This window comes from Marinimicrobium sp. C2-29, from assembly GCF_038419845.1.
Lineage (GTDB): Bacteria > Pseudomonadota > Gammaproteobacteria > Pseudomonadales > Cellvibrionaceae > Marinimicrobium.
The window spans coordinates 115,022-172,692 of sequence record NZ_JBCAQT010000005.1; the positions used below are offsets into that span (position 1 = coordinate 115,022).

Consider the following 57,671-nt stretch of genomic DNA (forward strand, 5'->3'; position numbering starts at 1 on the left):
CTGATTGAGGAGATTGTCGAGCTGGCCGATGCGGCGCGCAAGGGCGGGCTCCTGTCGCTGGAAGGCAAGGAGGTCAGCAGCAAATTTCTGGAAAAGGGCATCCAGCTGCTGGTCGATGGCCACGATCCGGAGGTGGTCAAACTGATGATGACCAAAGACCGCAATCTGGCCGATGAACGCCATAACAGCGGGGCGTCGATTTTCTCCGCCCTGGGCGATGTGGCGCCGGCCATGGGGATGATCGGCACCCTGATCGGTCTGGTGGCCATGCTCTCCAATATGGATGACCCCAAGGCCATCGGCCCGGCGATGGCCATTGCGCTGCTGACCACGCTCTACGGCTCGCTGTTGGCCAACGTGGTGTTCAACCCGATCGCCGACAAGTTGCGTCTGCGCTCGGGCGAGGAAATGCTGACCAAGAGTCTGATCATCGATGCGCTGTTGGCGATCCAGAGCGGCCAGAACCCCAGGGTGATCGAATCGATGCTGCTCACTTACCTGCCCGAGCGCAAGCGCGATATTGAAGATCCCGGAGCCGCCTAGGAGACCCCCCGATGACGGATGACGATAAACCCCGTAAGAAGGGCGGTCCACCACCTCTGCCAGCCTGGGTCGCAACCTTTGCCGACCTGATGGCGCTGCTGCTGGTGTTCTTTGTACTGCTGCTGTCCTTCTCGGAAATGGACGCAATGAAGTTCAAGCGTCTGGCCGGCTCCATGGCCCAGGCCTTCGGGGTTCAGGCCGAACTGAAGGTCGATGAAGTGCCCAAAGGGACCAGTATCATCGCCCGGGAGTTCAGCCCCGGAAAGCCGGAGCCTACGCCCATCAATGAGATTTTCCAGAGCACGGACGATGCCACCCAGATGAGTCTGGAGGTGTACTGCGCCGAAGAGTTCGATATTCAGCAGGGCGACCCGGACTACGATGACTCGGCGCGCGAGCAGTTGCAGCAACGCCTGGAGGAATTGGTCCGGGAAACCGAACAGGATGCCATGGCCCTGGCCGAGCGCCTGCAACCGCAGATCTCGGCCGGGCAGATTGAAATCGAGACCCGGGGGCGGCAGATCATCATCCGTATTCGCGAGCAGGGCTCCTTCCGCTCCGGCTCGGCCGAACTGGCGGAAGACTATTACGATGTGCTCGATGAGATTCAGGCGGTGCTCATGCTCCAGCCCGGCGGTATCAAGGTTCAGGGACATACCGACAATATTCCCATCAACTCCGCCCGCTTTCGCTCCAATTGGGAGCTGTCGGCGGCCCGCGCGGTGTCGGTGGCCCATCAGTTGATGCGCGGAGACTATATCGATCCCGACCGGTTTGAGGTCACCGGCTTTGCCGATACCCGGCCTCTGGCCCCGAATGACAGCGCAGCCAACCGCGCCCGCAACCGCCGGGTGGAGGTCGTCATTCGCCAGGGCCTGGAGGATGAGCTGGAGGAGGACGAAAAAGAACTGCTCCAGTCCGAGGGGGAAAACCTGATGCGCGATATGGATCTGTCGCCGGATTACCGGTTTGAGCTGGAGCCGGAGGAAATCTTCTGATCCGCCCGGCGACCCGAGGTGCAGCAGTCGGCTTTGTGCGATATCTCGCACAAGCAATTCCGCCATTGTCCACTGGAGTCCGGTTGCTCATCCGCGCATAATGTTTTGTAACGGATACGCACTGGACGCACGGCAGGGAGCTGAAGGGAGGCGTGCCCCAGGCTCAGGACGAGCCCATCCTGTAAGCTGGTAGCCCCCGCGATAACCCCCTATCGCGGGGGTTTTTTATGCCTCCCGTCCCCATACCCCCGATCGCGACAAAATACTGGCACTTTTGACACAATCGCGTCATAGTAGGACTGCACAGTATCGGTAGTACGATTTTTCGCCGGTAAGCGCCCGAAGCTGGTAGCCCCAGGCTCCATTAGTCGGCTTTTGTGCAGCGCGCCGCGCGTCACTGGAGGTGTCGATGGAAGCGCGTATTCTGCGACTCAATATCGCCGGTCAGCCCATAGAGTGGCTTCACTGGAAAGATGCGGTGTGCCTTTACGCCCGCGATCTGGTTCAGTGGACATTGGGTGGGCATGTGAGGCGTGTCTATGGCGGGCATTCTCGCACGAGTGGCCTGCGTACCCAGATTGACCTGCCGGCGATCATCGCCTGCGGCGGCAACCGGCTCGCCCGAATGCGGCTGGTGCCCCCACTGACCAATGCCGCCCTGTTCGCCCGCGATCATCATCAATGCCTCTACTGTGGCCGTGTTTTCCCCTCCACCTCGCTCTCCCGTGACCATGTCCACCCCATCAGTCGCGGTGGTCGCGATCGGTGGAACAATGTGGTGGCGGCATGCAAACGCTGCAATCAGCACAAGGGCAACCGGTTGTTGACCGAAGTGGGAATGGAGCTGTTGGCGCTACCCTTTTGCCCCAATACCGCCGAGTACCTCGCGCTGATCAACAGTGACCGGATCAGGGGTGACCAGATGGAGTTCCTGCGGCCGCAATTCTCCCGTCGCCGCGACTGGGCCGGCCTGGATCCCATTTTCGGTTCGGCGCGAGCGAGTCACTGAAACCGGGTGAGCAAACCGCGCCGTTGCTCCGATAGCCATTCCAACGATTGGCTTGCCTCCCACTGCGTTCGATCTGGAAGTGTCAGTCGACGATCTCCTGTCCCCGGTACATCCGTTTGGTGCGCGGTTTGGACTGATCGGGGTCTTCCTTGGGCGGCGCATCCTCCAGTGTGACCTGGCCGCGATAGACCTTGGTGACCTGCCGGGGCCGGCCAGCCGCGTCTGCAGCTTCCGCCTCGTGTCGGGCATCGCTCAGGGCGTGGTCCCAGGGGGCGCCCGCCAGTTGGAGCAGCTCTTTGATGAGTGTCTGGCAGATCACGTCCTTGCTGCTGCGGTGATGGGCTACAAGTTCGTCCAGAAGCTCCGGGTTGGCGAGTTTGACGGAGGGTTTCAGGTCGGCGCGCACGCGCCGGCGAATCTCAAACACCAGTTCGATCATGGGCTTGGTGTACTGCATTCCGATCTCCGGTCAATAATGACATGTGGGGCGAGAGGGAATACTGCAAAAATCTGGCCATAACCGGTTGTGGTTGGTCGGCTGAGCGATGAGGGATGTCGATTTGGGGTATATACGCCAAGTAGGTGGTTTGAGCTTGCTTCACGTCCGGCCCGCTTTGAGGTGGACTGTTTCAAGACACGTGGCAAGTACGTCCCTGTAACTCGTCAACACTAGTCCCGCGGTTGACGGTCTTGAAACAGTCCACCTCAAATCGGTCCTACGAGCCTTGTAGAGACTTTCCCTCCAGAAACATCTTGGTAATGGATACCCTATTTGTCAGGTGCGCTGTCGCTTACCAGACCTACGTGATCGCATAGTGGGTTCTACATAGTGCGGAGGGCCGATCTGGGGTAGGTTCTTCCCGGACCGTCACCGACAGGATGTCGGTGGAGAGGCCCCATGGATGGGTTTACGCCGTGTCCGGGAAGAACCTAGCCCTGAGCGGCCCGGACGTGAAGCTACCCACACCTTTCTATCTGGGATATACCTCAAAGAGAACCAAGAGTGATGCAACGATGAGCGCTTGCCCTCAGGGACTGAGCCAATGTAAACCATCCTGACGGGCAGGCGCCTCAAAATGGTGCAACCTGATTTAATACTGCTGCTCAGGCTGCTCGATCCGGGCGTAGACCTCGCTGCTGCCGTCGGTCTTCAATAGCAGCACATCGTAAGGATCGAAGCGATCGCCCATTTCCATCCCGGGGCTGCCCACCGGCATGCGGGGGACGGCCAGGCCCAGGGCATTCTCGGGCGGGTTGTCCAGAAACTGTTGAACCAGCTTGGCAGGAACGTGACCCTCGAAAACATACCCCGACTCCGAGACGCCGGTGTGGCAGGAGCCATACTGAGGCGCAATGTTCAGCTCGGTCTTCTTGGTCCGCATGTCATCCGGGTGCTCGGCCGTTGTCTGAAATCCCTTCTCTTCCAGGTGGACAATCCAGTCCTCACAGCAGCCACAGGTCGGGCTTTTATAGACGGTCAGCGTCTGGGCTTGCGGCTCGCGGGCCTCGGCGCTCTGGCTGGTGTCGGCGCTCTGAGAGGCCGTCTCCTGCTCCACACTCTGTTCGCCGCAGGCGCTCAGCGCGAGAGCGAGGAGGGTAGCGGTGATGATTCTGAAGCTCATGATCAGTCTCCCAGTCGATGATCCATACTGCGTGAGGGTTGTTGGCAGCGGCTGTCGCCTATTACCTGAGCGGGGACCCCGGCCGCGATCTTGCGGGGCGGCACCGATTTGAGCACCACGCTGCCGGCCCCGATGGTGGCGCAGGCGCCGATCTCGATATTGCCCAGGATCTTGGCGCCGGCGCCGATCAGCACCCCGCAGCGCACTTTCGGGTGCCGGTCGCCGCTCTCCTTGCCGGTCCCCCCGAGCGTGACCGACTGCATGATGGAGACATTGTCCTCCACCACTGCGGTCTGACCAATTACAATGCCGGTGGCGTGATCAAACATGATGCCTTCGCCAATATGCGCGGCCGGGTGAATGTCCACGGCAAAGACCACCGAGATCCGGTTTTGCAGAAACAGCGCCAGTGACTCCCGCCCCTGTTGCCAGAGCCAGTGAGCGACCCGGTAGGCCTGAAGGGCGTGAAACCCCTTGAAATAGAGGAAGGGAGTGCTGGAGGAGTCGCAGGCCGAGTCGCGCTCATTGATGGCCAGCAGGTCCGCCCGCACCGCCCGGCCAATGCCCGCATCGGCGCCCAGCGCCTTCTCGATCACCTCGCGCATCAACATGGCGGGCATGGCCGGGCTGTCGAGCTTGTTGGCCAGGTGGAAGCTCAGCGCCGCCTCCAGGGTATCGTGGTTGAGAATGGTGGTGTGCAGGAAGCTCGCCAGTACCGGCTCTGCACGCGCCTGCTCATGGGTCTGGCGGCGGATGTCATCCCAAACGGGATCCTGGATGGCAGGGGCGGCAGTCATGGGGGGTCCTGCTGTATAGTGAATGAATTCGATGGGTGCATTATTGGGCTTGTGCCTCCGGATTTCCACCCCTCTGGACTAAACTGGAGGGTAATGTCGTTTTGGTCGGCTGCAGGTTTATTCATGTTGAAGAAGTTACAACCCCGCCATGTCTTGTGGCTGTCGCTGGTGGCGGCGCTGGCGACCATGGCCCTGAAAACCCTGGCCTGGGACCTGACCGATTCGGTTGGGTACCTCTCCGATGCCATGGAGTCGGTTGTCAACCTGCTGGGGGCCGGTTTTGCCCTGGCGATGTTCACCTATGCCCGACGCCCGGCCGATGCCGGCCATCCCTACGGACACGGCAAGGCCGAGTATTTTTCCGCCGCCTTTGAGGGCGGCATGATTTTTCTCGCCGCCGTGGCGATTCTGATTGCCGCCGGTGAACGGCTGTTTTCCCCCGAGCCGATCAAGTCGCTCAATGTCGGCACCACCCTGATTGTGGCGGCGAGCCTGATCAATTTATTCGTGGGGCGGTTGTTACTGCATCACGGCAGAGTCCACCGCTCCCCGGCTCTGGAGGGCGATGGCCGCCATCTGATGACCGACGTCTGGACTACCGTGGGGGTGGTGCTTGGGGTCGGGCTGGCACAGATCACCGGCTTTTACTGGCTCGATCCGGTGGTGGCCATCGGGGTGGCATTGCATATTCTGCACGAGGGCTGGGGACTGTTGGCCCGTTCGGCCAATGGGCTGATGGACCGGGCCCTGAGTCCGGATCGGGTCAGTGAGGTGGAGCGGGTGCTGCGCGAGCACGAGCCCGCCGGCTGCGCTTTCATCCGTTTGCGCACCCGTGCGGCCGGCGCCCAGGAGTTTGCCCAGGCGGACCTGCAGGTCCCCGGCGACTGGAGCGTGAGGCAGGCGCACGATCTGGCGGACGCGGCCGAGCGGGCGTTGCGCACCCAGGGCGTGAAGCTGAGTGTCCACATCGAGCCGGTGGGCAGTCACGGGACTCACGCCGCGTAAAACCACACCACGTAAACCAGGGCGGCGCAATCAGGAAGCTTTGACTTCGCTCACCAATGTCTGCAGCGGGCGCGAGTGAAACTCCCGTCGATAGAGCACGATCACCACCAGCGTGGTGGCGAGGATGAACAGCCAGGCATTGAACAGCCAGGGCAACAACGACAGCGAAAAGTAATAGGCTCGCAGTCCGTAGTTGTAGCTGTGGCCGGCCTGATCGATGACTTTGGCGGCGCTGCTGGCGTAGCGCCCCCGCTCCTCCTGAGTGACCTCGGCATCGTCGTGGAGCGGCGCGGCACCCAGAAGAATCGAGCTGAAGCCGTATTGACGCACGGCCCAGGTCAGGGTGAAAAACGCATAGACATAAATGGCGAGCAGTAACAGAATCTTGAATTGCAGCTGCCTTGGGGTCATTTCGGTGTTCACGAACGGCAGCGCCGTCAGGGTCACGTGCACCTGGTCAACCGAGGCCATGATGGTGATCAGACCCGCAATCACGAAGATGGAGGTCGAGGCGAGAAATGTGGTCTGGCGCTCCAGCCCGGCAATCAGGGCGGTATCCCCGATGCGGTTCTCCCGGCGCAGCATGGCCTGCATCCAGCGCTTGCGATAGATCTGCAACACCGAAGACAGGCTGTAGGAAATGCGGGCCCGGTGGCGGGCAAAGCTGGCATAGCCGATCCACAGGGCAAAAAACCAGATGACGGCCGCCAGATTCAACAGATTGTTTGACACGATCGTTGTGCTCCGTTTACAGGTAGCTGGAAAACAGCCAGAAAAAAGCGTCGCGCACTCGCTGCCAGAACGGGCGTCCGTCCAGCTCATTGAGGGTAAGTCGGTGACTTTCGGCAATGGCCCGCTCAATGTGCGCACGCATGTGACTGGCCAGCTCGGCATCAAATATCTCCACGCCCAGCTCAAAGTTAAGGCGCAGACTGCGGGCATCCAGGTTCGCCGAGCCCGCCATCACATAATGATCATCCACCACCACCAGCTTAGTATGGGCGAAGTGGGGCGGTTTGGCATAGACCTCAATGTCCCACAGCACCAGCTCCCAAAGCATATTGCGCGTGGCCCAATCGACAAAGCGCAAGTTGCTTTTTTCGGGGATCACCACCTGCACCCGTACTCCGCGCAGCGCGGCGGCCTGCAGGGCCGAGACCATTTCGTGATTGGGCAGAAAGTAGGGCGTCATCAGCACAATCCGCTCCCGGGCGGCGCAGAAGACGCCGGTCAGGGTCATGGACAGGTGGTTGAGGTTGTCGTGGGGGCCGTCATCGATCACCCGGCACAGGGTGTTGCCTTCGGGTGGCGTTGATTGCTCGGGAAGATCAATGGGCCGTTTGGTCACCAGTTGCCAGTCACGCTCAAACAGGCGGCGCAGTTCGGCCACCACCGGCCCCCGGGCGAGAAAATGCAGGTCCTCGGTCGGCTCGGGATTGCCCGGGTCGTCGACCATGTGACGAGGGTCGATATTGATGCCGCCAAAAAAACCGACCCGGTCATCAATCACCGCAATTTTGCGGTGATTGCGCATGTTGATGTCCAGCGATGGGGGGATCAAGGCGGGCGGCGTGAACAGTGCCAGGTGAACTTTGGTCCGGCGCAGCGCCCGCACCGAGCGACGCAGAGAATACCAGGTGCCCACGCCATCGAGCAGCACATACACGGGCAGCCCCCGATCGGCCGCCCGGGCCAGGGCGGCAATGACCTCGCCGCCGACGCCCCTGTCGGAAAACAGGTAGGAGGACAGGACCACCGAATACTCTGCCTTTTCGATCGCTTCCAGCAGCCGGGGAAAGAAATCCTCGCCGTTGATCAGGGGGGTGAAGTGGTTGCCCGCCAGCAGCGGGCTGCCTGTGGCACGGCCGCCAACCACGGCCAGATGGGGCCGGGGAAGCTCCCGGCTGAGCGGGTCGGGCGCGGTAGACGGGGCCCGTGTGGCGCGTTCGTAGCCGAAGCGGCCCTCGGGAAAGCGTCGGCCGGTGAACAGTTTGGCCTTGGCACGCAGCCGGTTGATGCCGAAGATGTAATAGAGCAGGGGGCCGGCCACGGGAAACAGGAAAATGACCCCGATCCAGCCCAGTGCGGCCTTGTTGTCGCGCTTGCAGGTTAACGCATGGACCGCCGCCACGGGCATAATGATCAAATGAAACAGGGCGATTAGCCAGTAGAGCATGAGGGCTCCATTCTCAAAAACGGGTTTGGGCTCTATTGTGAACCGCTCTATCCTACCGCAATTGGGGCGGTAATAGCGTGACAGGAGAACGTCTGATGCATCAGCCCACCTGGATCAGCCACCGGGGTTACTGCCTCGAGGCGACCGAAAATACGGCCGAGTCGTTTGATGCCGCCCTGGCACTGGGTTTCACTCACCTGGAAACGGACCTGCGCAGTACCGCCGACGGCCACCTGGTGCTCGCTCACGACGACGATCTCTCCCGCGTTTCGGGAGAAGCCACCAAAGTGACCGAGGCGAGCCGGGCCGAGCTGGAAGCGCTGACCCTGCGCGGCGGCGAGCGATTGTTGTTTTTCGATCAATGGTGGCGGGCATTCGGTCGCTGGCGCTGGATACTGGATATCAAACCCGAAGCCGGTGAGCGCACCCTGGAGCTTCTGGACCAGTGGTCGCACAAGCCCGACGTGGCCGAATTTCTGAACCAGCGCGCCCGCTTTCTGTTCTGGGACCGGCAACAGCAGTCCCGGTGGCAAAACCGTCATCCCGGTGCAGAGTGTATGGCCTCCGTCGGTGAATGTCGTCTTGCCGGGGTGGCCTGTCAGGTCGGCCTGCCGGCTCTGGGCGGGCTGCAGCCGGGGCGCAGTTACGCGCTGCCGCCCAAACTGGGCCGGGTTCCACTGTTATCGCCCACCGTGGTGGAGCGCTATCACCGCCAGCGGGCCCGGGTCCTGGCGTATCTGCCGGAGAGTGAGCCGGAGGTGGACCGGGCTCTGGACTCCGGCGCCGATGAGATCCTGACCAATCACCAACCCCGGAGCTGACAGATCTGATAGAGTGTGGTCCCGGTTTTATCCCAAGGACCCTATTACATGAATAATTCTTCACGGAGTCTGAAAGACGATTTCGATGCTCTGACCAAAGACCTGCCCTCCGGCGGCGCCGCGATTGTGCTGGTCCCCATTGCCCTGATTGTGATCTGGGGCCTGTTTACCAGCTTTTACACCGTCCAGCCCGAAGAGCAGGCAGTGGTCAAACGTTTCGGCGCGGTGGTCGAGATTACCGACCCGGGCCTGCACTTCAAGCTTCCCTTCGGGATCGACAAGGTCCAGCGCGTGGCCTCGGCCCGGGTACTCAAACAGGAGTTTGGCTTTCGCACTGCGGCCACCCAGGGCAATGAAGCCACTCGCTATTCCGATCGGGATTATTCCGCCGAAGCCATGATGCTGACCGGCGATCTGAACGTGATCGATGTGGAGTGGGTGGTGCAGTATCGCATTCAGGACCCCATCAAGTATCTGTACCAGCAGCGTGAACCCGATACCACCCTGCGTGACATTTCCGAGTCGGTCATGCGCCGGGTCGTGGGCAACCGTCTGGGCTCGGAAGTGCTGACCGTCGGCCGGGTCGAGATTGCCGAGGGCGTGCGCGAGGAGATCCAGACCATCATGGATTCGTACGAGTCGGGCCTGCACATCATCACCGTGGAGCTTCAGGATGTGGTGCCGCCCCAGGCGGTGCGCCCGGCGTTCAACGAGGTCAATGAGGCTCGCCAGGAACGCGAGCGCATGATCAACGAAGCCACCAAGCGGGCCAATCAGCAGATTCCCCGGGCCAAGGGTGAAGCACAGCGACTGGTCGCCGAGGCCGAGGGCTACGCCACCGAGCGGGTGAATCGCTCCTATGGCGAGACCGCCCGCTTCCGGGCCATGTTGCAGGAATACCGCAATGTGCCGGAGGTCACCCGGGCGCGGATCTACCTGGAGACCATGGGCGAGATTCTGCCCAACGTCGGGCAGGTCATTATGGTCCAGGACGATCAGGCCGGGCCCTTCCCGCTGATGAATATTCGCGATTCCCGCCAGGAGGTGGCCAAATGAAAAAGCTGATTTTTGGTGTGATTGTACTGGCGGTAGCCGTCGTTGCCCTGTCCTCGGCCTACGTGGTGGATGAAGCGGACCAGGTCATTATTGTCCAGTTTGGTGAGCCCCAGGGCGATGTGGTCGATGAGCCCGGCCTGCACTGGAAAAAGCCGTTCATTCAGGAAGTGCGACGCTTTGACAAGCGTCTGCTGATCTGGGATGGCGATGTCACCCAGATTCCGACTCTTGGGCGCGAATTCATCCAGGTGGATACCACCGCCCGCTGGCGCATTGTCGACCCTCTGCAGTTTCTGCGCAGTGTGCGCGATGAGCGCGGCGGTCGCACCCGTCTGGACGACATCATTGATTCGGTGGTGCGCGATATCATTTCCGGTACGGAACTGGAGGAGATTGTCCGCTCCGGAGACTGGGACGTGGATGTCGATGATCTCGATGAAGTTGAACAGGAGCGTGATGATGTGGTGCTGACCGAGCGTCCCAAGCTGGGCCGGGAAAGACTGGAGTCCGAAATCCTCACCAGTGCTTCCAAACAGATGACGGAACTGGGCATTGAGCTGCAGGATGTGCGCATCAAACGCATCAACTACATCGATTCGGTTCGCCGGCAGGTGGAAAACCGCATGATTTCCGAGCGCCAGGCGATTGCCGCACGCTTCCGGGCCGAGGGTGAGGGCCGCAGCCTGGAGATTACCGGTGAAATGGAAAAGGAGTTGCGCCGGATCAATTCGGAAGCGGCGCGCGAGGCGGAAGAGATTCGCGGCGACGCCGATGCCGAAGCCATCAAAATCTACGGCGAGGCCTTCGGTGCGGATCCCGAGTTCTATTCCTTCTTGCGTACTCTGGAGACTTACAAGGCGCTGGGGGACAACGCCACTCTGATGATCCAGGCCGACTCGGATTTCTTCCGCTACCTGGAAGATACCGAGCAACGTTAAAACCGAACAGTACTAATCAGAAGAGCGCCAGCGGCGGCTCATCCAGAGCCGCCAGCTGCTCGCGCAGCTCCAGAATATGCTCGCCCCAGTAGCGCTCGCTGTTGAACCAGGGGAAGCTTTTGGGAAAGGCCGGATCCTCCCAGCGACGCGCCAGCCAGGCGCTGTAATTCATGATGCGCAAGCTGCGCAGCGCTTCAATCAGATTCAGCTCGGCGAAGTTGAAATCACAGAACTCCTGATACCCCTCGATGATTTCCGACAGTTGCGCGGTCTGCTGTTCCCGCTCGCCGGACAACAGCATCCAGAGATCCTGCACCGCCGGCCCGTTGCGGGCATCATCGAAGTCCACAAAGTGGGGGGCATCGCCGCGCCAGAGTATGTTGCCCGGGTGGCAGTCGCCGTGCAGGCGGATGGGGGTGTACTCGGTCTGCTCGAAAATGCGCTCAATGCGCGCAATCAGATCCGCACCCAGGGTCTCATAGGAGGGACGCAGACTCTGGGGAATAAAATCGTGGCCAAGCAGAAAGTCGTAGCTGTCGCGGGCGAAACTCTGCACATCCAGAGTGGGGCGGTGGGTAAAGGCGCGCGTGCAACCCAGCGCATGAATCCGACCCAGCACCCGCCCGAGCGTGAGCAGCTGATCAAAGTCATCCAGGTTGGGGGCGTGACCGCCCTGGCGTGGGTAGAGGGCAAAACGGAAGCCCTGGTATTCGCGCAGCGTGTGGCCATCGGCATCGGGGGTGGGGGGCACCACCGAGACTTCCAGATCCAGCAGATCCCGGGTGAAATCGTGCTCTTCCTGAATCTGGGCGTTACTCCAGCGCTCGGGGCGATAGAACTTGGCGATCAGGGGTGGGCCCTCTTCCATGCCCACCTGATAGACCCGGTTCTCATAGCTGTTGAGCGCCAGAATACGCATATCACTCAAGTGGCCGCTGCTCTCCACCGCATCCAGTACCAGATCCGGCGTCAGCGACTCATAGGGATGTGCCTGTGTTTCGCTCATAGAACCCTCTCCCAAAAACCGCATTGTAGCGGTTATGGGAGAGGGTTTCTTCTCAATCGAGCGAGCGGCTACCCCAGATGGCGACGCCGGCTTCGGAGAGGGCGCTGAAGGTCACCACAAACTCCTGTTCGGACGGGCTCCAGAGACGGGCCGCCACGCCTTCAAAGGTACCCTCGCCGTCCAGCGTAATGGTGATATCGTTGTCGGCATTCAGGGTCCAGTCGCCGCTGGCTTCACCGGAGATCATGCCGCCTTCTTCCAGCTCGACCGTGATCGACTGCTTGATCTCGGAGGTGATGTCCTTCCCGTGGTTGACCAGTTCGTAGGTGCCGGGCAGGTCCGCCTCGACCACGGCTGACTCTACCGGCTCTTCCGACTCGGAGGTCGGTACATAGCGGTGCGGAGCCACCACCGGCCAACCGTCGGCATTCATGAACATCTCGTGGACACGCACTTCGTGCTGTTCGCCGCGACCCGGGAAGCGGGTGTGGAAGAACAGCAGGTGCTTGCCGGTCTCTCCTTCGTAGTAGGCCGAGTTGTGCCCCGGAGAGACGTAACCGTCACCGCCGTCGGCGAACCGGAAGTTGCCCATCAGCTTGACCGCACCGTCTTCGATCGAGGCGTCGTCAAAAATAGGCAGGCTCGGGTCGGACTTCACGTTGGCCACGTCATTACCTTCGTAATCCAGGTAGGGGCCGTCGGGGGAGACCGAGCGGGCGACGCGGATATTGTAGGCACCGTTGGCGTCCAGACCGCCAAAGGAGCTGTACAGATAATAGTACTTGGATTCGGGACTATAGAGCACGTATGGGGCTTCGATCCGGCTGTGGTTGCCACCGATCAGGTGAGTGCCATAGCCCTGGTCCGGCAGCGGAAAGCCGGTGTTCGGATCCATCTGCAGGATGAACAGGCCGCCGGAGTAGGAGCCGTAGGTCATCCAGAGTTTGCCTTCGTGATCGTAGAAGGTGTGCGGATCGATCACGTTCGGGTGAACTCGGGGGTCGTAGTTATCGGCGATATAACCCTCGGTCACCGCGCCGGCCTCAAGGGCGCTCTCGGACTCCCAGCCGGAGCGCAGGAAGATTCCCAGATCTTCGTAGGGGCCTTCGATGTTGTCGGCCACGGCAACCCCCATCGCCGACTGCGGCGCGTCGCCCCGGCAGGCGTTGTAATACATGTAGAAGCGGCCATCGATTTCCAACTGAACGATATCCGCCGCCCAGAGGGTGTTGGCATCGGCCCAGCCCAGGGCATCGGCCAGCTCGACGGTAACATCGTCAAACAGTGGGTTGGCCGCCGTAACGCCATCGGCGACTCGCTGCCAGTTCATCAGATCACCGGTTTTGGCGGCCGAGAGGTGCGAGCCGATCACATAGTACTCGCTCTCCACTTTGATGACGGAGGGATCGTGTACGGCAATATTGGTGAAAGTCGGCTGAACACTGCCGCTGCCGTTTCCATTGCCGTTGCCATTACCATTGGCCGGATCAGGGTTGCTGTCACCACTGCCTCCGGAGCCGCCACCGCAGGCGGCCAGCATGATTGACAGTGCCAGGGCACTCAGGGGGCCACGGGCCTGTTGCGTGAAATTTGACATGTTTTATACCTCGAGCAAGCGATTGTCGGAGTTGTTATCGTTTAATCCTAGCATATGGTAATATCGTCATACAAAACAAAAATTGTGAGTTTTAACACGTCTGTGCGTTTGAGCCTGCGGCCGCTTTCGCCCATCAGTGAGAAGATCCCCGCTTGGGAATCAACCCGGATACCGGAGAAACCTATGTGGATCGGCCGGGCACTGATCCACGAAAAGCTCTGGATCCGCTCCTGGGTCAATCAAATTTACTGTTGGTACGACGAAATCGAGGATGTGGATCCCACCCCGATCGGTCTGGAGCGCTATTCGCTCTCGGGCGTCCAGTGCGAGGCTGAGTAGTCGCCGCTGGGGGTGCGCGCCAGTGCCCAGAGTTCGACCTCGCTCGCGCCGGCATTGAGTAGCAGGCGACTCAGTTCGCGGGCGGTGCTGGTGGTGGTCACCACATCATCGAGCAGCGCCACACGTCGCCCCGCCAATATCTCGGGGGCGCCAGGGGTGAGCACAAACGCCCGGCGCAGGTTCTGTTCCCGCTGCTGTCGGCTCAATCCCTGCTGGGCCGGGGTGCGGCGGTTGCGACGGCACAGGCGGCTGTGCACCGGCAGCGCCAGTGCCCGCCCCAGGTCGGCCGCCATCAGCTCGGTCTGATTGAAGCCGCGTCTGAGTCGCCGCGACCAGTGCAGCGGGACCGGTAGCAGCAGCTCCGGCCATGCCAGCGCGTGGGTCTCGGCACGCGCCGCGCGCAAATGCTCCGCCAGAAGGTTCGCCAGCGCCCGCCCAAACGCGAGCTGCCGGTAGTACTTGAAGTGGTGAATCAGATAATCCAGCGGGTAGTCGTACCGAAACGCGGCCCGGCAGCGCTCGAACGGCGGAGGTTCCGACAGGCAGCGCCCGCAGTAAGAGGCCTCCTCCGCCAGCGGCAGGGCGCACAGCTCGCACCGGTACCCGGAGGGCTCCAGATAGGGCAGGCTGAAGGCGCATCCGGAGCAGAGCTGTTCGCCCTTGACGGGCCTGGCGCACAGCAGGCAGGGGTTGGGTAGCATGGGCAACATCCTTTGTTGTAGGTTTTCCTCGCATTACCGCGTTATTTTTAATCGTTCGGATCCCGATTGTCCAGTTGCGCTGTCAACCTGGGTGGCGTGTTCAGGTTGACAGCTCCCGGGCGGACGGTAGTATAGAGGGCTTTGATTGCCATCCACCCTGACCGAGACCGAAGGGAACCCCTATGAACGCCACTGCCCAACCACAGATTCGCCACGATTGGAGCCGGGACGAGATCCTGGCGCTGTTCGCGCAGCCCTTCAGCGATCTGATGTATCAGGCCCAGACCGTGCACCGCGCCTATTTCGATCCCAATCAGGTTCAGGTCAGCACCCTCTGCTCGATCAAAACCGGCGCCTGTCCCGAGGACTGCAAATACTGCCCCCAGAGCGCCCGTTACGATACCGGTCTGGAGCGCGAGCGTCTGATGGCCGTGGAGAAGGTGCTCGAGGAAGCCAAAGCGGCCAAGGCCAGTGGCGCGACCCGCTTCTGCATGGGAGCCGCCTGGCGCTCGCCCAAGAACCGCGACCTCAACTATGTGACCGATATGGTCAAGGGCGTCAAATCCCTGGGGCTGGAAACCTGCATGACCCTGGGCATGCTCGATGAGCAGCAGGCCCAGACCCTGTCCGAGGCCGGCCTCGACTACTACAACCACAATCTGGATACCTCCCCCGAGTACTACGGCGAAGTGATCACCACCCGCACCTATCAGGACCGCCTGGAAACGCTGGACAACGTGCGCAAGGCCGGCATGAAGGTCTGCTGTGGCGGCATCGTCGGCATGGGCGAAGAACAGACCGATCGCGCCGGTCTGTTGCAGCAGCTGGCCAACCTGCCCGATCACCCCGAGTCGGTGCCGATCAACATGCTGGTACGTGTGGCCGGCACTCCCTTTGAAAACGAGGAAGATCTGGACCCCTTCGAGTTCATCCGCACCATCGCCGTGGCCCGCATTCTGATGCCCGCTGCCCATGTGCGACTCTCGGCCGGACGGGAAGAAATGAACGAGCAGATGCAGGCCATGGCCTTCCTGGCTGGCGCCAACTCCATCTTCTATGGTGAAAAGCTGCTGACCACCGCCAATCCCGAAGCCAATGCCGACATGATGCTGTTCAAGCGTCTGGGCATTGAGCCCGAGCAGCGCGAAGTGCACGTTGAAGAGGCCGAACAGGACGAGGTGGCGCTGGCCGGAGCGCTGGAAGAGGCGAACAACGATCGTTTCTTCTATAACGCTGCCAAGTAACCGTCCGTGGCCGCTTCCACACTGGATGCCGCCCTGGCGCCTGCGTTGCAGGAGCGCAGGCGGCAGTCACTCTATCGCCAACGCCGCACCCTGGAGTCCTCCCAGGGTGCTTCGGTGTGGGTGGATGGCAAGCGCATGGTGGGTTTCTGCAGCAATGATTACCTGGGGCTGGCCAGCCACCCGCAGGTGATCGCGGCGCTGCGAGCCGCCTCCGATGACTACGGGGTCGGCAGTGGCGCCTCCCACCTGGTCTGCGGTCACTCCCGGGAGCATCACGCCCTGGAAGAGGAGCTGGCCGCTTTCTGCGGGCGCGAGCGCGCACTGCTGTTCTCCACCGGCTACATGGCCAACCTGGGGGCGATCACCGCCTTGCTCGGGCGCGGCGACGCGCTCTTTGAAGATCGGCTCAATCACGCCTCCCTGCTCGATGCCGGCCTGCTCAGCGGGGCCCGCTTTCAGCGCTTCAAACACAATGATCTCGATCACCTGGAGACGCGACTGGCGGGCAGTGACGCCCGGCGCCGCCTCATTGCCGTGGATGGGGTGTTCAGCATGGACGGTGACCGCGCTCCGCTGCCGGAGCTGGCGGCGGTGGCCGCCCGGCACAACGGTTGGCTGATGGTGGACGACGCCCACGGCTTCGGTTGCCTGGGCGCCACCGGGGCCGGCACTGTTGAGCACTACGGTCTGAACCAGGACCAGGTCCCCATTCTGATGGGCACTCTGGGCAAGGCATTGGGCACCTTTGGCGCCTTTGTCGCCGGCAGCGAGGCGCTGATCGAAACCCTGATCCAGTTTGCCCGCAGTTATATCTATACCACCGCTCTGCCGCCCGCCGTGGCGGCGGCCACCCGCACCAGTCTGGCGCTGGTGCAGAGCGAGCCCTGGCGGCGCGAGCACCTCAACGCCCTGATTGCCCGGTTCCGCCGGGGCGCCCGCGAGCTGGGCCTGACCCTGATGGATTCCGATACCGCGGTGCAACCGCTGCTGGTGGGTGATGAGAGTCGGGCGCTGGCCCTGGCCGAGCGGCTGGAAGCGCGCGGTTATTGGGTGGTCGCCATTCGCCCGCCCACCGTGCCCGCCGGCAGTGCCCGACTGCGCGTCACGCTGAGCGCCGCGCACACAACCGAGCAGGTGGACGGCCTGCTCTCGGCGCTGACCGAGAGCCTCCGGGCGGAGGGCGCACGATGAGCGATGCCATTACCCCCATCCCCGCTCCCAGCGAAGAGGCTTCGTCTCTGGCGGCACACTATTACCCCGCCCTCAGTCCCTCCGAGGCCGAGCCACTGGTACTGCTCCACGGCTGGGGCGGAGACAGCCGGACCTGGGAACCGCTGCTGCCCTTTTTGCGCCAGTACAGTGATGTGATTGCTCTGGACCTGCCCGGTTTTGGCGACAGTCCGGCCCGGGGCGACTTTGAGCTGGAGACAGTTCTGGCGGCGCTGGAGCGAAGCCTGCCCCCGCGCGCGGTCCTGGTGGGTTGGTCACTGGGGGGCATGCTGGCGGTCGCGCTGGCGGCGCGCCGCCCCGAGCGGGTGACCCGGGTAATCACCCTGGCCAGCAATGCCCGCTTTGTCGCCGACAACCAGTGGCCCGAAGCGATGGCAAGCGCCGTCAATCGACAGTTCCAGTCCGGTTTTCACCGCGATGCCCAGGTCGGGTTGCGCCGTTTCACCGGCCTCTTGGCGAGCGGAGATCAGCACGAGCGGGAGCTACTCAAAACCCTGCGCCGTCGTCAGCCGGAGACTGAGCAGGTCAACGAGGCCTGGGGGCAGGCACTTCAACTGCTTTCCACCCTGGACAATCAGGCCGCTCTGAAGCAGTTGCGTCAGCCCGGGCTGCACGTCTACGCCGAGCACGATGCCCTGGTGCCGCTGGCGGCGGCGGGCGCGCTGCCGGCGCTCAATCAGCGTCAAAGAGTCTCGGTGATTGCCGGCGCCGGGCATGCCCTGCACTGGAGTCGGCCCGAGGCGGTGGCCGAGTCGCTGCTGCACTTTCTGCGGCTGACCAGCGGCCAGCTCGACAAACGTCGGGTGGCCGACTCGTTCAGCAAAGCGGCCGATAGCTACGACAGTGTGGCCCGCCTGCAGCGGGCGGTGGGCGAACAGCTGCTCAATCACCTGGGGCCGCTCAATCTCAATGCGCCCGAGCGGGTGCTGGATCTGGGCTGCGGCACCGGCTTTTTCAGCGAGCGCCTTTCTTTGCGGCTCGCGCCCGGGCAACTGGTGGGGCTGGATATCGCCCGGGGCATGTTGCAGTTTGCCCGGCGCGAACGCGATATCGAGGCGCTCTGGTTGTGCGCCGATGCCGAGGATCTGCCGCTGGCGGACGCCAGTGTCGATCTGGTGTTCTCCAGCCTGTCCGTCCAGTGGTGCGAGCATCTTCCCAGCCTCTTCAGCGAGGTCATGCGCGTGCTCAAACCCGGGGGGCAGCTGCTGTTCTCCACCCTCGGGCCGCGCACGCTCTGGGAACTCAAAGGCGCCTGGCAGGCCGTGGATGGTTATGTGCACGTCAATCGCTTTCAGCCCCAGCGCGCGGTCGACGCTGCTCTGGTCCGGGCCGGTCTCACCGGCGTGCACTGGGACCGTGAGGAGCGGGTGCTGCGCTATGACAAACTCAGCGACCTGACCCGGGAGCTCAAAGCACTGGGCGCGCACAACGTCAACCGGGGCCAGCCCGAGGGGCTGACCGGACGGGAGAAAATCCAGGCGCTCAAAACCGCCTACGAACGTTACCGGCACGACGGCCTTCTGCCGGCGAGCTACGAAGTCTATTACTGCCGGGCGCAAAAGCCCGAGGATGAGTCAAACCATGACTAAACACGCTTTTTTTGTCACCGGAACCGATACCGGGGTGGGCAAAACCCGAATCGCGGCCGGGCTCCTGCAGCTGGCCGGTCAGCAGGGGCTCTCCACTGCCGCCCTCAAACCCCTGGCCGCCGGCTGTGAGACGACCGACGAGGGGCTGCGCAATGATGACGCCCTGAGGCTGCAGGCGCTGGTCAACCCGCCGCTGATGTACGAACAGATCAATCCGGTCGCGCTCGAGCCCGCCATCGCCCCGCATATTGCCGCGCTGGAGGCGCGTCGGCCGCTTTCGGCGGACCGTCTGGCGGGCTATTGCCGGGGGGTGCTGGGGCAGGCGGACTTTACCCTGGTGGAAGGCGCCGGCGGCTGGCGCGTGCCGCTCAACCCCGCTGAAACCCTGGCGGATCTGGCGCGGCAGCTGCAGTTACCGGTCATTCTGGTGATCGGCATGCGGCTGGGGTGCCTGAACCATGCCCTGTTGAGCGCCGAGGCCATCGCCCGGGACGGACTGCCGTTGGCCGGCTGGGTCGCCAATGTGCTCGACCCCGATATGCCCCGCCTGCGGGAGAATATTGACAGTCTTGGCCAGCGCCTGCGTGCGCCCTGCCTGGGGATCGTGCCTCATATGGGGGAGCCGGACCCGGCCTCGGTGGCCGAGCACCTGTCCCTTGATCCGCTGCTGTCAGTTGTCTCAAATCCGAGCTGAAAGTTATAAAAAACGAGTTTTTACGTCCATTGACTCTCAGTCTTTGCCGGTTTTGACTGTTTCTTGAGCAAGAAGCGCGTTATCATTGAGTCCTGAAAAGCGGACAGGGCGGTGCCCCGGCAATTGGGTCGCCCTCCCTGATCGCGATGGTCAAATGTCAGCACGACGCTGTCTGGATGGCGTGTACGGAGGTCCGTTATGGATGTAGGTTCAATGGTGAATCAGGGGCTGATTGGCATGCAGCGCAGTCAGACCGAGATGACCCGCTCGGCCGAGCAGATTGCCCAGGCTTCCGCCATGCCGGCGGTGCCCGAAGCCCCGGGTGGCGACACGCCGCGCTCGCTGAATCTGGTTGAGCCGATGCTCAATATTCAGGCGCAACAGCAGGTGTTTGACAGCTCGGCGCGCGTGGTTGAAACGGCCGATGAAGCACTCGGCCAGTTGATCGACCTGCGGGCCTGATGGCCCTCCCGGGGCGGACGCCATGACGCCGGCCATTCCCTCCAATTTTGCCAATGCCGTCGCGCCCTTTGTGCCCGTCGGCCGGCAGCCCGTGGGCCAGGAAAACGAAGACCTTCGCGGCTCCACGCTCAAACCCCTGGAAGAATCCGCCGAATCGGCCCGGAGCGAAAACCGCCGCTCCCCCGATGAGCGCTCGGCGCGGGCCTTCGAACAATCCCGCTCGAGCTCTGGTGACAACACCGACAGCGAAAACACTTACTCTCGTCCCATCGCTCCGACCGACGCCGGAGTGGAGCGTGAGCAGGGTGAGAGCGACTTGCGTGCAAGCCTGGAGCGTCAGCGCCAGGTTGAGGAGCAGCAACAGATCCGCGAGCTTTCGCGGCGTGACCGCGAGGTTCGCCAGCACGAGCAGGCCCATGCCGCCATTGGCGGTCGCTACGCCGGCGCGCCCAGTTATGAGTTCGAACGCGGACCCGACGGGGTGAGCTATGCCGTGTCCGGCGAAGTGCCGATTGATACCAGCAAGATTCCCAACGACCCCGAAGCCACACTGCAGAAAGCCCAACAGATCCGTCGGGCGGCCTATGCCCCGGCCGAGCCTTCCGATACCGATCGGAGAGTGGCGGCGGAAGCCTCCCGGATAGAGGCCGAAGCCCGGGCCGAGTTGCGCCAGGAGCAGTTGGAAGCCGCGATCGAGGCGAGAGAGGCGGCGGGCGGTGAAACCCGCGACTCCGGTGATGATCGGCCCGGCGGTTCAGAAGCCGATCTTTCAGGCACGGGCCAGGGAGAAAATACCCGGGAGAACGCGGACTCGGCTGAACAGCAAGAGCGCAAGGAGTCGGACCGGTCCGATGAATTGGAGCGGATTCGGCGCCGGAACCTGGAGACCTATCTCCAGTTGAGCGAACTTTACGCGCTGGGCGATCAGCCCCTCCTGGGTTCCCGCCTCAATCAGCAGGTGTAACGCCCGCTTTTTTTCCTGGAAAAAGGTCCTATAATGCGGCTCCGGCTGAATATAGGAGGCCTTATGCACAAACCCCGACTCTACCCCGAAGACCAGGCGCGTGTTGACGCGGTAACCCGTCGCGGCGTCAACAGTGTCGAGCGCAAGCCTTTCAGGGTCTGGACTCTGCTGGGAGTGATTCTGGTGGTCCTGACGATCCTGAGCGGGATCAGCTTTGTGATCGCGCGGCTCGAAGGCGTGGTTTGAAGATGTTGTGTGAAGCGGTGGCGCCCGGGCCAGGACGCCACCGGGCGGGTTTACTCGCTGACCGTAATGGCAATCTTTTCTGACACCACTGGCTCGTCATGGGGCCGATGCAGATGGTCGCCCACCAGCAGCTGCAGGGTGTGTTCACCCGGCTCCAGCTCCACGGTGGTTTCAGTCTGGCCGCCGCCAAAATGCACATGTTGATCGTCCGCGGGAATGGGTTTGTCCATTGCCGGCAGCTTGTCCAGATCGATCAGCAGGTGGTGGTGGCCGGTGCCGTCGCGCTCGATACCGGCCGGCGCCACGCCCAACCCCTTCAGGCCGAATTTGACGGTGACCGGGCTGGTGACCGTTTCGCCGTGGGCGGGGGAGATGATGTAGACCTCCGGTTCTTGCGCGTGAGCGGCCAGCGTGAGGCTGGCAAGAAGGATGAAGCCGGTGACGGCTCTGAGAGTCAATTGCATATTATGTGTCTCCTTTCATGTTTTGGCGCTCGGGAAATCCCCGCAATCGCTTTGGTATTATAGGGCGCCATCCGGTGCAGGCGGTAGGTTTGGTGGCCCCTGATTTGTAAAGACAGGTAATTTAAGAAATAAGACGTCAGCGGGGTTGACCCATCCAGAGCCTGCCCCTATAATGCGCCACCTCAGTCAGGGACAGGCACTGAGTTGCAGTTGCGGGGTGGAGCAGTCTGGTAGCTCGTCGGGCTCATAACCCGAAGGTCGTTGGTTCAAATCCAGCCCCCGCTACCACTATTTACGTTTGGCTCCAGTTGTCATCGGAGTTAAACAGAGCCGGCGCAGAATAAAGCCGGCGAGCGAATAAGCCCCTGTTATGGGGCTTTTTTGTATTTGTCATAAGGGGTGCTCCCCTGCCACAGAGGCCTGTGGTCGCAGTTTCGAAAATGGGCCTCGGGCCCATTTTTTGTTTGGGCGGCACCCAGCACACAGGTATCACGATTTCATGGCGTCAAAACAAGAACAGCTTGCGGTGCTGATCGCACCCATCGTTTCCTCATTGGGGTGCGAGCTCTGGGGGCTGGAGTATCTTACCCAGGGCCGCTACTCGACGCTGCGTATCTATGTCGACCGCCTGGCCGAGGAGCCGGGCGGCGAGGATCCGGGGGTCACCCTGGAAGACTGTGAGCGCGTCAGCCGTCAGGTCAGCAGCGTGCTGGATGTGGAAGACCCGATCAGTAACCGCTACACCCTGGAGGTATCGTCTCCGGGCATGGATCGACCGCTGTTCACGCTCGAACAGTACGCTCGCTATCTGGGTGAAGTGATTGCGCTGAAAACGCGGTCTCCCATCGCCGGGCGGCGCAAGTTCAAAGGCACAATTCAGTCTGTGGAAAACGATTCAGTGACGCTGATAGTGGATGGTGAACCGCACTCTCTGCTGTTCGGGTCGATTGAAAAAGCGAATCTGGTTCCCCGCTTCTAATGAAAATCCTGACCGATCTGTCAGGTGAAGGAGTTTAACGAGGCAAGCTCATGAGCAAAGAAATTCTGTTGGTCGCCGACGCGGTGTCAAACGAAAAAGGCGTGGATAAAGAGATCATTTTCCAGGCCATCGAGTCCGCGTTGGCCACCGCCACGAAAAAGCGCTTTGATGAAGATTCCAACATCGAGGTTCGCATCGATCGCGCGACGGGTGATTATGAAACCTTCCGTACCTGGGAAGTGGTCGCCGACGATCAAATGGCCGAGCTGGGAACCCAGTTGACCACGGAAGAGGCGGCCGAGAAAGACAAGTCCCTGCAGGTGGGTGACATTTGCCGGGAAAAGATCGAGAACGTGGAGTTCGGTCGTATCGCCGCCCAGACCGCCAAGCAGGTCATTGTGCAGAAGGTGCGCGAGGCCGAGCGGGCGCAGATGGTTGAGGAATACCGCGACCAGGTCGGTGAGCTGGTGAGCGGCTCCGTGAAAAAAGTCACGCGCGATAGTATCATCGTGGACCTGGGCAACAACGCCGAAGGCCTGCTTCCGCGCGACCAGTTGGTCGGGCGGGAAATTTTCCGTGTAGGCGACCGGGTACGCGCGCTGTTGCAGGATGTGCGCAGTGAAGCGCGCGGCCCCCAGCTGTTTCTGAGCCGCTCCTGCCCGGAAATGCTGATCGAGCTGTTCAAGATCGAAGTGCCGGAAATCGCCGAAGAGGTGATCGAGATCAAGGGCGCCGCTCGCGACCCCGGCCTGCGGGCCAAGATCGCCGTCAATACCAATGACGGCCGCATCGATCCGGTAGGCGCCTGTGTCGGCATGCGCGGCTCGCGCGTGCAGGCCGTGTCCAACGAACTGGGCAACGAGCGGGTCGATATCGTGCTCTGGGACGACAACCCCGCGCAGTTCGTCATCAACGCCATGTCACCGGCCGAGATTGAGTCCATCGTGGTGGATGAAGACGCCGGTTCCATGGATCTGGCGGTGAGCGAAGACAACCTCGCCATGGCCATTGGCCGGGGCGGTCAGAACGTCCGTCTGGCGTGCGAACTGACCGGCTGGGACATCAATGTGATGAGCCTGGAAGAGTGGCAGTCCAAGCAGGAAGAAGAGTCCGGAAGCTACATCGAGCTGTTCATGAACGCGCTCGATGTTGACGAAGATGTGGCCGGTGTTCTGGTGGAAGAGGGTTTCACCTCGCTGGAAGAAGTGGCCTATGTACCGCTCGATGAAATGCTGGCGGTTGAAGGTTTTGACGAAGACATTGCCGAAGAGCTGCGGGCGCGCGCCAAAGACGCGCTGCTGACCCAGGCGCTGGCCTCTGAAGAGGGCGGCAGCTCGTCCGAACCGGCCGAAGATCTGCTCTCGATGGAGGGCATGGATGATGAGTTGGCCAAGACGCTTGCCAGCCGCGGAATCGTGACCATGGAAGATCTGGCCGAACAGGCCATCGATGATCTTCTGGATATCGAAGGCATGGACGACGAGCGTGCCGCCGCGCTGATTATGAAAGCGCGCGAGCCCTGGTTTGCCTAAGCACTGAAACATCGTTTCAGAACGGGCATCGCGGGCAATGAACAATACTGAGGAAACACAATGGCAGAAGTAACAGTTAGCGAACTCGCCAAGTCTGTGGGCGCACCGGTTGAGCGTCTGCTCAAGCAGATGCAAGAGGCCGGCTTGAGCCAGAAGGCAGAAGACGCGCTGGTCTCTGACGAGGAGAAGCACAAGCTGCTGACCTATCTCAAGACCAGTCACGGAGAGTCTTCGGATGGGCCCAAGAAAATTACGCTCAAGCGCAAAACGACCACGACCCTGAAAACGGGCAGTGGCAGTGCGCGCAAGACCGTGAATGTCGAGGTCCGCAAAAAGCGTACTTACGTCAAACGCGACCCTCAGGAGCTTCAGGCCGAAGCCGATGAAGAGGCGGCAGCAGCGGTAGCGGCCGAGAACGCCGAGCTGGCGAAAGCGGTAGAGCAGAAGGCCGAGCAGGAAGCCGAAGAGAAGGCCAGGGTCGAGAAAGAGGCGGCGGAAGAGAAGCCGGCCGAACCGACCGAGCCCGAAGTGGCCTCCAAACCGGAGCCCGAAGCTGAACCCGAGCCCGCGGCGGCGCCGACTGAAGAAGCGGGCACTACGTCGTCGTTCGTCGACGATGCCGAAGTGATTCGCCAGCGTGCCCAGGAACGTCGCAAGGCCGAAGAGGCGCAGCGCGAAGCCGAATTGCGCGCTCAGGAAGAAGTCCGCCGTACCCAGGAGGAGGCTCGCGCCAAGCGTGCAGCCGAAGCGGTCGAGGCGCCCAAGGGCCCGCCCGCCGACAAGGAAGACACCAAACACGGCAAGAAGAAAGAGCGGCACGAAAAAGCCTTTGATGATGAGGCCGGCAAGCATCGCAAGAAAGCCGGTGGCAAGGGCAAGCGTTCCATGGGGCCGAAGAAGAGCTCCAAGGCCGATCTGTATGCCATGGTGGAAGAGGCGAACGAATCCGAAGAGGTTCTGGCGCGCCGCCGGAGCGTTCGCGCGGCTCACAAGGCCTCGAACGTACACGCATTCAAAAAACCGACAGGTAAGATTATTCGCGACGTAGAGATTCCCGAGACCATTACCGTCTCCGACCTGGCCGACCGCATGGCGGTCAAGGCGGGCGAAGTCATCAAGCAACTGATGAAGATGGGCGTCATGGTCACCATCAACCAGCCGCTCGAGCAGGAAACCGCTCAGCTGGTGGTGGAAGAGTTTGGCCACAAGCCGGTGCTGGTGAGCGACGATGAAATCGAGCACAAGCTCGAAGAAGAGCTGGTGGTCGAGGGCGAGTCCAGGCCGCGTGCTCCGGTGGTGACCGTCATGGGTCACGTTGACCACGGTAAGACCTCGCTGCTGGACTATATCCGCAAAACCAAGATCGCTTCGGGCGAAGCGGGTGGCATTACCCAGCACATCGGTGCCTACAAAGTCAGCACCAGCCAGGGCGACGTTGCCTTCCTGGATACCCCCGGCCACGCCGCCTTTACGGCCATGCGTGCTCGCGGTGCCCAGTGTACCGACGTGGTGATTCTGGTAGTGGCCGCCGATGATGGCGTCATGCCGCAGACCGAAGAGGCGATTGCGCACTCCAAGGCCGCCGGTGTACCCATGGTTGTCGCCATCAACAAGTGTGACAAAGAAAACGCCGATATCGACCGGGTGAAAAACGAACTGGTCGCCAAGGAAGTCATTCCCGAGGAGTGGGGCGGTGATACCCAGTTTATCGAAGTCTCGGCCCACACCGGCCAGGGCATCGACGAGCTGCTCGAAGCCGTCGCGCTGCAGGCGGAGATTCTGGAATTGACTGCCGTGGCCGACGCGCCCGCTCAGGGCGTGGTGGTTGAATCCCGCGTCGAGAAGGGACGCGGTGTGGTGGCGACTCTGTTGATCCAGCAGGGCACCCTCAACCACGGCGACCTGGTGCTGGCCGGCCAGAGTTATGGCCGCGTGCGGGCGATGACCAATGAGCTGGGCCAGAAGATCACGGAAGTCGGTCCCTCCTCTCCGGTGGAGATTCTGGGTCTGGACAACGCACCCAGCGCCGGCGACGACTTTGTGGTACTGGAAGACGAGCGCAAAGCGCGCGAAGTGGCCGAGTTCCGCGCCGACAAGGAGCGAAAAGAGAAGCTTCAGCGTCAGCAGGCGGCCAAACTGGAAAACATGTTTGCCAACATGGAAGAAGACCAGCAGAAGCTCCTGCCCGTCGTGGTGAAGGCCGACGTGCGCGGCTCACTGGAGGCGATCCAGTCTGCTCTGGCGGAAATCGGCAACGAAGAGGTGCAGGTCAACATTGTCTCCTCCGGTGTCGGTGGTATCACCGAGAACGACATCAACCTGGCCGTGACCGCCGGCGCGATTGTCTTCGGTTTCAACGTCCGCGCGGCGGCCGGAACCCGCCGTCTGGCCGAGAACGAAGGCGTGGAAATCCGCTACTACAGCATCATTTACCAGCTGTTGGATGATGTGAAGCAGGCGTTGAGCGGTATGCTCAAGCCCGAGCGGGTGGAAACCATTGTCGGTATCGCCGATGTACGCGAAGTGTTCAGCTCACCCAAGTTCGGCCAGGTGGCCGGCTGTATGGTGACCGAAGGCACTGTCTACCGGAACAAACCCATCCGGGTACTGCGCGACAACGTGGTGATCTTCGAGGGCGAACTGGAGTCGCTGCGTCGTTACAAAGACGACGTCAACGAAGTACGCAACGGCATGGAATGCGGTATTGGCGTGAAGAACTACGACGTTAAAGTCGGTGACCAGATCGAAGTGTACGAGGTCAAGGAAGTCGCTCGCGAACTCTGATCATCCGCACCGTGCGATCCGTGCCCCGGCGGTCAATCGACCACCGGGGCACGGTTGTATCCGGCGGTCCGCAAATTTAAGAGGTTAACTGGCCATGCCCAGAGAATTTACGCGCTCGGACCGAGTGTCCGACGCCATCCAGCGTCTGCTGGCCAAAATGATCCCGCAGGAGATCCGTGATCCGCGTATTGGCATGGTGAATGTCAACGACGTTACCGTGACCCGGGACATGTCCTACGCCAAGATCTACGTGACTTTTGTAGGCAGCGAGAGCGATGAAGAGGGCACCGAAGGCGCTTCGATTCTGAACGGCGCCTCGGGCTTCCTGCGTAGTTTGCTGGCCAAAGAGCTGAGCATGCGCAGCGTGCCCAAGCTGCAGTTCATCTACGACAAAACCTCCATCCGGGGGCAGCAGCTGTCGAGCCTGATCGACCGGGCGGTGGCAGACGACCGCGCTCGCCACCGGGCGGACGAAGAGTCCGACGGGGAGGACTGATGGCGCGTCGACGCAAAGGTCGCCCGATCGACGGCGTATTGCTATTGAACAAAGCGGCGGGAATGAGCTCCAACCATGCATTGCAGCGGGCCAAACGCCTGTTTTTTGCCGCCAAGGCCGGTCATACCGGCAGCCTGGATCCGCTGGCAACAGGGCTGTTGCCCCTGTGTCTGGGCGAGTCCACCAAGTTTTCACAGTTTCTGCTCGATGCCCGGAAGGGCTATCGGAGCACCTTCCGCCTGGGCATCACCACCACCACCGGTGATGCCGAGGGTGAGGTGCTCCATGAAACCGACGCCTCGGGCGTGACCCGCGAGCAGGTGGAGGCGGCGTTGAAGGCCTTTGAGGGGGAGATCGAGCAGGTTCCCCCCATGTTCTCGGCCCTGAAAATCAATGGCCAGCCGCTGTACAAGCTGGCCCGGGAAGGCCGGGAAGTGGAGCGCAAGGCCCGCCCGGTGACGATCTACCGCATTGAACTGCTGGATTTTCGCCCCGGCCCGGCGGCCGAAGTGGATGTTCAGGTACTCTGCTCCAAAGGGACCTATATAAGGACGCTGGCCGAGGACGTGGGCCAGTTTCTGGACTGCGGCGGCCGGGTCGAAGCCCTGCACCGCACCGCCACCGGCCCGTTCGACATTGCCGATGCGGTCAGCCTGGAAGAGCTTGAAGCGGAGCGGGGTGAGGGCGAGCCGGAGCAACTGGATCACCACCTCTTGCCGGCCGATACCCCCGTGGCCCACCTGCCGGCCCTGGTCCTGCCTCTGGAGAGTGCTTACTACTTCAGCCAGGGCAATCCGGTCATGGACCCCCAGGTCTATCGTCTGGGCGATGAAGGTGATATGGTTCGGGTCTTTGCCGACGATGCCTCTGAACCCCGGTTCCTGGGCATGGGCGTGCTGAATGACGAGGGCCAGGTGGCGCCCAAACGCTTGGTCGCGTCCGCCGTCTGAGGTCCCTGCAGACCGGGCCAGAGGCGGCGCAATGAGTTTGTCAGCGGGTGCTGACAGCCCCGAAGCCCAGGGCTTCGGGTTCACAACCCACCTGTAAATATGCGCGGGTGTGGCTGTTTATTGTACTGGCATATTGAAAGAGGAAATGACTATGGCACTGAGTGCTGCAGAAAAAGCTGAAGTGGTAAAAGAACACCAGCAGGCTGACGGTGATACTGGTTCCCCCGAAGTTCAGGTAGCCCTGTTGACGCACAACATCAACAAGCTGCAGGAGCACTTTGCGGATCACAAGCAGGATCACCACTCGCGTCGCGGTCTTATCCGCATGGTCAACCAGCGTCGTAAGCTGCTGGATTACCTGCGTGATAAGAACAACAAGCGCTATGCTGATCTGATCCAGAAGCTGGGTCTGCGTCGGTAAGAAGTAGGAAGCTCCGCCACCCCCGGGTGGCGGAGTTCTCCGCCCGCCTTCGCGGGCATTGTTTCCCGCCTTTCGGCCCGGTTCTGACTCTGACTGTGTACAACCGAGAGTCGGTAATGCCGAGAGGCTGTAAAAACGGCTGTCGTTGAGCGCAGTTTGTCCCACGAGAGCCGACTGTCCGATAACTCGAATCATTCCGCAAGTACCGAATTATTCCGAGTCATGACCGCACATAAACTGTCGATAGCAGAAAAGAGAAGGATAGAAGAGTGAATCCGATCATCAAGAAATTTCAGTACGGCGGCGAGACCGTAACCCTGGAGACCGGGCGTGTTGCCCGCCAGGCCACCGGCGCCGTCATGGTAACCATGGGCGACACGGCGGTACTCTGTACCGTGGTGGGCGCCAAGCAGGCGAACCCCGATCAGCCGTTTTTCCCGCTGTCCGTGTTCTACCAGGAGCGGGCCTATGCCGCCGGTAAGATCCCGGGCGGGTTCTTCAAGCGCGAAGGTCGTCCCTCCGAGAAAGAAACCCTGACCTGCCGCCTGATCGACCGTCCCATCCGCCCGCTGTTCCCCAAAGGCTTCATGAACGAAGTGCAGGTGGTCTGCACCGTCATGTCCACCTGTAAAGAAGTGGATCCGGATATTCCCGCACTGATCGGCACCTCCGCTGCGCTGTCGATCTCCGGCATTCCCTTTGACGGGCCCATCGGCGCGGCTCGCGTCGGCTATACCGAAGACAAAGGCTACCTGCTCAACCCCAACTACGCCGACCTGGAAACGTCCGAGCTGAACATGGTGGTGGCGGGTACCAAAGACGCCGTCCTGATGGTGGAGTCCGAAGCGCAGGAACTGCCCGAAGACATCATGCTGGGCGCTGTACTTTACGCCCACCAGGAAATGCAGGTGGCGGTTCAGGCCTGTGAAGAGCTGGCCCGCGACGCTGGCAAGCCCCGCTGGGACTGGCAGCCGGCGCAGGAGAATACCGAGCTCAAGAGCCAGGTGGAGCAGCAGTTTGCCAGCGCCATTGGCGACGCCTACCAGATTACCGACAAGGCCGAGCGTTACGCCAAGCTCTCCGAAGTGCGTGCTCAGGCGGTCGAGCAACTGGTCAACGAAGAAGCCGGCATCAGCGAAGACGACGTCAAGGGCATGTTCGGTTCCATCGAGAAAAAGCTGGTGCGCTCGCGCATCATCAAGGGTGAGCCGCGCATCGACGGTCGCGACAACAGCACCGTGCGTCCGATTGAAGTGGAAGTGGGCGTGCTGTCCAAAGCCCACGGTTCCGCGCTGTTCACCCGGGGTGAGACCCAGGCGCTGGTGGTGGCCACACTCGGCAACGCCCGCGATCAGCAGATCATCGATGCTCTTGAGGGCGAGCGCAAAGATGCGTTCATGCTGCATTACAACTTCCCTCCCTACTGCGTGGGCGAGTGTGGTCGTATGGGCGGCACCGGCCGGCGCGAAATCGGCCACGGCCGTCTGGCGCGTCGCGGTATTGCGGCCGTCCTGCCCAAAGAAGAGGACTTCCCCTACACCATGCGTGTGGTCAGTGAAATCACCGAATCCAATGGTTCCAGCTCCATGGCGTCCGTTTGCGGCTCCAGTCTGGCACTGATGGACGCGGGTGTGCCCATGAAGTCTCCGGTCGCCGGTATTGCCATGGGTCTGGTCAAAGACGACGATGGCTATGCCGTTCTGACCGACATTCTGGGTGACGAAGATCACCTGGGCGACATGGACTTCAAAGTGGCCGGTACCACCAGCGGTGTGACCGCGCTGCAGATGGACATCAAGATTCAGGGCATCACCGAAGAGATCATGGAGAAGGCGCTGGAGCAGGCACTGAGTGCTCGTCTGCACATCCTGGGCGAGATGAACAAGGTGCTGGGTCAGTCGCGCGAAACCGTGAACGAGAATGCGCCGCGCTTCGAGACCATCAAGGTGCATCCGGACAAGATCCGCGACATCATCGGTAAGGGTGGTGCGACCATCCGCGCCATCACCGAAGAGACCGGCGCCTCCATCGACATCGACGATGACGGCACCGTGAAGGTCTACGCCGACGACGGTCAGGCCCTGAAGGCGGCTGTGGCCAAGATCGAAGAAATTACCGCCGAGGCGGAAATTGGCGCGATCTACGAAGGTAAGGTGGTTCGTATCGTGGACTTCGGTGCGTTCGTCAACTTCCTGCCGGGTAAAGACGGTCTGGTGCACATCTCTCAGATCGCCGACGAGCGTGTGAATGCCGTCACTGACTACCTGAAAGAGGGCGAGATTGTGAAGGTCAAGTGTCTGGATGTTGACCAGCGCGGCCGGATCAAGCTTTCCATCAAGGAAGCCAAAGCGGACGCCGAGGGCAATCAGACCCCGAGCGAGGAAACCTCCGAGTAATTCGGACGGTTCTCCTGCCGCAACAAAAAAGCCCGCGCCATGAGCGCGGGCTTTTTTTTGGTCGGTGCGAGTGGATTCAGGTCCAGCGCCGCCAGTACGTCAGCCTTTCCAGGCCATCAGCGGGTTCAGCCAGCGCATGAACGGCCCGGTAAAGCGCATCGGGGCATCGAGCACCGTCAGGCAAATACAGTCTTCGTTCTGCATGGCGGTCGGGCTGTGGTGGTGACTGGGGTCGCGGGCGATGTAATCGCCAGCGTGGTAAACGCCCAGCTCATCCGAGAAGCTGCCCTTCAGAACCACGGTCAACTCATTGCCGCGGTGGGTGTGGGTGGGCACCTTGGCCCCGGCCTTTATCTTCTGCAATGCTACCCGGGCGCCGGGGACGTTGATGATCTTGTTCAGGTCAAACTTGGCAATCTCGCGTGTCTGCTGCTTCCAGGCCAGCTCGTCCAGCGACGCGGGCAAATAGCGATTCAGCGGGTTGTGAAAACCCCGCTCGCGGGGGGCTTCATCGGCCCGCTGTTGCTCACCAGAGGACTGAATCCTCTGCATCAGGGCCTCGAAGCCGTCATCGGTGCCGGCCTGCGGCTCCCGGGGCGCAACCCGCTCGTCGTCCGCCTGTGACTCGGCCCCGAGGCTTGCCGGCTGGGCCTCGGACAACAGAATTCCGCCCAGGGCATTCAACTTCTTGAATTGCTCCTGACAATGGCGGCAATAGGCAATATGCACGGACACGGCCAGCGCCTGGGCAACATCCAGGCTACCAGCGGAATAGTCCAGCAAAGTGAAATCATCGGGATGATGTGCACTCATAGATCCGTGGCCTCTAACATGACACGCAATTTCTTCATCGACAGGCGCAAGCGCCCTTTCAGTGTGCCCAGGGGCACATTCAACTCTTCGGCCACTTCCTGGTGAGTCTTGCCCTCGTAGTAAACCTTACGCACGGCAATCATCTGTTCTTCGGGCAGCTCACCGATCGACTCTTTCATTTTCTTTTCCGTCGAACCGGCTTGAATCGAGCGGATCGTGGTGTCTTCTGTCGGTATCTGCCACAATTCTTCCGTATCAACCGTTATCTCCGCCTTACTACGGCTTTTCTTTCGGAGCAGATCAATACGCTGGTTCCGGGTGATGGTAAAAATCCAGGTCGAGGCCGAGGCCAGGCTGTCCCGGTATTTGTCCGCGTTGCGCCAGACACTGGTCATCACTTCCTGCACCAGCTCCTCGGCCTGTTGGTGCATGCCCTGATTGATGGCATAGGCCTTGATTCTGGGAGCGAAATAGTCGTAAACGGTGCGGAACGCGGCGGTATCACCCTCGTTGGCGACTTTGGAGAGCAGTTTGGCCCAGTCGGGTCCGTCGCCTTTAGCGGTGCCTTGTTCACTCATGGCTTTTGCCTTGGTCCTCAACATACAGCGCCTCGCAGGTTGTCTGTGGCAGCCGGTGCCCTTTTATTGGATGTGGGGCGCCGGGTATACCCCTTTTACGCGAGGCATCGCGGAGTGGATCATCAGGCGGGAAATCAGAGCGTCAACCCGGTGATCGGCTTTGGTCTCGTTGGCGTATTCAACGTCAACGGTCCTCCAGCAGTATACTGAAAAGCTCCCCGGATTAGAGCCTTTAATTGGTGTTCGGGGTGGGTTGTCGGGTCCGTAAGTGATGGTTTTGCGGGGGCCGCCCCTTTTATCCGCTTGAACTTAGCCCTTTCGCCCGGCCAAGCCGGGCTTTTTTGTGCCGGTAAAATGTGACAAATCCCGCATGCTATGGCACATTGTCCCTGGCGCACCGGCTGATGAATTGACTGTGAACCGGGCGAAACATGGGGCCTGACGGAGGCGCCCTTAACAGTGACGATCACGGAAAAGAGCGTTGGAGAGAACATGACCACACCCCAACATTTCGGTTCTGGCGACGAGCCGGACCAGAATCGGTTGAACGACCCGGAGGTGGTGCAACACCTCAAGCACTGCCGCGACCTCACTCTGGCGTACGCGGACCGGGTGTTTCCGCAGTTCTGGGGTCAGTGGTGTGCGCGCCTGGAAGATTACGCCGAGCGTGCCCGCTCCAATAAGGACCAGACCGTCCTGTTTGAATTCAAGCGCCTGCTCGAAGCCTCCCAGCACGAAATCGCGGACGACTTCGCTCAGCGGCTGAGCAACGGGTTCGTCAAGTTCAAAAACAGAATGCTCAACACCCTCACGGGGGAGGAGCGCTTCAGTGGCGATATGCTCTCGCTGGTGGAGCACTCCGACCTGGAAGAGACCATCGCGATTACCTCCATTACCCACCGGGCCGACAGCTACTTCTCGGGCCAGCTGTGGGCGCTGCAACAGCGTCTGGCGCTGCTCAACGGTGGAGAAAAGCCCGAGGAGCGCAGCAATCCGGTGAGTCCGGTCCAGTTCTGCGAGGCCCTGCGCAAGGCGCTTCTCAATCTCACCCTGGACAACAAAACCAAGATCATCGGATACAAAACCTTCGATAAAGAGCTTATCGGCTCGCTGGACCAGCTCTACGACGAGATCAACGAGTACTTCATCGAAGAGAACCTGCTTCCGAACCTGAAACATGCCCCGGTCGTGGACGACTCGAGCAGTGGCTCGGCGCAGGTCCCAGAGTCGGGCCGGGAAACTGAGCCGACCGAACCCGGCGCGACTCCCCAGCGACGCGCGACCGACCGGCTGCTGAGCGGCACCGCCACACCCTCGGACTCCCAGTACCAGGCGGGGCTCTATAACGCCATACGATTGCTGCAGGGGCACATTGCCCACCAGCACCCGGGCGCCGTCCAGAGCCCTTCCGGTGCATCGCAGGGAGCCTCGCCCAGCGGGACGGCCACTCATTCCGGAGCGAACAAGGCCTACAGCAGTGACCAATTGGTCGGGGTTCTGCAGAATCTGCAGAGCGAGGCGCTCCAGCTGTCGCAGCAGTCAATGGCGGGCAATGAGGCCGGACTGGTCACCACCCCCCAGTCGATTCAGCAGGTCAGTCAGCAGATGCTGGCCCAGGTGACCGCCGAGAGCGACGAGCCCGGCGAGGTGGACCCCACCGACCTGGACACCATCGATCTGGTGGGGCTGCTGTTCGAATATATGCTCTCGGACGACAACCTGCCGGACTCGGTCAAGGCGCTGTTGAGTTACCTGCACACACCCTTCCTGAAAATGGCGTTTATCGACAAGGACTTTTTCGAGCAGACCGACCACCCCGCGCGCGTATTGCTCAACAGCCTGGCGGAGGCCGGCGCGCGCTGGGTGAGCAACGACGGCACCAGTCAGTACGACATGTACAGCAAGATCAAAACCACGGTCTTCCGTTTGTTGTCCGAATTCAAGAACGATGTGCGCCTTTTCGCCGAAGTTCTTCTGGAATTCAATGCTTATACCCACAACCTGGCGCGCCGGCAGGAGCTGATGGAGCGCCGGGCGCTGGAGAAGGTCCAGGGTGAGGAGAAGCTGCGCGAAGCCAAACAGAGCGTCAACGACGAGGTGCGCAAGCGCACCGATAACCGGGAGCTGCCCTCGGCCGTGCTGCTCCTGCTCTTGCAGCCCTGGTCTGACTATCTTTCGTTTGTGATTCTGCGCTACGGCGACCGCTCTGACAGCTGGCGCCAGTGCGTGAAGGTGATGGATGAGCTGCTCTGGACACTGGAGCCCAAGACCCTGGAGTCCGACAAGGTACGCCAGCGAGAGGTTCAGGAGGGCGTGGTGCGGGCCCTGCAGTCGGGCTTCGATATCATCGGCTACGACCAGGCCAAAGGCCGAAAACTGCTCGAGGCGGTGGCCTCCCTGCAGAAAATGGCCCTTCAGAGTCGGCGTCCCGAGCCTGCGCCGGAGCCCATGCGCACCAAACTCGAGAACATCGCTGCCGAGAAAGCGGGTCAGAGCCGGCACCGCAACGAGCCGGTCACCGAGGAAGAGCAGAAGATTGTCGATAACCTGAAGATGATCGAATTCGGGACCTGGTTTGAATACGAGGGAGGCAAGCGCCTCAAGGTCGCCTGGTACAACAAGCGAACCCTGCACTATATGCTGGTCGACCAGCAGGGGCGCAAAGTGGCGATGAACTCAGGCCTGCAGTTGGCGCGCGACATGATTGCCGGGCGCGCCCGGGTGATTGCGGGCAGTACCAAACCTTTCTTCGAGCGCGCGCTGGAGAACATCTATCAGCAGCTCAATGCCAAAGCCGGCGCTCAGAGCCAGGAGGCAACGAATGAATGATCATCAGCGGCAGCGGGAACGCTATGCCATTGACGATGCCGTGGATGTCTACGATAACCTGAGGGATATCTACCTCGGGCGGCTGGTCAATATTCACCACCAGGGGCTGATGATCATCGGTGACCAGCCTCTGGAAGAAGACAAGCTGTACAAGCTCGACCTGCACCTGCCGCACCCCATCAACGGCCGCAACAGCATCCACCTGGGCGTGGACTGCCTCTGGACCCGCAACGCCGATCACAACGGCAAGCACTGGGCCGGATTCACCATCATCGACGCCTCCCCTCAGGCCACCGAAGACATCGACACCCTGATCCAGAGCCTCGGCCAGCAAACCCAATAACCCCCCAAAAAAAGGGGACGGAGGGATTTTATTTTGATCAATTTGATCAAAATAAAATCCCTCCGTCCCCTTTTTCTCCTTTTTTCCTCGCGTCGATTTCCAATAAAGTACTTTTGACTATAATATGGCGAGCCTTACCCCGAGTCCGGAACGACGGCAGAAACGAAGTAGGTTAACTCTATGAAAAAACTCCTGGTGATAGGTCTGGTGCTGACAGGCTTACTGGGCGCGTTTGCAGCCCAGGCCGAAGACGGCTATGACATGTGGCTGCGCTATCAGCCGCTTGAAGACACTACTGTGGCCAAAGACTACCGCAAGCAACTGCAGACTCTGGTTGCCACGGGGGATTCCATCCTGATTGATTCGGCCGCTGAAGAGCTCCAGCGCGGCGTTCAGGGGCTGCTGGGCAAGCCGCTCAAAAGCAGCGACAAGCTCGCCCGGCGCGGATCCGTGGTGATTGGCACCCCGGAAACCTCCGAGCTGATTGCCGGCCTGGAGTGGGGCGAGCGCCTGGCCCGGCAGGGGCCCGAGGGCTTCGTGCTTGAGACCACCCGCATTGGCCGCCGCCATGTGACCGTCATCGCCTCCGAGGGTGAGCGGGGTGTGCTCTACGGGGCCTTTCATCTGCTGCGCCTGATGCAGACCCAGCAGGCCATTGACGATCTGGCCATCGCCTCGGCGCCCAAGGTCGAGCATCGGGTCGTCAACCACTGGGACAACCTCAACCGCCTGGTCGAGCGCGGCTATGCCGGCCTCTCGCTCTGGGAGTGGGGCAAGCTGCCCGAGTACAATGAGAACCCCCGGTACAAGGACTATGCGCGCATCAATGCCTCTTTGGGCATCAATGGCACCGCCATCAACAATGTCAACGCCGATCCGCGAATCCTGACCGACCAGTTTCTTGAAAAAGTGGCCGCACTCAACGAGGTCTTCCGGGCCTACGGCATCAAGACCTACCTGTCGATCAACTACGACTCACCCCGCGCCTTTGGCGACCTGGAGACCTCCGACCCCCTGGATCCCGAGGTTCAGCAGTGGTGGAAAGACCGGGTGGCCAAGGTCTATGAGCATGTCCCGGATCTGGGCGGCTTTCTGGTCAAAGCCGACTCCGAGGGTCAGCCGGGCCCCCAGGGTTACGGCCGCAATCATGCCGAGGGCGCGAACATCCTGGCCGAGGCGCTTGAGCCCTACGGCGGTGTGGTGTTCTGGCGGGCCTTTGTCTATTCGCCGGAGCAGGGCGATCGCTTCCGCGAAGCCTATGACGAATTCATGCCCCTGGATGGCAAGTTCAAGGACAATGTGATCCTGCAGATCAAAAACGGGCCCATCGACTTTCAGCCGCGCGAGCCCTTCTCGCCGCTGTTCGGTTCGCTGGAGGACACCAATATCATGATGGAGCTGCAGGTCACCCAGGAATACTTCGGTTTCTCCAATCATCTGGCCTATCAGGGCCCGCTGTTTGAAGAAGTGCTCGACGCCGATACCCACGCCAAAGGCGAGGGCAGCACCGTGGGCAAGATCCTCGGCGGTGAGGTGTTCGAGTACGAGCAGACCGGCATGGCCGGGGTGATCAACCCGGGGACCGACCGCAACTGGACCGGCCACCCCTTCGTTCAGTCGAGCTGGTATGCCTTCGGCCGCCTGGCCTGGGATTACGAGCTCAGCTCCGAGGCCATCGCCGAAGAGTGGATGCGGATGACCTTCACCAATGATCGGCGCTTTCTCGACCCCATCGGGGAGGTCATGGCCATGTCCCGTGAGGCGGGCGTCAATTACCGCAGCCCTCTGGGCCTGACCCACCTCTATGCCCAGGGCCACCACTACGGCCCGGCGCCCTGGTATGACGAAGCCGAGCGGATGGACTGGACCGCCTGGTACTATCATCGGGCGGACGAAGAGGGCATCGGCTTTGATCGCACTGAGTCGGGCTCCAACGCCGTGGAGCAATACCAGAAGCCGGTGCGTGAGCGCTTTGCCAATCTGGAGCAGATCGATGAGGACTACCTGCTGTGGTTTCACCACGTGGGCTGGGAGCATGAGATGAACTCCGGTCGCACCCTCTGGGAGGAGCTGGCGCTCAAGTACCACAAAGGCGTCGAACAGGTCCGGCAGATGCAGGCCGAGTGGGAAGACGTCAAAGGCCTGATCGACGAGGAGCGCTACGTGCACGTCAAGGCTCTGCTGGAGGTTCAGTTGCGTGACGCCATCCGCTGGCGCGACTCCTGTCTGGCCTACTTCCAGAGCCTCAACGGCCTGCCGCTGCCCGAAGGCGTGCCGGAGCCTGAGCATAGCCTGGAGCACTACAAAAGACTGGAGCATACTTTCTACATCCCGGATCCCTGGCACCCCAAGTCAGACGATCGCACCCTGGATTACTGATCCCACCCGACCGGTCGCCGATCGGGTGGCCGGAGTGAGCGACGCCAGCGCGCGGGTTTCCCTGAAACCCGCGCGCCTGAGGTATACTGTGCCAATCTCCAACCAGGAAGAGGCAACCGTGGCGCGCACAGCAACCGACTCAGTTCCTCCCGAGAAGCGACCAATCGTCGGCGGCCGTCCGGTATCCGTTCACGTTAAGGATGAGCATCCGGAGTGCTTTCTGGACGACTAGCCTATGACATTCCACCCCGATCTGCCTCTCAGTCAATTCACGGACCTGCTGCTGGATGCGGTCTGTGTGGTGGACCAGGAGGGGCGCTTCGTCTTCATCAGCGCCGCCGGCGAGCGTATTTTTGGATACACTCCCGAAGAGATGATCGGCCGGCCCCCGACAGACTTTGTCCACCCCGATGACCGGGGTAAAACCGAGGAGGCCATTGGTGATCTCATCGGCGGCGAGCCGAAACCCTACTTCGAAAACCGCTACATCCGCAAAGATGGCTCTGTGGTGAACATCATGTGGTCGGCCCGCTGGTCCGATGACTACCAGATCCGGGTGGCTGTCGCCCGGGATATCACCGAAAGTGCGCGCCTGAAGGAGCGCCTGGAGTTCCTGGCCCTGCATGACCCCCTGACGAATCTGCCCAACCGCTCCCTCTTCTTCGACCGGCTGCGAACCGCCCTGGTGAGAGCCCACCGGGAACAGAGTCGCTTTGCGGTACTCTTTCTGGACCTGGATCGGTTCAAAGCGGTCAATGACTCCCTCGGCCATTCCGTTGGTGACCATCTGCTTCGGACGGTGGCGCAGCGTCTGCATCAGAGTGTGCGTCAATCCGACACGTTGGGCCGTTTGGGAGGCGATGAATTCGTGATCCTGATCAACGGCCTCGATCAGCCCGACGACGCGAGGGTCGTGGCCGACAAAGTGGCCGCCGCTCTGTCGGCGCCCTATGAGCTGGAAGGGCACACGGTGATCGTCTCGGCGAGTATCGGTATAGCGGTTTACCCCGAGCATGGCGAGGATGAACTCGAGCTGGTTCGTCATGCGGATCATGACATGTATCAGGCCAAGGGCTATCGGGATCGGACACAATAGCGTCCTGAAGGTCTCTGGGGGGTGGCCATCGCCGGCCCGTAGCATGGCTGGGTCCGCCCTCACCGCCAGGCTGATTGAACAGTGGCGCCCGCCGGAAGCCCAGGGCGACGGCAAAGTTGGCGAGTCGGCGTTGCATTTTTTCCGCATAAGACTATTCTGCAGTGACACCAACGCGATAAGGAGTGCTCAGTGAGCGAGTTATATTCCGAACATCCGGTGATGTTCAAAAACAATCCTCTCGGCTTCATTATCAGCTTGCTGTTGATTCCGGTCTTCGGTCTGGGGCTGTTGATACTGCTGTGGTGGTACCTGCAGTGCAAGGGCTCGAAGCTGACCGTGAAAGAACGCGACCTGATGTATGAAGAGGGACTGCTCAGCAAGAACCGGGCCGAGTTCAGCCTCTCCAGCATACGAACCGTGCGGGTCAAGCAGAGCTTCTTTAATCGTATTTTCGGCGTGGGTGTTATCGAGATCTACACCGCCGGCGACAAGCCGGAAATAGTAGCCTCCGGCATGCCCGACCCCAACCGGGTGCGCGAGCTGATCAAAGAACAGCAGAATCAGGGGTAAGCCCATGGTTGGTGAAGAAGATCAGAAGGACAAGAACGAGTCGCGCAAGATCGCGATCGTCCTGGTATCCCTGGTGGTACTGGTGGGTGTGGCAGCGCTGTTATTGCTGCCGGCGCTCTCCGAGTTTGCGGCCACACACCTTGAACCTGGCCTGGGCCTTAAAACCGCCGCCATCATCTCGTTTTTTGTCACCGTTGTGCTGTTTCTGGTATTCGCCGTGGCGGCGGGGGACGGCGTGCTCGGCGAGTTCTCGTTTATGTTGCTCGGCTTCTTCCTGTTTTTTGTGATCTTCTGGCTGATGATCGCCTGGATTTTCTAGACGGGAAGGAAACAGATAGCCCACGTAAGCCATAAAAAAGCCCCGGGAGAAATGCTTCTCCCGGGGCTTTTTTATGCGGGTTGCGGGACGTTAGAAGTCCAGACGGACACCCGCTTCCACGGTGGGTCCATACTCTTCGTACTGTGAATTGAACTCCGAACTGCCCCAGTAGGCGTACAGCGGCTCATCGTTGATGTTCACCAGGTTCAGGTGGACCTGAACCATGTCGTTGAAACGGTATTTGCTGGAGACATCGATCTGCAGGTGGTTGTCCTGATAGCGGTCGAACGCCGGATCGGAGGCATCGTCCGTCTCCTCAAAGAACTCACTGCGATAAGCGGCCGCGACCCGAACATTGAAACCGTGCTTTTCGTAACCCAGGGCCACATTGAAAATGTGGTCGGACTGGCCGGGCAGAGGGATGCCGCCGTCGCGCTCGGGCACGTCCGCCTCACTGTCGGTGAAGGTGTAGTTGGCATCCAGCAGCAGGCCGTCCCAGGGACCAGGCAGGAAGTCGAACTGACGGATGAAGGCCAGCTCAATGCCGTACAGCTCAGCGTCGCCACCGTTGATGGTCTGAGACACCTCGTCGAAGTCTTCATAGGGTGGCTCGCCGGCGACGTTCGCGCCAAGGAAGTACTCGCTGATGTCCTTGTAAAAGAAGCCGGCCGAGACTGTGCTCACGCCAGTGGGGTAGTACTCCCAGCGCAGATCAAAGTTGGTCGATTCCAGCGGATCCAGATCCGGATTGCCGCGCTCCATTACCCGCTCGATGTCATCGCCAGAGCCTTCAATTTCGATGATCTGCCAGGGGCCGGCCGCTTCAAAGCCGGGACGGGCGATGGTGTTGGTCACCGCTGCGCGCAACGCCATGTTCTCCTGCAGCGCATAGTTCAGGTGCAGGCTGGGCAGTACGTTGGTGTAGCTCTTGCTGCCGAAGAAATCGGACAGCTGGGGTTCGCCGTCGTTGACGTTTTCATCGACACTGACCTGGTTGCCTTCCGCGGTGTACTCGGTGTCTTCTACCCGCACACCGCCGATCACGGTGAGGCGCTCCAGTTCGACATTAGCCATCAGATAGGCCGCGTTGATGTCTTCTTCCAGGAAATAGTCTTCGCCGTTGCTGTCGATCAGGCTGTCTGCTTCATTAAGCTCGAAGTTGTCGCGGTTACCATAAAAGAAGGAGCGATACTCATCGCGATCCACGGCCGGGCCAAAGTCGCCACGGGGCGGATAGTCAGCCGGGGATTTCCGGTCGAAGTCGGCAATGGTGTAGGTGTCGCCAAAGCCTTCGTAGATGCTGATGTCGATGTTGTTTTCTTTCTCGCGCTGGCGGGTCTTGGCCCCGAATTTGATGAAACCGGGGGCATCGCCAAACATCATGTCGTACTGAGCATTAAATGTCAGTGCCAGTTCGCGCTCTTCGTTGAAAACCGATTCGCCTTCGGCCGACTCCAGAACAAAGTCGCTGGCGTTGCTGCCCTGGTCACCGATGACGTAGAGGATGGGTTGCTCGGCATCGCCGGACTTGTCGTAGCCCATGCTGACGTCTTCGGCCAGGCTTTCGCCGGTAATTTCCAGGTCGCCCGCTTCACCGGCGGTGGCATAACCAATATCGTAGTCGAAGGTCCAGTTGTTGACTTCGTTTTTACCACCGAGGCTGTAGCTGTTGATCTCGACAATCTTGTTGCTGTCCGAGTGGGCTTTTTCGTATTCGGCGCCGGAGAACTCACCGCTGTCGGCCGTCAGTGAGTCGATATCACCGTCCTCGAAGATGAAGATGTTCTCGGCTTTTACCTCGGCGTCATCAAATTCGCTGTACAGAGTCCGCAGGTAGTACTCAGAGGTTTCGCTCGGGCGATAGTCAAAATTCAGGGCTACACTGGTGCGTTTTCGGGTCAGGACATAATCGCGCTGTTCGCCTTCGAGCAGGGCGTTGACCTCGCCACCTTCGGGTGTTTCGGTCATTTCCCAGGGGGCGCCCTCAATGCCGTCGGAGACGGTATCGCGGTCAAACTGGCTGACGGCAAAGGCGATACCCAGGTTGTCTTCGCCGCCACCGATGCTGAACAGGTCGGTGTAAGAGGCGGAGATGTCCGGGCTGATCTCTTCGTTGGTGGTGTTGTAGCTACCGCCCAGGGTGACACTGCCGCTGCGGCCACCCAGATCGAATGCGGTCAGACTTTTGACTTCGATGTTGCCGCCGACGGCGTCGCCGTCCATATCCGGTGTAATCGCCTTGGTAATTTCAACGGACTCTACCAGGTCTGAGGAAATGGCATCCAGGTTGACCGCACGTGAGTCGGCTTCGGGTCCCGGAATGCGCATGCCATTAATGGTGGTGGAGTTGAAGTTGGGGTTGATGCCGCGAATGACCACAAAGCGGCCTTCGCCCTGATCGCGCTGTACCGAGATCCCGGGCGCCCGCTGCAGGGCTTCGGCCACGTTCTGGTCGGGAAAGTTACCCACCGAATCGGAAGACAGAACGTCCATGACGGACGGTGCCCGGCGGCGCCGGTTGATAGCGGCGGCCTGGCCGGCGGCCTGGCTGTCAATCAGCAGTCCCTTGAGCTGATTGGCGTTGTTCTGCTCGCTGCCGCCGCCGATACGGATGCTGACACGAGCGGTTTCTCCGGCGACTACGGTCACGGGAACCCGTTCCGGCATGGCGCCACCGTACTCTGACACCAGCTCGTACTCACCCTCCGGTACATTGTTGAAGCGAAAGCTGCCGTCGCGGCCGGTCACTTCGCGCATGCGCTCGCCTTCGATGCGTACTTCCGCATCCGGAAACGAGTAGTCGCCGGTAGCGTCAGTGACTTCACCGCGGATCACCCCGGTACCCTGAGCCTGAATCGTTGCGCATAGCGCAAGAATCCAGAGCCCGAGAGCGCCTGTGATCAGGCGTTTCAGATCGTGCTTTTTCATGGTGTTACCCCCAATAAATTATCAAATACAAAAATACGACCGGGCGGCGTCCTGGCCCCCCGGGCGTGAGTTTTGTCTTCTTCGTTGAGCGGGTCACGCTAGCGGGTCGACATGACATTCAAAGGTCAGAAATGTGAACAGCGGGTGAAGCTTTGATGACGGGACAGCTTGTTTTTTTTATTTCACATGCCTGTCACCGAGGGGTCATAAACGGATGGCATACTTCGTCACCATAAACTTTGATCGCAACGGGACGCCGGCACATTCAGGGATTGTTTGTGTCTCGGCGTCCTTTTGTATTGAAAGCTATTCATCCATTCGGGCGAGATGTCTTATGAAAAAGTCCTCCAACACACAAGCCGTCAATCACCAGCGCCGCCGGTTGCTGCAGAGAAGTCTGGTCGCCTCGGGCGTGCTCGCTGTTGGCCCCGGCCTCTGGGGCTGCAGCACCCAGGGCTCTCCCCGTTCAGCCAAACCGCTGGCGCTGAAAAAGAAAGTCAGCAACATTCCCAATCTGGCGGGCACTCTGCATGAGGTGACGGTCGACAACGATCCCGAAACCAGAATGATGGTGCCGCGCGGCTTTTCCGTACGTGAGGTCGCCCGCACCGGTCAGCGGCCGAGCACCGCGTCGAACTATGTGTGGCATGCGCTCCCCGACGGCGGCGCTACTTTCCCGATGGAAGACGGCGGCTGGGTCTATGTCTCCAATGCAGAAGTCGGTGCCTGGCGACAGGGCGGCGTGGGAGCGTTGCGCTTCAACGCCCGGGGTGACGTGGTCGACAGCTACGCCATCTGTACCGGTACCACCAACAACTGCGCCGGCGGCCCCACGCCCTGGGGTACCTGGCTCACCTGTGAAGAAATTGATGAGGGGCTGGTGTACGAGTGCGACCCCACGGGGCGCGAGCTGGCCGTGCCCGCGCCCCTTCTGGGCGTCTTTAAGCACGAGGCGGCAGCGGTGGATCCGGTGCACCGGCACATCTACCTGACTGAAGACACCGAAGACGGCAACTTCTACCGGTTCGTGCCCGAGCATTACCCGGAGGGCGGCCGTGCGGATCTGAGCAAGGGTCGACTGGAAGTGGCTGTGGTGACCGGTGACGACCCGCTACAAACCCGTGCGGTGCAGTGGAAAACCGTTCCCAACCCGGTGCCGCGCCTGGGCGGCGAAGATCCCGAGCGGCGCGAAGCGCCGACCCGCAAACAAATACCCGAGGCCGAGATTTTTGATGGCGGTGAGGGCTGCTGGTACCACGAGGGCATGGTGTACTTCACCACCAAGGGCGACAACCGGGTCTGGGCCCTGGACACCAACGCCAACACCCTGGATCTGATCTACGACAAGCAGTCCGAACAGGCCTTCAACCCCGGTATTGACGATGTCGACAACCTGACAGTCTCCTCCGGTGGCGATGTGCTGGTGGCCGAAGACGGCAGTGAGATGCGTCTGGTGGTCGTGGGCGTCGACATCAAACCGTTTGAACTGGTCAATGTGATCGGTCAACGGGATTCGGAAATTGCGGGCCCGGCCTTCAGTCCCGATGGCGAGCGTCTGTACTTCAGCTCCCAGAAAGGCTACACCGGCGATCACACCGACGGCCGGATTTATGAAATGCGCGGTCCGTTCTTCGTAGACGCTTGATCGGACTGTGACGGTGGGGGCGGATGGCCCCGATCAAATACACAAGTGAGGTTTGTATGAGTGGTTTCAACATCAGTTCCCTGATGCAGTTGCTCGAATTGGGCGGGGCGGTCGTGGCCATCTTGCTGGTGATGTCCGTGTACGGTCTGGCGATTACCCTGCTGAAACTCTGGCAGTTTCGCTCAATCCGCATGGGCGATCGTCGCTTCGTTGAGCCGGCAATTGACGCCTGGCGCCAGGGCGATACGGCGCGCGCCGCCAAGACATTGGCCGGCAACCCCAATCCCATTGCCCAGGCGATGAACCTGGTGGTCAAAGGCAGTGAGGCGGGTATTCCGGAAGAGAGTCTGCGTGAGGAAGTGGCCCGTACCGCCGCGCGGGATATCAACGTGCTCCGTCGGCACTTCCGCCCCCTGGAGGTGATTGGCAACATCGCACCGCTACTGGGTTTGCTGGGTACGGTGATCGGCATGATTGCCGCCTTTAACCAACTGGAAGCCGCTGGCAGCCAGGTCGATCCCTCGGTGCTCTCTGGTGGTATCTGGGAAGCCCTGTTGACCACCGCGGTGGGCCTGGTGGTGGCCATTCCCGCCGTGGCCATTCTCAACTTTCTCGAGCGCAGCGTCGAGCGGTTGCATGAGGACATGCAGGATGCTCTGAGTCGTGTGTTCACCAGCCGCGCGTTCAACTGCATGGTCAGTCAACCGCGGGCCAAAGAGCCGGGCGAAGTGCGCCAGCCAGCGGCTGACGTCAAAGGAGCGCTCGCCGGTGCACATTGACGTTGCTCCCCGCCGCAAGCGCAGTGTCAGCCTGACACCGCTGATCGATGTGGTCTTCAATCTGCTGCTGTTTTTCATGCTCGCTTCCAGTCTGGCCAAGTGGAGCGGACTGGAGCTGGCCACCGGCAGTGAGGCGGCCAGTGCCAACGACATCCCGGCGGCGGATGTGTATCTGTTGGGTGCCGGTGAACTTCGCTACGAGAGTGAGCGCTATCCGTTGGCCGATCTGGCCGAGCGGCTGAGCACCGATCTGGAGCAGGAGCGTATTTCCTCCGTGATACTGCGCGCGGAAGACGGCGTTCGCCTGCACGAGCTGATCGACAGCTTCGATCAGCTCAGTCATGCGGGGATCGAAGCACTGGCGTTGGGTGAAACCCGGGATGAATGACATAAACCTCTCACTCTCAAGATGTGCGCCATGTTAAAGAATGTTGATTTTTCCCTGCCGCCTCTTCCGCGGCGCGCCAGCAATGCGGAAGAAAATGTGCTGCCGCTGATCAATGTGGTGTTTCTGCTGTTGATCTTTTTTATGGTGAGTGGCTCCCTGATTCAGGAACCGCCTTTCCAGCTCACGCCGCCCACGACGCACCATGCGGACGCGCAGGATGCCAAGCCCGAATACCTTGCGATCGGGGCTGATGGTCGGCTCGCATGGACGGGAGAGGCGATCGATACCGATCAACTGGCCGGGCGACTCAAGCAGCGGCCCGAGCCAGAAGCGCCTTTGCAGGTAAGAGCCGACCGCCGTCTCGATGCCAGAGAGCTGACGCAGCTATTGGCCGAGCTCCGCGCCGGCGGCGTCGCCCAGATTCAACTGTTGACTGAAAACCAATGATTCGAGAACCCCGACCCGCGCACTGGTTACTGGCCTTCACACTCGCCGCCGCCGTGCACACAGTGGCCATGGTGCGCACCCAGTCCGATGAAGAAGTGGTCCACCGGGCGGAAGATCCCGGTGCCCAGTCCATCACCATCGCCCTGGCGCCGCCCCCGAAAGCGGCCGAGCCCGAACCCGAGCCCGAACCGGAGCCTGAGCCCACGCCCGAGCCGGAGCCCGAACCTCTGGAGTCGGAAGTGAAAACGCCTGAGCCCGAAGAGGAGGAGCCGGAGCCCGAACCTGAGTCTGAACCCGAACCTGAACCCGAGCCTGAGCCGGAACCACAACCGGAACCGGCGGAAACTGAAACCCGGGCCGAAGTGGCAGAACAGAGCAGCGACCGGGATGCGAAACAGACCGCCGACCGCGAGCAGGCGGGGGCGACCGGCGGCATTCAGGATGCACCGCCGGATTACCGCACCGAGGTCAGCGCCTGGCTGGAGCGACACAAGGAGTACCCCATGAGCGCCCGGCGCAAAGCCGAACAGGGCATGGCCATGGTGTCCTTTACCTTCGACCGGGACGGCAACATCCTGGACTACAAACTGATGCGTCCCACCGGCCACGACAGCCTGGATCGGGCCGTGGAAGAAATGCTGGAAAGAGCCGACCCGCTACCCAAAATGCCCGAGGACCTCGCCCAGAGTCGCATGACCTGGACGCTGCCGGTGTACTTCCGACTGAATTGATCCCCAGACCCAATACGGAAACAAACGAATCCACTTCACAAGGTGAACCATGACGCTTGCACAGATGACTGACGCTTTTGCCCGTCCACACCGCGCTCCCCGAAAGCTACTGACCGGTATGCTCAGCGCACTCCTGTTGATCGGCTGCAGCGAATCCGATCCGGACCAGGGGCAGAAAGCCGCCAGCGCCGATGTGGATCGGCAGACGGCCTTCCGGGTGCGCTCGGATTTCGAGGCGCCTCTGAATGACGATGCCGGCTGGGCAAGCGACACCAACGAGTCGGCGACGGTTCTGGCTGACGAACCCTTCCGGATTAGGTTTGAAGTGGAAGCCGCTCAAGTGGAAGGCAACCAGGCGCAAGACACCGGCCGCCGCTACCAACTTGAAGTGCGCAGGAACAACGGTATCTGGGAACCCCTGGGCGCAGAGAACTTTCCGCAACCGGCAAAAGAGCATGAGCTCAATTTCGAAACCCGCCCCGACGGATCGATGGACGAATTCTGGCAGGTCGTCAGTGGTGATCTCTCTTCGATCACCTGGCAGAAAGCCGGTGGCGGCCATCTTCAACTTCAGGCCCGGGGTGAACCTCTGCTGGCGCTGGGTCGCTACGAAACCCACTGGCAGCCATTGGAATTCGCGGTTGATCTGCGTCTGCCGGAATCGGACACCAGTGCCGGCGTAGTGTTTGGCTACGAGAATGCCGAAAATTATCTGCGCGTGGACCTTCAGGTAGGCGAGGCCGTGCAGATCGTTCGCGTCAGTGATGGTCGCGAATCGATCGTCGTTACCCACCCGTTTGATGTAAAGCAGGGTCAGTGGTTCGAGCTGAAACTGATCATGGAAGGACAGGAGCTGATCGTAGAATACGATGATGAGGCGTTGGTACTGACCGAAGATCTCAAACAGCTGATTCCCGCCTCCGTGGTCGGGCTTCACGTGCCCAAGGGCCACCAGCTCGACGTACAAGCACTGGTGGAGGAGGGCACACCTCGCTCTCCGCGTACCAGCATCATGGCCAGCGCCTCCTTTGAGCATGGCGCCCCAACGGAAGATCTGTTGGCTCTATCCGAACAACCTTTCACCGGCGGAGCCGGAATCAGTTTCGTGGATACAACGCCGGCGTGGTCCGCCGACCGCGGTCACAGCGAGTGGGAGTTTCCCGTCGTGATTCGCCGCTTTTCGGATGAAGCCGCGCTCAACGAAGCCGGTGACCATTTTGAGTACCGGCTGGTGGATGAGGGCGGCACGCCTCTGGCCTCCGATGCCCCGGCGTCCGTGACGCTGGACGTGGCCGAAGGACACCTGGGAGGTGTTTTCGTGGAAACCCCCATGCGCGTCGGACCCTGGCAAGCCAGCAACGGTGATCTCTATTTCCTGATGGAGCCGGCCGAAACCTGGAACGCCCTGATGACCGTCAAGTCCCCGGACGGCGGCAAAAGCTGGGAAGAGGTGGACGGCGAGCATCGCCCCAAAACCGGCGATCTGGAAGGCTTCGCCTCGGTACTGGTGGATGACAGGATTCATATGCTGCATCAGACTTCAAACGATGTCTGGTATCACGTGTTTCGCACCTCCGATCATCCAGGGCAACCCGATACCTGGGCCATTCAGGACGAGCGCCTGGCCTCTCCGGTAGAGCCGCCGACTCAGGTCGCGGACCTCGCCGTCCGTTCCGATGGCAGCATCGTAGCCGTTTACGGTGGCCCGGAGAAAATTCACACCCGGGTGCGTTCGCCCGAAGGCGAGTGGAGCGACGAGACGGTGGTCGACGCCGATGTGGGTCCCAACCTGTCGGGCCCTACTCTGGTGAGAGGCAAAGACGATGTGGTTCACCTGGCCTACACGGGGGATGACGGCAGCGCTTGGTATCGTCGCCTTCTGCCCAACGGTGACATGACCGAGCGGGAAAAATTCGCGTCGAACCTGGCTACCGACAGCGTAGATATCGGTTCGATTCTGCCTCTGGTCTATCGGCCCGAAACGGACACAGTGAGTCTGATTTACCGCTCCGCCTCCGGCCGGCTGCTGGAACGTCGGGTGACAGCGGAGGGAGCCTGGTCCGACCCTGTCCAGGCGTCGGACCGCCCGGTCGCACAGAATGCGGTGGACTCCGACCAGACCGGAGCCGATGCCATTGCCTATGGCAACAGTATTCAGGTCCTGTTTATTGAGCAGGACACCGGCCGCCTGTTCCACGCGGCGCGCCAAGACGGGGGTGACTGGAGCGAAGCCCGACTGCTGGTGGCCGACGAACAGGTACAGTGGGTGCGCGGCGCGTTGATGAAGGAGAAGGACGGAGAAGCAGCCTACGGTTATGTCTACGACGGCGGCGCCGACGGTGGCTCGGGCATGAATCAGTACGGAGAAATTCCCCTGTCGAAGTGACCGCGACCGGAGCGTCAGTGGGCGTAACCGAATACCGAGATAAAGTGGAACATCGTTCCGGCCAGGACGAACAGGTGCCACACAAAGTGGGCAAACTTCACTCTCTTGTCCAGCACAAAAAACACCACGCCCAGGGAGTAGGCGGCGCCGCCGGCCGAGAGCCAGGCGATGCCGGCGCTGGGCACCTCCCGGGAGAGCGGGTGTAGCGCCACCAGCACCAGCCAGCCCATCAAAAGGTAAAGGCTGGTCGACACCGCTGGGTGACGCAGTTTTCTCAACGCCTTCAGCAAAATGCCCAGGGCCGCCAGCCCCCAGATGACCCCGAACAGGGTCCAGCCCCAGGTGCCGCTGAGCGCGCCCAGCGTAAAGGGGGTGTAAGTACCCGCTATCAGCAGGTAGATGGCCGAGTGGTCAATGATTTTGCACACCCGTTTGGCCCGCCCCGGAGGAAGGGTGTGGTACACGGAGGAAGACAGGTACAGGGCGATCATGGTGGCACAGAAAATACTCACACCCACCACAAAAGCGGGGTCGCCCAAGCGCACGGCGCGCTGGATCATGAACGGTGTGGCACCAACGGCCGCTATCAGACCGACGAGGTGGCTGACGGTGTTGGCCGTCTCCTCTCCCGTGGTCTGAATTCGATCCTTAAAAGTGGCATTTTCACCCATGAAAACTCCGTTGTTGGCCGTCGCGGGGGCGAGGCCTTTTGGCATGGAAAGTGGTCGAGAACCACTCTACAATAGCGTTCCGGTCAAATAAACAAGAAGATGGCCCGTTTCCGGGCCGAGCCAAAGAGACAAACATAATTATGAAGCAGCGAGAGAACACCTTCGGTCGTTTATGGATACCCCTGAGTCTGGCCCCGGCACTGGTATTGGCCCTTGCCGCCTGTGCGCCAGAGGACAACAGCGATACCAATCAGGCCGACCCGGGCCAGAGCTCGGCAGAAGCGCGTAGTGGTGCCAGCGACAGGGCCGTAGCCCCCCTCAGTGACGAAGACTCCGAAATCATCCGGCTTGAACAGGACGAGCAGGCGTCGCTCAGCCAAAGAGTGAAAAGCCAGGTCAACCTGGTCCCGGCCGAGGGCCTGACCGTTGATCTGTGGGCACCCGAAAAGTTGCTGGGCGATCCGGTCGCCATCAGCGTCGACTTTCAGGGCCGGGTCTGGGCGGCGGTGACCAACCGTAGCAACAACTCGGAATTCGATATTCGCGGCTATTCCCGGTGGACGCCCCAAGTGACCGCTTTCAAAACACCGGAAGACCGCCGCGATTTTCTCAGGACCGAATTGGCGCCGGAGCGCAGTGAGCAGAATGAGTGGCTCGAGGATCGCAACGGGGACGGCTCGCGCGATTGGCGCGATCTGGCCGTGGTGAAAGAAGAAGTCGTGTTGCTGGAAGATACCGATGGGAATGGCCGTGCCGACCAGAGCCAGTTGTTTCTGAAGGATTTCAACAGCGAAATTACCGATGTGCTCGGCGGCATCTATTACCACAACGAACTGGAAGAGTTGTTTGTCGCGGTCGCGCCCAACGCCTGGCGCGTGGCCGATACCGATGGCGACTCGCGCGCCGATACAAAAACCCCGATTTCCGACGGCTTCGGGGTACACATCGGGTTCAGTGGACACGGCATGTCCGGCGTCGAGCTGGGGCCGGATGGTCGCATCTACTATTCCATTGGCGATGTAGGCGGCCACATTACCGATCTGGAAGGCAATGAGCACGCCTATCCCAATCAGGGCGTCATTGTGCGCAGTGAACCCGATGGCAGCAATTTTGAAGTCTTTGCGCGGGGCCTGCGCAACACCCACGAATTTGACTTCGACCAGTACGGCAACCTGGTCACTGTGGACAACGATGGTGATCATGACGGCGAGTACGAGCGGGTGGTATATCTCATCGATGGCTCCGATAGTGGCTGGCGCTATAACTGGCAGCTCGGCAAATACACTGACCCGAAGAACAACGACTACAAGGTCTGGATGGACGAGGACTATTTCACGCCCCGGTTCGAGGACCAGTCCGCCCACATCCTGCCCCCCATTGCTCCTTACCATGCCGGCCCCACCGGCATGGTCTACAACCCCGGCACGGCCCTGAGCGAGCGCTGGCAGAACCACTTTTTTGTGGTGGAGTTCGTCGGCTCGGCGGCCCGCTCGGGGATCAATGCGTTTACCCTGGAGCCCAAAGGCGCCTCTTTTGAGTTGGCGAGCGATCAGAATGTGTTTCGCGGCGTTCAGGCTACGGGCCTGGATTTTGGCCCGGAAGGTGCGCTTTACATGAGCGACTGGATTGAGGGCTGGGGCACCAACGGCGAAGGCCGTATCTGGACGATGGATGTGACCGATGGCGCGGATCAGGCACTCAGAGCCGATACTCAGGAATTGCTGCAAGCCGATTTCGAAGCGCTCGATGTCGACGCACTGACCGAACACTTGTCCCACGCCGACCGACGCGTCCGTCAGCGGGCCCAGTTCGCCCTGGTAAGGCGGGACGCGCACTCGGTGCTGCTGGATGTGGCCGAAAACAGCGATCATCAACTGGCGCGGATTCATGCCATCTGGGGCCTGGGCCAGCTGTCGCGCCAGAAGTCCTCGCAGGCGCTGGTTCTTGTTCCTTTGCTGGATGCCGGCCTGCTGGACGATGAGGATCCCGAAATTCGTGCCCAGTCGGCCAGAATTTTTGGGGATGTCGCCTTCGCCGAGGCGCGCGAGAGCCTCCTGCCTCTACTGGAGGATGAGAGCCTGCGCGTGCAGTTGTTTGCGGCTCAGGCCCTGGGCCGGATCGGCAATGCGGAGGATCAACCCGCGATCATCGCCATGCTCGAAGCCAACAACGACGAGGACGTCTATCTTCGCCACGCCGGCGCCACAGCCCTGGCGCGCATCGACGATGCGGCCGCCCTGGCCGAACTGGATGAGCATGACTCCCGGGCCGTGCGCATCGCGGCTGTGGTGGCCCTGGCGCGCCTGCAGAGCCCGGCGCTTGAGCGCTTCCTGGATGATGACAGTGAGTTCATCGTGACCAACGCGGCGCGCGGTATCAGTGACGATCACTTTGTCGAGGAAGCGTTTCCCGCGCTGGCGCAGATGTTGGGCAGCACCGGGTTTGATAACGAGCCGCTGCTGCGCCGCCTGATCAATGCCAACCTCTATGTCGGTGGCGATGCCTCGGCCGAGCGGCTGCTCCAGTTTGTGCTGGGCTCCGAGGCGAAGGGCCCGCTCAGGGCGGAAGCATTGAATACGCTCTCGGTATGGACGGACTCGTCTGAATTTGACCGCGTGACCGGTCGCCACCGGGGCGCGGTGAGTCATCCGGCCGAGCAGGTCACCGGTCGTCTCGATGCCAATGCCGACGCCCTCCTGGCGGACGACAGCGCCGAGGTGCGGGCGGCGGCGGTCAAGGCCTTCGCCTACCTGGACATGCAATCGAGCATGGAATCGCTGGTAACAACCCTGGAGCGGGATGCCAGTGCGCAGGTCAGAGCGGCGGCGCTGCAGGCGCTGTATGAGCTCGACTACGAAAACATGAGTCGGGCGGCAATGACCGCCACCAATGACGCCGACTCCGATGTCAGGCTGGCGGCTCTGGCGCTCCTGCCCGAGCTGGAACTGCCCACCAAAGAGGTGGTGGAAATGCACCGGGTACTGCTGGAAAAAGGAACGGTAGACGAGCAGCAGGCTGCTTACCGCTCACTCGCCAATGTCGATCATGCCAGCGCCCATGAACTGCTGGGAGAGTCGCTCGAAGCACTGCGAGCCGGCGAATTGCCTGCCGAAGTGCAGTTGGATGTGATCGAGGCGGTACAGGCCACTGACAATGAACGTCTACAGGAGGCACTGGCCGCTTACGAGGCGGACAAGGCCTCTGGTCAGCCTCTGGAGAAGTACCGCGAAGCGCTGCGCGGTGGCGATCCCGAAGCCGGTATGCGGCTGTTCCGCTACGACAGCACTGCTCAGTGCATTCGCTGCCATATGGTCGGAAAGCGCGGCGCCCGAGTGGGCCCGGACCTGACCAACATCGGCGACGAACTGGATGGAACGCAGCTGCTTGAGGCACTCGTGGATCCGGGCGCGCGCATTCCCGCCGGTCACGGCCGGATCACCGTGACCCTGGAGGGGGGCGAAACGGTCAGTGGATTCTTTGAAAAGGAAACGCAGGACTCGCTCACCATTGTCGCTGATGATCAGCCGGTAGAGGTGGCCAAGGCCGAGGTGGTCAAGCGTGAGTACTCAGGCTCGGGTATGCCGCCAATGGGGGCCATGCTCAACCGCAAGCAGCTGCGCGACATTGTGGCCTACCTCGCCACCCTGCCGACCGAAGAGGAGTCCGAAGGGCACTGATTGTCAGGCTGGCCGTTACCCTGCGCGTGAAAATCCAAACAACTCCGCCAGGGGATGCGGCCGGCCTTCGATATTCGCTCTCAGCAACCCCGCGCCCAGCATACTGTAGCTGATGCCGTTACCGCCGTACGCCAGGGCGAACTGCACGCGCGGGCCATATTGCGGGTGTGGGCCAAAAAAGGGTAGTCCGTCCCTGGTTTCAGCAAAGGTCCCGCCCCAGGAAAACGCCGGGCGCAGCGGCAGGTCGGGGAAAAGTTTTTTGACCTTACGGCACAGGCCTTTCGCCTTGCTTCCAACCCGTTTATCCCGGCGCGCGGGAATGTCTACGTCGTCGTCATCGCCTCCCACCAGCAGTCGGCCATTTCCTGTGGTACGCATATAAAGATAAGGCCTGGCGGACTCCCATACCATGGTCGACGCCAGCTTACCCAGGTCCGATTTCTCCAGGGGGTCGGTAATAAACGCGTAGCTACTCCGGTTTGTTGCCACCGGCTGTCTTAACCACCGCTGTGACGCGTAGCCCGCGGCCATTACCACCTGTTGTGTTTTTATCCGGAAGCCTTCTTGCGTGCACAGGGTGACGTCCTGATCAGAGGGTTCTATGGTATGAATAACCGTGCGGTCGAACACCCGGCCGCCGCGCTCCGCCAGCCGAAGTAGCAGCTTGGAGGCCATCCGGTAGGGGTCAATGCGTGCTGCCAGCTTGGTCAGAATCCCGCATGGAGCTTTGATCCCGAACTGCTCCTGCAGGTGGTCGGAGTCGAGCCACTGCGCGTCAAATTCGTGTTTGATGCGCAGCTGGTACTCCTCGCGCAGTGTGGCCTCATCGGTGGGCGCGCTGGCATAGTAAAGGCTCTCCTGCATATCGAAATCCACATCACCCACCTCCTGGGAAAGATCCCGCAGATCCGTAATCGCCTCTGCACAGGATCGGTAGGCCAGCACCGCGTTGGCTTCACCATACATACTGGCCAGGTCGACCATGTGCGTGTCAATCTCGTACTGCAATAACGCAGTGCTTGCGGCAGAGCTGCCCCAGCCTATGTCTCGTTGCTCGACGACCACGACCTCAAGGCCGTTCTTGCCCAGCTCGTCGGCAATCAGCGCGCCGGTAATGCCTCCACCCACCACAACCACATCACAGTCTATATCCGCTTTGAGTTGGGGGAACTCACACATAAGTCCGTTCTTTATGGCCCAGAAGGGATAACCGCTTTTCAGGTCCATGTTCTGGGTTACGCGCCGCGACGCAACGGATGGCGGTGTTGCCCCAGCGCGGCAATAAACTCCGCTCCGATCGCGTCCACCTCCTTACTCTCGGCCAGGAAAACGCCATCGGCTGAACTCTCCACTCCCGCCGCATCAAGCAGCTGGCTTGATGCCCCCATGGCCAGAATCGTTTTGCCATGATTGTACTGGTTGACGATGAACTCGTTGGTCTGTTTTTGAGCGGCCAGCGCTGCCACACCCGTATCGCCGTCCGGCAATATCAGGCCATCGAACAACACGTCGGGTGAATTCTCCAGGGTCGCCTTGGCTTCCAGCGGCTCCTTTTTCCCCGGCGCTTTGGCTGACCCTTTACCCAATGTGACCGTCCCCAGCTGTGGGCCGAGTAGCACCGGTATCGCCCCGGACTCTGTCAGGAGGGTTTTCAGGCGGGTGATGGCGCCGCCGTCAATTCCATCGGCGAGCAAAATCGCCACCTTCCGTGTACGGATGCCGCCATCGCCCGGTCGTGCCGTGAGCGACAGGGCCGGTGAGCGGGTGACTTCGGGTTTCACCTTCTTGCTGAGCGCTTTGGGCATGGCTTTGGGGACTGCGAGCCCCAGGCCTTTAGCCACCTCTGTTGCCAATTCCTTCGATACGTTTACCAGGGAGGACAACATACGCTCGCGAATGGCAGGGACGGTCACTTTTGATAACTCGAACCGGAAGCCGCCCACAAGGTGTTCCTTCTCCCACTCCGTCTGGCTCTCCCAGAAGAGGGTGGCCTGGGTATAGTGATCGGCGAACTTCTCCGGTTTGCCCCGCACCTTGTCGTCGCTGATGCGCTCGGGAAAGGACATGAAGCCCATCTCTCCGGTCTGGAAGGGACAGCCCCCGCCAAGCGAGTTGGGCTCGTACGCGACCGGCCCCCGATGCACGGCCTGGCGGTGCATGCCGTCGCGCTGGTTGTTGTGAACCGGCGCAATGGGTGAGTTGATGGGGATCTCATGGAAATTGGGTCCGCCCAGGCGAGATATCTGAGTATCCACATAAGAGTGGATTCGCCCGGCCAGCAACGGATCGTTGGTGAAATCGATGCCCGGGACCACATGGGCGGTGCAGAATGCCACCTGCTCGGTTTCGGCAAAAAAGTTGTCCGGGTTGCGATTGAGCACCATCCGGCCCACCGGGCGAACCGGCACCAGCTCTTCCGGCACAATCTTGGTGGCATCGAGCACATCAAAACTGAAAGCGTCGGCCTCCTCTTCGGTGAAGATCTGCAGTCCCAGCTCCCATTCGGGATACTCTCCAGCCTCAATCGCATCCCAGAGGTCGCGCCGGTGAAAATCGTTGTCGGCGCCCTGAATCTTGGTCGCCTCCTCCCATACCAGAGAATGGGTCCCCAGCTTGGGGGTCCAATGAAACTTCACAAAATGCGAGCTCCCCTGGGCGTTGACGAGTCGGAAGGTATGCACACCAAAGCCCTGCATCATCCGATAACTGCGAGGAATGCCGCGGTCTGACATGGTCCACATCAGAGTGTGCGTGGATTCGGGCATCAGCGAGACAAAGTCCCAGAAGGTATTGTGCGCCGAGCCGGCCTGGGGCATACCGTGGTGTGGCTCGGGTTTGACGGCGTGAACAAGATCGGGAAACTTCATCGCGTCCTGGATAAAGAACACCGGGATATTGTTGCCTACCAGGTCCCAGTTGCCCTCATCGGTATAGAACTTGACGGCGAAGCCGCGAATGTCCCGTGCGGTATCCACCGAGCCACGCTCGCCGGCCACGGTAGAGAAGCGTGTGAATACCGGTGTGACTTTTCCCTTTTCAGAGAAGGGTGCCGCGCGGGTCAATTCACTCAGGTCTTCATAGGCCTCAAAAAAACCGTGCGCTGCCGAGCCGCGCGCATGGACAATTCGCTCCGGTATACGTTCATGATCGAAGTGAGTGATTTTCTCGCGCAAGATAAAATCTTCCAGGAGCGCGGGCCCGCGCAGACCGGCCTTCAGGGAGTTCTGGTTATCGGCGACGGGCACCCCCTGATTGGTGGTCATCCGCTGCCCACTGGGGTCGGACCGCACCCGGTCGAGAGTACCAATGGTCGCATTGTTACCTGGATCGGCGGCGCCCCCGGTTTTGTCGGAAGCATTGGTCTCATTGATAGTGCTCGCGGTGGCCGCCGTGGTCGGCGGCTCGGCGGTCACTCCCTGGGGGGGTGATAGCGCGTTATCATGGCCATGTTCCAGAGCTTTGTTGGCGTTGTACGTGATCTTTTCCACCAGCGCGTTGGTATCTTCAGCTTGTGTGTCCGGAGTGACTTTTCGGTTTTTCATGGATTGGTTCCCTGTTGAGCGTTAATAGAAGCGGCTTCAGTCACTCAGCGCGCCGGCGCTGGGGTGACGGTTCTTCGTTATTGAGGGATCTGTCGAAAAAACACATCCGGTTTGAGCCGGATTTCTTGGCTTGATACATGGCCTGATCGGCAGCCACCAGAAGGGCGGAAGGCGAGTTCGCGTCTTTGGGGTAGCTCGCGATTCCAACACTGACGGAAATCTGGACGGGCTGATGCGGGAGAGGAAAAGGCCGCTCGAGGGCGCCGATAATAGCTTGCGCTACCAGCTCAAGATCCTCACGGTGCTTGGCGCCGGCGACAATTACAGTAAACTCATCGCCGCCCAGTCGGGCCACGGTATCCTCCTCTCGAACACAGTCGGTCAGGCGCTTTGCCGCATCGGTAAGTAACTGATCTCCCGCTTCGTGGCCGAGTGAATCATTGACGATCTTGAAGCCATCAAGATCCATATAAAGTACTGAAAGCGGCAGG

General features: G+C 60.9%; 51 protein-coding genes and 1 tRNA gene (2 of these 52 running past the window's edge). 36 read left to right on the plus strand and 16 right to left on the minus strand.

The features are described 5' to 3' along the window. The 3 genes from pomA to AAE484_RS06535 form a co-directional block, all read left to right on the plus strand. On the plus strand, nt 1-543 hold the 3' portion of the coding sequence (gene pomA, locus AAE484_RS06525; protein ID WP_341937551.1) for a flagellar motor protein PomA. It extends 225 nt beyond the left edge of the window; the window shows 543 of its 768 coding nt (coding positions 226-768); its start codon lies beyond the left edge, outside the window; the stop codon is at nt 541-543. A gap of 11 nt (nt 544-554) precedes the next feature. Continuing rightward, nucleotides 555-1,541, plus strand: a complete 987-nt coding sequence (locus tag AAE484_RS06530) for a MotB family protein (protein WP_341937552.1) — start codon at nt 555-557, stop codon at nt 1,539-1,541. Between the two features lie 409 nt (nt 1,542-1,950). Then, on the plus strand, nt 1,951-2,550 hold the full coding sequence (locus AAE484_RS06535) for an HNH endonuclease (RefSeq protein WP_341937553.1): 600 nt from the start codon (nt 1,951-1,953) through the stop codon (nt 2,548-2,550). 82 nt (nt 2,551-2,632) lie between these two features. On the opposite strand, the gene AAE484_RS06540 is transcribed toward AAE484_RS06535, so the two are convergent. The 3 genes from AAE484_RS06540 to cysE form a co-directional block, all read right to left on the minus strand. Then, nucleotides 2,633-3,007 carry a hypothetical protein gene (locus AAE484_RS06540; protein WP_341937554.1) on the minus strand — a complete coding sequence of 125 codons (375 nt, stop codon included), beginning with the start codon at nt 3,005-3,007 and terminating at the stop codon, nt 2,633-2,635. A gap of 634 nt (nt 3,008-3,641) precedes the next feature. Then, entirely contained in the window at nt 3,642-4,172 is a 531-nt protein-coding gene (locus tag AAE484_RS06545; RefSeq protein ID WP_341937555.1) for a DUF411 domain-containing protein, read from the minus strand. Between the two features lie 2 nt (nt 4,173-4,174). Beyond that, complete coding sequence (gene cysE, locus AAE484_RS06550) at nt 4,175-4,969, minus strand: serine O-acetyltransferase (protein WP_341937556.1); 795 nt, start codon at nt 4,967-4,969, stop codon at nt 4,175-4,177. Between the two features lie 123 nt (nt 4,970-5,092). Between cysE and AAE484_RS06555 the strand changes: the two genes are divergently transcribed. After that, nucleotides 5,093-5,974, plus strand: a complete 882-nt coding sequence (locus tag AAE484_RS06555; protein WP_341937557.1) for a cation diffusion facilitator family transporter — start codon at nt 5,093-5,095, stop codon at nt 5,972-5,974. Nucleotides 5,975-6,004: 30 nt separating this feature from the next. Here the strand turns inward: AAE484_RS06555 and AAE484_RS06560 are convergent, their stop codons facing one another. Together AAE484_RS06560 and AAE484_RS06565 are read right to left on the minus strand one after the other, a co-directional pair. Further along, nucleotides 6,005-6,706, minus strand: a complete 702-nt coding sequence (locus AAE484_RS06560; RefSeq protein WP_341937558.1) for a DUF599 domain-containing protein — start codon at nt 6,704-6,706, stop codon at nt 6,005-6,007. 16 nt (nt 6,707-6,722) lie between these two features. Further along, nucleotides 6,723-8,150 carry a phospholipase D-like domain-containing protein gene (locus AAE484_RS06565; protein WP_341937559.1) on the minus strand — a complete coding sequence of 476 codons (1,428 nt, stop codon included), beginning with the start codon at nt 8,148-8,150 and terminating at the stop codon, nt 6,723-6,725. A gap of 95 nt (nt 8,151-8,245) precedes the next feature. Here AAE484_RS06565 and AAE484_RS06570 point away from each other — a divergent pair, with 95 nt between their 5' ends. Genes AAE484_RS06570 through hflC form a run of 3 tightly spaced genes read left to right on the plus strand, consistent with a single transcriptional unit; the run spans nt 8,246 to nt 10,965 of the window. Continuing rightward, the gene (locus AAE484_RS06570) at nt 8,246-8,971 is read left to right on the plus strand and encodes a glycerophosphodiester phosphodiesterase (protein ID WP_341937560.1); all 726 of its coding nucleotides are present in this window, start codon (nt 8,246-8,248) and stop codon (nt 8,969-8,971) included. Nucleotides 8,972-9,019: 48 nt separating this feature from the next. After that, entirely contained in the window at nt 9,020-10,027 is a 1,008-nt protein-coding gene (gene hflK, locus AAE484_RS06575; protein ID WP_341937561.1) for an FtsH protease activity modulator HflK, read from the plus strand. Continuing rightward, nucleotides 10,024-10,965, plus strand: a complete 942-nt coding sequence (hflC, locus tag AAE484_RS06580; RefSeq protein WP_341937562.1) for a protease modulator HflC — start codon at nt 10,024-10,026, stop codon at nt 10,963-10,965. The genes hflK and hflC overlap by 4 nt, the downstream gene beginning before the upstream one ends. Nucleotides 10,966-10,981: 16 nt before the next feature. On the opposite strand, the gene AAE484_RS06585 is transcribed toward hflC, so the two are convergent. Next, complete coding sequence (locus AAE484_RS06585) at nt 10,982-11,971, minus strand: serine/threonine protein kinase (RefSeq protein WP_341937563.1); 990 nt, start codon at nt 11,969-11,971, stop codon at nt 10,982-10,984. A gap of 52 nt (nt 11,972-12,023) precedes the next feature. Then, nucleotides 12,024-13,568, minus strand: coding sequence for a glycoside hydrolase family 43 protein (locus AAE484_RS06590; protein ID WP_341937564.1), 1,545 nt, complete (start codon nt 13,566-13,568; stop codon nt 12,024-12,026). A gap of 183 nt (nt 13,569-13,751) precedes the next feature. Here AAE484_RS06590 and AAE484_RS06595 point away from each other — a divergent pair, with 183 nt between their 5' ends. After that, the gene (locus tag AAE484_RS06595) at nt 13,752-13,907 is read left to right on the plus strand and encodes a hypothetical protein (RefSeq protein ID WP_341937565.1); all 156 of its coding nucleotides are present in this window, start codon (nt 13,752-13,754) and stop codon (nt 13,905-13,907) included. Here AAE484_RS06595 and AAE484_RS06600 read toward each other — a convergent pair. After that, complete coding sequence (locus AAE484_RS06600; RefSeq protein ID WP_341937566.1) at nt 13,871-14,608, minus strand: ComF family protein; 738 nt, start codon at nt 14,606-14,608, stop codon at nt 13,871-13,873. The genes AAE484_RS06595 and AAE484_RS06600 overlap by 37 nt on opposite strands. Nucleotides 14,609-14,790: 182 nt before the next feature. Between AAE484_RS06600 and bioB the strand changes: the two genes are divergently transcribed. From bioB to AAE484_RS06635, 7 genes are all read left to right on the plus strand, one after another. Beyond that, nucleotides 14,791-15,852 carry a biotin synthase BioB gene (gene bioB, locus AAE484_RS06605; RefSeq protein ID WP_341937567.1) on the plus strand — a complete coding sequence of 354 codons (1,062 nt, stop codon included), beginning with the start codon at nt 14,791-14,793 and terminating at the stop codon, nt 15,850-15,852. A 6-nt stretch (nt 15,853-15,858) separates the two neighbouring features. Continuing rightward, the gene (gene bioF / locus AAE484_RS06610; protein WP_445928834.1) at nt 15,859-17,043 is read left to right on the plus strand and encodes an 8-amino-7-oxononanoate synthase; all 1,185 of its coding nucleotides are present in this window, start codon (nt 15,859-15,861) and stop codon (nt 17,041-17,043) included. Further along, nucleotides 17,040-18,671 carry a malonyl-ACP O-methyltransferase BioC gene (gene bioC, locus AAE484_RS06615; protein ID WP_341937568.1) on the plus strand — a complete coding sequence of 544 codons (1,632 nt, stop codon included), beginning with the start codon at nt 17,040-17,042 and terminating at the stop codon, nt 18,669-18,671. The genes bioF and bioC overlap by 4 nt, the downstream gene beginning before the upstream one ends. Further along, on the plus strand, nt 18,664-19,365 hold the full coding sequence (gene bioD / locus AAE484_RS06620; protein WP_341937569.1) for a dethiobiotin synthase: 702 nt from the start codon (nt 18,664-18,666) through the stop codon (nt 19,363-19,365). The genes bioC and bioD overlap by 8 nt, the downstream gene beginning before the upstream one ends. Nucleotides 19,366-19,563: 198 nt before the next feature. Then, nucleotides 19,564-19,827: a hypothetical protein gene (locus AAE484_RS06625; protein ID WP_341937570.1), complete on the plus strand. Its 264-nt coding sequence runs from the start codon at nt 19,564-19,566 to the stop codon at nt 19,825-19,827. Between the two features lie 22 nt (nt 19,828-19,849). Further along, nucleotides 19,850-20,791, plus strand: a complete 942-nt coding sequence (locus AAE484_RS06630) for a putative metalloprotease CJM1_0395 family protein (protein ID WP_341937571.1) — start codon at nt 19,850-19,852, stop codon at nt 20,789-20,791. A 63-nt stretch (nt 20,792-20,854) separates the two neighbouring features. Continuing rightward, on the plus strand, nt 20,855-21,037 hold the full coding sequence (locus tag AAE484_RS06635) for a DUF3094 family protein (protein WP_341937572.1): 183 nt from the start codon (nt 20,855-20,857) through the stop codon (nt 21,035-21,037). A gap of 50 nt (nt 21,038-21,087) precedes the next feature. Here AAE484_RS06635 and AAE484_RS06640 read toward each other — a convergent pair whose 3' ends face one another. Continuing rightward, nucleotides 21,088-21,501: a DUF4399 domain-containing protein gene (locus AAE484_RS06640; protein WP_341937573.1), complete on the minus strand. Its 414-nt coding sequence runs from the start codon at nt 21,499-21,501 to the stop codon at nt 21,088-21,090. A gap of 211 nt (nt 21,502-21,712) precedes the next feature. Between AAE484_RS06640 and AAE484_RS06645 the strand changes: the two genes are divergently transcribed. From AAE484_RS06645 to pnp, 8 genes are all read left to right on the plus strand, one after another. Further along, nucleotides 21,713-21,789: transfer RNA gene (locus AAE484_RS06645), tRNA-Met, on the plus strand. 211 nt (nt 21,790-22,000) lie between these two features. Further along, a complete protein-coding gene (gene rimP, locus AAE484_RS06650; RefSeq protein WP_341937574.1) occupies nt 22,001-22,480 on the plus strand; it encodes a ribosome maturation factor RimP in 480 nt (159 codons plus the stop codon). 50 nt (nt 22,481-22,530) lie between these two features. Continuing rightward, nucleotides 22,531-24,012: a transcription termination factor NusA gene (gene nusA / locus AAE484_RS06655; protein ID WP_341937575.1), complete on the plus strand. Its 1,482-nt coding sequence runs from the start codon at nt 22,531-22,533 to the stop codon at nt 24,010-24,012. Between the two features lie 60 nt (nt 24,013-24,072). Continuing rightward, complete coding sequence (infB, locus tag AAE484_RS06660; RefSeq protein WP_341937576.1) at nt 24,073-26,796, plus strand: translation initiation factor IF-2; 2,724 nt, start codon at nt 24,073-24,075, stop codon at nt 26,794-26,796. 94 nt (nt 26,797-26,890) lie between these two features. Then, nucleotides 26,891-27,292: a 30S ribosome-binding factor RbfA gene (gene rbfA, locus AAE484_RS06665; RefSeq protein WP_341937577.1), complete on the plus strand. Its 402-nt coding sequence runs from the start codon at nt 26,891-26,893 to the stop codon at nt 27,290-27,292. Continuing rightward, nucleotides 27,292-28,242, plus strand: a complete 951-nt coding sequence (truB, locus tag AAE484_RS06670; protein ID WP_341937578.1) for a tRNA pseudouridine(55) synthase TruB — start codon at nt 27,292-27,294, stop codon at nt 28,240-28,242. The genes rbfA and truB overlap by 1 nt, the downstream gene beginning before the upstream one ends. A gap of 151 nt (nt 28,243-28,393) precedes the next feature. Next, complete coding sequence (gene rpsO / locus AAE484_RS06675; protein WP_341937579.1) at nt 28,394-28,663, plus strand: 30S ribosomal protein S15; 270 nt, start codon at nt 28,394-28,396, stop codon at nt 28,661-28,663. A gap of 269 nt (nt 28,664-28,932) precedes the next feature. Then, complete coding sequence (gene pnp, locus AAE484_RS06680) at nt 28,933-31,059, plus strand: polyribonucleotide nucleotidyltransferase (protein ID WP_341937580.1); 2,127 nt, start codon at nt 28,933-28,935, stop codon at nt 31,057-31,059. A 99-nt stretch (nt 31,060-31,158) separates the two neighbouring features. Here the strand turns inward: pnp and AAE484_RS06685 are convergent, their stop codons facing one another. Both AAE484_RS06685 and AAE484_RS06690 read right to left on the minus strand, forming a co-directional pair. Further along, entirely contained in the window at nt 31,159-31,872 is a 714-nt protein-coding gene (locus tag AAE484_RS06685; protein ID WP_341937581.1) for a ChrR family anti-sigma-E factor, read from the minus strand. Then, the gene (locus tag AAE484_RS06690; protein WP_341937582.1) at nt 31,869-32,450 is read right to left on the minus strand and encodes a sigma-70 family RNA polymerase sigma factor; all 582 of its coding nucleotides are present in this window, start codon (nt 32,448-32,450) and stop codon (nt 31,869-31,871) included. Before AAE484_RS06690 ends, AAE484_RS06685 begins: the two co-directional genes overlap by 4 nt. Nucleotides 32,451-32,942: 492 nt before the next feature. On the opposite strand from AAE484_RS06690, the gene AAE484_RS06695 reads away from it, so the two are divergent. The 6 genes from AAE484_RS06695 (at nt 32,943) to AAE484_RS06720 (ending at nt 39,986) form a co-directional block, all read left to right on the plus strand. Next, on the plus strand, nt 32,943-35,279 hold the full coding sequence (locus tag AAE484_RS06695; protein ID WP_341937583.1) for a DUF1631 domain-containing protein: 2,337 nt from the start codon (nt 32,943-32,945) through the stop codon (nt 35,277-35,279). After that, a complete protein-coding gene (locus AAE484_RS06700) occupies nt 35,272-35,622 on the plus strand; it encodes a PilZ domain-containing protein (protein WP_341937584.1) in 351 nt (116 codons plus the stop codon). Before AAE484_RS06695 ends, AAE484_RS06700 begins: the two co-directional genes overlap by 8 nt. Before the next feature lie 180 nt (nt 35,623-35,802). Continuing rightward, on the plus strand, nt 35,803-38,001 hold the full coding sequence (locus AAE484_RS06705; RefSeq protein WP_341937585.1) for an alpha-glucuronidase family glycosyl hydrolase: 2,199 nt from the start codon (nt 35,803-35,805) through the stop codon (nt 37,999-38,001). Between the two features lie 235 nt (nt 38,002-38,236). After that, nucleotides 38,237-39,097 carry a diguanylate cyclase domain-containing protein gene (locus tag AAE484_RS06710; protein ID WP_341937586.1) on the plus strand — a complete coding sequence of 287 codons (861 nt, stop codon included), beginning with the start codon at nt 38,237-38,239 and terminating at the stop codon, nt 39,095-39,097. 189 nt (nt 39,098-39,286) lie between these two features. Continuing rightward, nucleotides 39,287-39,667, plus strand: coding sequence for a PH domain-containing protein (locus AAE484_RS06715; RefSeq protein ID WP_341937587.1), 381 nt, complete (start codon nt 39,287-39,289; stop codon nt 39,665-39,667). 4 nt (nt 39,668-39,671) lie between these two features. After that, nucleotides 39,672-39,986 (plus strand): hypothetical protein, encoded by a 315-nt coding sequence (locus tag AAE484_RS06720; RefSeq protein WP_341937588.1) that lies wholly within the window; start codon nt 39,672-39,674, stop codon nt 39,984-39,986. A gap of 90 nt (nt 39,987-40,076) precedes the next feature. Here the strand turns inward: AAE484_RS06720 and AAE484_RS06725 are convergent, their stop codons facing one another. Further along, nucleotides 40,077-42,914 carry a TonB-dependent receptor gene (locus AAE484_RS06725; protein ID WP_341937589.1) on the minus strand — a complete coding sequence of 946 codons (2,838 nt, stop codon included), beginning with the start codon at nt 42,912-42,914 and terminating at the stop codon, nt 40,077-40,079. 334 nt (nt 42,915-43,248) lie between these two features. On the opposite strand from AAE484_RS06725, the gene AAE484_RS06730 reads away from it, so the two are divergent. From AAE484_RS06730 to AAE484_RS06755, 6 genes are all read left to right on the plus strand, one after another. Then, nucleotides 43,249-44,559 (plus strand): alkaline phosphatase PhoX, encoded by a 1,311-nt coding sequence (locus tag AAE484_RS06730; protein WP_341937590.1) that lies wholly within the window; start codon nt 43,249-43,251, stop codon nt 44,557-44,559. 56 nt (nt 44,560-44,615) lie between these two features. Next, a complete protein-coding gene (locus tag AAE484_RS06735; RefSeq protein ID WP_341937591.1) occupies nt 44,616-45,338 on the plus strand; it encodes a MotA/TolQ/ExbB proton channel family protein in 723 nt (240 codons plus the stop codon). Then, entirely contained in the window at nt 45,328-45,726 is a 399-nt protein-coding gene (locus AAE484_RS06740; RefSeq protein WP_341937592.1) for an ExbD/TolR family protein, read from the plus strand. The genes AAE484_RS06735 and AAE484_RS06740 overlap by 11 nt, the downstream gene beginning before the upstream one ends. Nucleotides 45,727-45,756: 30 nt before the next feature. After that, nucleotides 45,757-46,173 carry an ExbD/TolR family protein gene (locus tag AAE484_RS06745; protein ID WP_341937593.1) on the plus strand — a complete coding sequence of 139 codons (417 nt, stop codon included), beginning with the start codon at nt 45,757-45,759 and terminating at the stop codon, nt 46,171-46,173. Then, nucleotides 46,170-46,904, plus strand: coding sequence for an energy transducer TonB (locus AAE484_RS06750; RefSeq protein WP_341937594.1), 735 nt, complete (start codon nt 46,170-46,172; stop codon nt 46,902-46,904). Before AAE484_RS06745 ends, AAE484_RS06750 begins: the two co-directional genes overlap by 4 nt. A 64-nt stretch (nt 46,905-46,968) precedes the next feature. Next, entirely contained in the window at nt 46,969-49,290 is a 2,322-nt protein-coding gene (locus AAE484_RS06755) for a sialidase family protein (protein ID WP_341937595.1), read from the plus strand. A gap of 14 nt (nt 49,291-49,304) precedes the next feature. Here the strand turns inward: AAE484_RS06755 and trhA are convergent, their stop codons facing one another. Beyond that, nucleotides 49,305-49,961 (minus strand): PAQR family membrane homeostasis protein TrhA, encoded by a 657-nt coding sequence (gene trhA / locus AAE484_RS06760; protein WP_341937596.1) that lies wholly within the window; start codon nt 49,959-49,961, stop codon nt 49,305-49,307. 140 nt (nt 49,962-50,101) lie between these two features. On the opposite strand from trhA, the gene AAE484_RS06765 reads away from it, so the two are divergent. Continuing rightward, nucleotides 50,102-53,638: a DUF7133 domain-containing protein gene (locus AAE484_RS06765; protein ID WP_341937597.1), complete on the plus strand. Its 3,537-nt coding sequence runs from the start codon at nt 50,102-50,104 to the stop codon at nt 53,636-53,638. A gap of 15 nt (nt 53,639-53,653) precedes the next feature. On the opposite strand, the gene AAE484_RS06770 is transcribed toward AAE484_RS06765, so the two are convergent. The 3 genes in view from AAE484_RS06770 to AAE484_RS06780 are tightly spaced (at most 40 nt apart) and all read right to left on the minus strand, a layout consistent with a single transcriptional unit that may run on beyond the window. Then, on the minus strand, nt 53,654-54,865 hold the full coding sequence (locus tag AAE484_RS06770) for an NAD(P)/FAD-dependent oxidoreductase (RefSeq protein ID WP_341937598.1): 1,212 nt from the start codon (nt 54,863-54,865) through the stop codon (nt 53,654-53,656). A gap of 8 nt (nt 54,866-54,873) precedes the next feature. After that, nucleotides 54,874-57,180: a catalase gene (locus AAE484_RS06775; protein WP_341937599.1), complete on the minus strand. Its 2,307-nt coding sequence runs from the start codon at nt 57,178-57,180 to the stop codon at nt 54,874-54,876. Nucleotides 57,181-57,220: 40 nt separating this feature from the next. Continuing rightward, nucleotides 57,221-57,671: the final stretch of a diguanylate cyclase domain-containing protein gene (locus tag AAE484_RS06780; protein ID WP_341937600.1), read on the minus strand. 917 nt of this gene lie beyond the right edge of the window; only the last 451 of its 1,368 coding nucleotides appear in the window; its start codon lies off the right edge, out of view; its stop codon occupies nt 57,221-57,223.

Coding starts and splice junctions, on each gene's coding strand:
- AAE484_RS06635 (WP_341937572.1), top strand. CDS start 20,855: ATGCACAAACCCCGACTCTACCCCGAAGACCAGGCGCGTGTTGACGCG.
- AAE484_RS06530 (WP_341937552.1), top strand. CDS start 555: ATGACGGATGACGATAAACCCCGTAAGAAGGGCGGTCCACCACCTCTG.
- AAE484_RS06750 (WP_341937594.1), top strand. CDS start 46,170: ATGATTCGAGAACCCCGACCCGCGCACTGGTTACTGGCCTTCACACTC.
- AAE484_RS06765 (WP_341937597.1), top strand. CDS start 50,102: ATGAAGCAGCGAGAGAACACCTTCGGTCGTTTATGGATACCCCTGAGT.
- AAE484_RS06690 (WP_341937582.1), bottom strand. CDS start 32,450: ATGAGTGAACAAGGCACCGCTAAAGGCGACGGACCCGACTGGGCCAAA.
- rbfA (WP_341937577.1), top strand. CDS start 26,891: ATGCCCAGAGAATTTACGCGCTCGGACCGAGTGTCCGACGCCATCCAG.
- AAE484_RS06590 (WP_341937564.1), bottom strand. CDS start 13,568: ATGTCAAATTTCACGCAACAGGCCCGTGGCCCCCTGAGTGCCCTGGCA.
- AAE484_RS06570 (WP_341937560.1), top strand. CDS start 8,246: ATGCATCAGCCCACCTGGATCAGCCACCGGGGTTACTGCCTCGAGGCG.
- truB (WP_341937578.1), top strand. CDS start 27,292: ATGGCGCGTCGACGCAAAGGTCGCCCGATCGACGGCGTATTGCTATTG.
- bioB (WP_341937567.1), top strand. CDS start 14,791: ATGAACGCCACTGCCCAACCACAGATTCGCCACGATTGGAGCCGGGAC.
- AAE484_RS06770 (WP_341937598.1), bottom strand. CDS start 54,865: ATGGACCTGAAAAGCGGTTATCCCTTCTGGGCCATAAAGAACGGACTT.
- AAE484_RS06640 (WP_341937573.1), bottom strand. CDS start 21,501: ATGCAATTGACTCTCAGAGCCGTCACCGGCTTCATCCTTCTTGCCAGC.
- AAE484_RS06535 (WP_341937553.1), top strand. CDS start 1,951: ATGGAAGCGCGTATTCTGCGACTCAATATCGCCGGTCAGCCCATAGAG.
- AAE484_RS06705 (WP_341937585.1), top strand. CDS start 35,803: ATGAAAAAACTCCTGGTGATAGGTCTGGTGCTGACAGGCTTACTGGGC.
- AAE484_RS06540 (WP_341937554.1), bottom strand. CDS start 3,007: ATGCAGTACACCAAGCCCATGATCGAACTGGTGTTTGAGATTCGCCGG.
- bioD (WP_341937569.1), top strand. CDS start 18,664: ATGACTAAACACGCTTTTTTTGTCACCGGAACCGATACCGGGGTGGGC.
- AAE484_RS06735 (WP_341937591.1), top strand. CDS start 44,616: ATGAGTGGTTTCAACATCAGTTCCCTGATGCAGTTGCTCGAATTGGGC.
- AAE484_RS06745 (WP_341937593.1), top strand. CDS start 45,757: ATGTTAAAGAATGTTGATTTTTCCCTGCCGCCTCTTCCGCGGCGCGCC.
- AAE484_RS06720 (WP_341937588.1), top strand. CDS start 39,672: ATGGTTGGTGAAGAAGATCAGAAGGACAAGAACGAGTCGCGCAAGATC.
- AAE484_RS06595 (WP_341937565.1), top strand. CDS start 13,752: ATGTGGATCGGCCGGGCACTGATCCACGAAAAGCTCTGGATCCGCTCC.
- AAE484_RS06555 (WP_341937557.1), top strand. CDS start 5,093: ATGTTGAAGAAGTTACAACCCCGCCATGTCTTGTGGCTGTCGCTGGTG.
- AAE484_RS06755 (WP_341937595.1), top strand. CDS start 46,969: ATGACTGACGCTTTTGCCCGTCCACACCGCGCTCCCCGAAAGCTACTG.
- AAE484_RS06545 (WP_341937555.1), bottom strand. CDS start 4,172: ATGAGCTTCAGAATCATCACCGCTACCCTCCTCGCTCTCGCGCTGAGC.
- infB (WP_341937576.1), top strand. CDS start 24,073: ATGGCAGAAGTAACAGTTAGCGAACTCGCCAAGTCTGTGGGCGCACCG.
- bioC (WP_341937568.1), top strand. CDS start 17,040: ATGAGCGATGCCATTACCCCCATCCCCGCTCCCAGCGAAGAGGCTTCG.
- cysE (WP_341937556.1), bottom strand. CDS start 4,969: ATGACTGCCGCCCCTGCCATCCAGGATCCCGTTTGGGATGACATCCGC.
- nusA (WP_341937575.1), top strand. CDS start 22,531: ATGAGCAAAGAAATTCTGTTGGTCGCCGACGCGGTGTCAAACGAAAAA.
- AAE484_RS06565 (WP_341937559.1), bottom strand. CDS start 8,150: ATGCTCTACTGGCTAATCGCCCTGTTTCATTTGATCATTATGCCCGTG.
- AAE484_RS06685 (WP_341937581.1), bottom strand. CDS start 31,872: ATGAGTGCACATCATCCCGATGATTTCACTTTGCTGGACTATTCCGCT.
- AAE484_RS06710 (WP_341937586.1), top strand. CDS start 38,237: ATGACATTCCACCCCGATCTGCCTCTCAGTCAATTCACGGACCTGCTG.
- trhA (WP_341937596.1), bottom strand. CDS start 49,961: ATGGGTGAAAATGCCACTTTTAAGGATCGAATTCAGACCACGGGAGAG.
- AAE484_RS06725 (WP_341937589.1), bottom strand. CDS start 42,914: ATGAAAAAGCACGATCTGAAACGCCTGATCACAGGCGCTCTCGGGCTC.
- hflK (WP_341937561.1), top strand. CDS start 9,020: ATGAATAATTCTTCACGGAGTCTGAAAGACGATTTCGATGCTCTGACC.
- AAE484_RS06700 (WP_341937584.1), top strand. CDS start 35,272: ATGAATGATCATCAGCGGCAGCGGGAACGCTATGCCATTGACGATGCC.
- hflC (WP_341937562.1), top strand. CDS start 10,024: ATGAAAAAGCTGATTTTTGGTGTGATTGTACTGGCGGTAGCCGTCGTT.
- AAE484_RS06630 (WP_341937571.1), top strand. CDS start 19,850: ATGACGCCGGCCATTCCCTCCAATTTTGCCAATGCCGTCGCGCCCTTT.
- rpsO (WP_341937579.1), top strand. CDS start 28,394: ATGGCACTGAGTGCTGCAGAAAAAGCTGAAGTGGTAAAAGAACACCAG.
- AAE484_RS06730 (WP_341937590.1), top strand. CDS start 43,249: ATGAAAAAGTCCTCCAACACACAAGCCGTCAATCACCAGCGCCGCCGG.
- AAE484_RS06775 (WP_341937599.1), bottom strand. CDS start 57,180: ATGAAAAACCGAAAAGTCACTCCGGACACACAAGCTGAAGATACCAAC.
- AAE484_RS06695 (WP_341937583.1), top strand. CDS start 32,943: ATGACCACACCCCAACATTTCGGTTCTGGCGACGAGCCGGACCAGAAT.
- AAE484_RS06625 (WP_341937570.1), top strand. CDS start 19,564: ATGGATGTAGGTTCAATGGTGAATCAGGGGCTGATTGGCATGCAGCGC.
- rimP (WP_341937574.1), top strand. CDS start 22,001: ATGGCGTCAAAACAAGAACAGCTTGCGGTGCTGATCGCACCCATCGTT.
- AAE484_RS06585 (WP_341937563.1), bottom strand. CDS start 11,971: ATGAGCGAAACACAGGCACATCCCTATGAGTCGCTGACGCCGGATCTG.
- AAE484_RS06600 (WP_341937566.1), bottom strand. CDS start 14,608: ATGCTACCCAACCCCTGCCTGCTGTGCGCCAGGCCCGTCAAGGGCGAA.